This window comes from uncultured Psychrobacter sp. (assembly GCF_947500265.1).
Classification (GTDB): Bacteria; Pseudomonadota; Gammaproteobacteria; order Pseudomonadales; family Moraxellaceae; genus Psychrobacter.
Map to the genome: position 1 here is coordinate 57,672 of NZ_CANMRN010000006.1, position 57,671 is coordinate 115,342.

Here is a 57,671-nt window from a genome sequence, read left to right on the forward strand (position 1 = left end):
TGAAGAAATTGGCTGGAAAGAAACGCAAGTGGTGGCGAGATTTTGGATTATTGCCATTATCCTTGTCATCCTTGGGCTAATGACGCTAAAGCTACGTTAAGCTATAACCGCCAGATATCTATATGGATATCAATTTGCAAAAATCCAAAAAGCCGTTTCAATCATGATTGAGACGGCTTTTTGTCGCTCAAGACCCATGAATTTTGTTAAAATGCGAAGCATATTGCTATCACTTTGAGATGCCCGTGTCGTTATTTATTTGTCCACTTTGTCAGTCACCACTAGATCCTGCTGTAGATACTTGGCGCTGTGACGGCAGTTTGCACCCTAAGCAGACTTCACATCCTTTTGATGTAGCGCGTCAAGGCTATGTCAACTTACTGCCAGTACAACAGAAAAAGTCCAAAGCCCCCGGTGATAGTCAAGAATCTATCGATGCGCGTAAACGGTTTTTGAATCATGGGCACTATGCACCGCTCCAAAAGCTAATTAGCCAAAAAATGACAGAGTTTCTGTCTAACGATGAGTTAATAGATAAGCAAGATAGCAAGCCGGTCAATTGGCTTGATATTGGCTGTGGAGAAGGCTACTACACGCAGGCAATGGCACAAATGGGAACGGATGTTATAGACACGCTGATAGCCGCTGACATCAGTAAGCCTGCAGTGGTTGAGCTGGCCAAAGTCAGTAAAGTAGCAGGTCGTCTATGGTATCAGCCGCGCCAAGAAGATACTGCCAAAACGACAGCAGTCTATCCATTAGTGACCAGTGCTGCACATTTACCATTACGCCCGCACAGTATAACGGGCATTAGCAGTATTTTTAGCCCTATTTTGCCCGAGGCGTTTGATAATGTATTGATGGATGGTGGCTATTTAATTATTGCCAAACCTGATGTCGGGCATTTGGCAACGATGCGTGATGCGTTATTTGATGATGTGCGTGAGCATGATTCTGATAAATTCTTGCAAGAATTGGCACCGTATTTTACGTTGGCTGAGACTTGCCGTGTCAGTACGGATCTGACACTATCCGCAGAGGATTTGGCTGATTTGATGACGATGACACCTTATGCGTACCGTGCCCGCAGCGAAAAAAGGCAAGCACTACTGGCAGCTGTAGAAACAGCAGCATTTAGCACAGAGGCAAAGTTTCTGGTTTATATTTTGCAGAAAACGTCTGTTTAGCACATTTAGAGCATAGCAGTATGGGGTATTGCTATGCTCGTTTTAAACATTAGCCAGCAACTTCACCGTGTCCGTATTTGCATCCTTCAACAATCAGCTAGTCATTCGTGTTTTTATAAATATCCTGTCTACGATGCTTACCGATAAATCGTAAATAGACTGTCATTTAACCAAACATTACGCCAACACCTAACATGCCTTTAATCGCGCATGCCTTCGTAACAATCGCAACCTTTCTTCAAGTTTCATAAATCTACTTAATACTAGAATCATTTATCATTCTCTTTGTCGATAGAGTAAAGCTTTATCACGATAGTTCATTTAACACTAAGTGAATTATCTATAACTACTCTAAATATGAATTCAAAGGAATAAAATGATGAAAAAGATACTAGTTAGCTCGATTCTAGCCGTTACTGCTTGTTTGTCGATGGTTGGTCAGGCCAATGCCGCGCCTAATTTTGATAAGCATCATACAGCTCAGGTACAGCATCAAAAACACAGCAGCAATAAAGAGAGTAATAACTATAAGCATGCCAAAGTTAAGGCAGCCAAGTCATATCAAAAAGTGAACGTAGTGGCTGCTAAACACAAAGCAACAGCCAAAAATGTCCATGCTAAAAACAGCAATGCTAAAAATAGCCACGACAAAAACAATCATGACAGAAACAACCATGATCGTCGCTCATAAAAATACAATCCTAGAATCCAAAAATAGCGCCTTAATTAGGCGCTATTTTTTTGTTCTTATATGACACTATTGAGCGTTACTAGTTGAGCAAATGCTACTGACTGATAAATGTCATTGATTTGGATGTACCGCTTTTATTAGGCTGAGTGAGTGTGACTTTGCTACTCAAAACATCGCCTTTGGCATTGATTTTATAGCATTCTGACGACGTACCTGCAGCATCAGAAGTCAAAAGCAGATTGCCTGAGGTTTTTATACAGAGCCACGCCGTGTTATTTGTATCTTGTGTGAGTGACCAGTCCTGCTTATAAGTGGCGGTTTTCTGACGCATACTACTGTCAGCATATACGTTTTCAGTGATGAGCTGATTTGAGTCGCCCACCGTAGCTATCTTAGGGATACTTGTCGTTTGGCTAGCGCTTGAATACTCACCCGTACTATCCGTAAAACCATGGAACACCAATGGATTTAGCGTAAAGTAATTTATAGCGACGGACTGATCCGTAATCTGCTGATTTACTGTGTTGATTGTGCTGACTTCTGCGCCTTGTACCATTTTATTATTAAAACGCATGCTGCCTTTAGGGGTTATTTGAATATCTGCGGCTACGCTTTGTCCGCCGACAGTAGCGACCAATTTTTCACTCCGTTGTTTGGTATAGATATTGAGTAAGGCAGTCTCAACTGGGTATTGAGTGACTACGTTAGCAGAGTTGTTATTTTGATTGGTATTACCTGTTGCCATGCCGCCCATGCCAGTAGCGCAAGCACTCAATCCGAGTCCTGCTACGATACACATTCCTAGTGTCTTCATCGTTGTATCCTTTAGTTTATTTAAATAAATATTACCGATATCTACTATAATCCAATTTTTTGACAATGGCATCTGCCGAGTATCAGTGACCCTACTGTTATTACATTTTTGTACGGTATAGCAATGATGATAAATATAGATACAAAGCTAGATTGAGCACCAAATAAGAACTTGAAGCCTTTTCGTATAAGAGTTTAGGGATAAAATTAAGCTATTAATAAAACGAATTATAATAGAGTATCTACTCATTTTATGAGTCACTCTCAGCCCATGGTACGAGTTTTTTAGATTGGTCAATTAATGTGTTATTTGACGAGGTATATAGTTATTAGACTCATACAACACCCAGAATTAAGGCTAAACAGAAGTGTTTCAGACAGCAGTAGAGAATAAGTATAGACTGAAAGTCTTACTATTAAAAAGTATAAAAAATATCTAAAGAAGGGTAGAACAAGATAGAAAAACTGAGGTTTTGCTTAAGAAGAATAAGATTGGCGGTGAAGGAGGGATTCGAACCCTCGATACGCTATGAACGTATACACACTTTCCAGGCGTGCGGTTTCAGCCACTCACCCACTTCACCGTTTTTTGAACGCCTAAGTATAGCGGATACCATTTAAAATGTCACGACTTGCGCGCTATCTTTCTTTATTGGCAAGCGCCTGCTAGGATAGCAAGTATGTAACGGCAAGTATAAATGGTTGAAAGTTGAATGATAAGTTTTAGTAGGCTTAAGTACGGATGTAAGAATAGTGCGCTGATGGCAGTATTGCTTGTCACGACAGGTATTACTCAAGCACATGCTGATGATTTGACCCAGTGTAGCCAGTCTTTTTATGGTGGTATTTATCCTGAATTTACCAATAGCAAGCTAAAGAAAGACACACAAGCACTATGTATGGATGGCTTTGCGGTTATGTACTCGGGGGTATCACGCACGCCGCTCTGGTCGGCAGAGTATCTCGATCGCACACGTCTACAACAATCTAAACAGATTGACCGTGAAGATAGCTTTCATGAAGAGAGTAAACTGCCAAAGTCAGCACGAGCCTCATTATCTGATTATTCAGGTTCTGGCTATGACAGAGGGCATTTGGCACCCAATGCCAATATGGCCAATCGCAGCCAGCAGTACGATAGTTTTAGTTTAGCCAATATTGCCCCGCAGTCACCACGTAACAATCGCTACATTTGGCGTAATATCGAATCTGCCACTCGCTATTTAACGCAGCAATACGGTGAGGTGTATACCATCACAGGTGTGGCATTTACTGATAAAAAAACCAAGCAGCTTGCTAACCGTGTTCTTGTGCCTAGCCATTTCTTCAAAGCTGTATATATCCCAGCAACTAATCAGGCAGGCGTGTATTACGCCCCAAATGATGAGTCAGAACGCATCGACGTAATTAGTATCGATGAGCTGACCACTGAGATTGGCATTGATGTATTACCTATGCTAGATAGTCAGTCCAAATCTCAAGCGTTTGATTTACCATTGAAGGCAGGTGAGAGCTCAGATGCGCCAGCAGAAGAGCCAGAGTGGATGCTGTTTGTCTGGGCTATTTTAGAATGGTTGATTGCACAATTACAGGCTTAAACTGAAAGTAAGACCCTAAAACCGCGTCATTCTGAAAAAATACAATGTTACTGATAATAAGGATAATCAAATGATTGAGCCATTCGCCAACGACCATCAAAGCATGCAGATTGGTGATCTTGTCATTGAAAATCAAAAAGACAAGATTATTATATATGGTGATATTGATCTCACTTTTGATGAGTTAGGATATAAGCAAGCCCAACAGTTGCATGAGCTATCGGGAAAAATCGTACAAGCATTTGAAGATAAAAATCTATATAGCAAGAATGATGCTAAGTCAAAGGAAAATGATGACCAATTAGATAAAGATATCGACAATCCTTTTCTGTAACTCTTTGATATAGTTTTATTTTTATAGAAATAAGAAACTGTAAAAAAATTACTAGGCAAAACCTAAAAATTGCTTATAATGAGTTAAGACATCGCTTGTGTCGCTTGAATCTTTAATAAAAAGCTTATAAGTTGTAATGGTAACTATCATTTAAAAAGGTCGAAATCATAAAGCTCGTAATGAAAGATTCTAGCAAAGGATAAGCATAGGACAACAGAAACATAACGTTTCGAGTAATCATTGTATGAAGGGAGTCAATCTATGAAATTATTTACAAAGACCACTTTAGCAGTTGCTGGTATTGGTATTGCTAGCATGGCATTTGCCGCTGACCCATTAGCCAACACTACTTGGCAAACATATGATGAAGGCAAGCCAAAAGGTACGGTAAAAATCACTGAGTCAAACGGTGTGTTGACCGGTACACTTATTGCTACTAACTCAGCTAAAGGCAAAAAGCACGTTGGTACGACCATTATTAAAGGTCTACAAGCTGATGGTGGCGGTAAATATAGTGGTGGTACGATTACTGACCCTGAGAAAGGTAAAGACTATCGTATGACTGCAAACCTAAGTGGTAACACGTTGAAGCTAAGAGGCTATATTGGCCCATTCTCTCGTAGCCAAGAGTGGAAAAAGAAATAAACGTATAAACCAGACCTAGCTTAATACATAGAATCCCGCGTTACCGAAAGGTCTCGCGGGATTTTTTACGTTTTAGATTTAAGCTTATAGCCTAAATAGGGGAACGCTTTAAACACTAAAATTATAAGCACCGATACTACAGTAGGTAGTATCAGCGCATTTGACATAAATCTTTAGCTTACTAAAAAGGAGCTTATCTTATAAATTCTGGGTAAGCTTCCATACCACATTCTGCAATATCAGCACCTTCGTACTCGTCTTCTTCAGAGATACGTAGACCGATAACCAGCTTGATGATAGACCAAACCACTAGGCTGGCAATGAATACCCAAGCAAAGATGGTTGCAGCGCCCACAATCTGACCGATAAAGGTAGATGCTGGGTTAGTAATAGGTACGATTAACAGGCCAAATAGACCGACCACACCATGAACTGAGATTGCACCAACTGGATCATCAATTTTGATTTTGTCTAAGGCTAAGATTGATAACACTACAATGATACCGGCGATAAGACCAAAGATAGTGGCTTGTAGTGCAGAAGGGGTTGAAGGCTCAGCAGTAATGGCTACTAGACCAGCTAGTGCACCGTTTAGGAGCATGGTTAGATCGGCTTTACCAAAGATGACGCGTGCTAGTAATAAAGCACCCACTGCGCCACCAGCTGCCGCTGCATTAGTGTTTAGGAACACCATCGCAACAGAGTTAGCGCTAGCGATGTCGCCTAATTTAAGCACTGAACCACCGTTGAAACCGAACCAACCCATCCATAAGATTAGTGTACCGAGTGCCGCCAATGGTAGGTTAGCACCAGGAATAGCGCGTATCTCTCCATTAGGACCATATTTACCTTTACGTGAGCCTAAGAGTAATACACCTGCTAGAGCTGCTGCTGCACCTGCCATATGTACAATGCCAGAGCCTGCAAAGTCAGAGAAGCCCATGTCGCCTAGGTTGAATAGGCCAAAGACATCGTTGCCGCCCCATGTCCAGCTACCTTCTAGTGGGTAGATAACACCAGTCATGACCACAGCAAACAATAAGAATGACCACAGTTTCATGCGCTCAGCAACAGCACCTGATACGATTGACATACAGGTTGCTACAAAGACTACTTGGAAGAAAAAGTCTGATGCGGCAGAGTAGACAGAGTCGCCACCGAAGCCGTTTTCAGCAGAGGCTGCTAGAGCGTCTTCTACTAACGTATCACCGCCTGCAATTCCGCTTAAGAATAGATCGCCACCATACATAATCGCATAGCCGCATACCATATACATGATACTAGCCGTTGCAAATAGTGCGACGTTTTTGGTTAAGATTTCGACTGTATTTTTTGATCGGACCAGTCCGGCCTCTAACATAGTGAAGCCTGCTGCCATCCACATGACCAACGCACCACATATCAAAAAGTAAAACGTATCGAGCGCATATTGGAGCTCAAAGATTTGACTTTCCATTTAAATTCCCCCTTGAATTTATAATATAGATATCGGCATTACCGATAGATAAAAATGCTGTAAGAGTCTGTACCTATAAGTTTATGCCCGTAGGTAGGTCTTCAAATTTAGATAGCGTCAGGTCCTGTTTCACCCGTACGGATGCGGATAACTTGCTCAAGTGCAGTGACGAAAATCTTGCCATCACCAATCTTACCAGTGCTAGCGATACGAGTGATTGCCTCGATAGCAGGCTCAACCATCTCGTCGATCACAGCGACTTCGACTTTTACTTTAGGTAAAAAGTCCACCACGTATTCTGCGCCGCGATAGAGCTCTGTATGACCTTTTTGACGACCGAAACCTTTGACTTCAGTGACAGTGACACCTTTAACACCGATGTCGGAAAGCGCTTCACGCACGTCGTCGAGCTTAAACGGTTTTAAGATCGCAGTGATTAGCTTCATAAAAAATTCCTTATTTGTGTGATGCCGCAGATTGATAGAAGTACTATGGTGCATCATCATATCTCTGCCTTGCTTACTGTAAGTTATTCAAGAACCGTGCCAACCTACTCAAGGGGGGAGGTAGAATTGGTATTGTTCATTAAAAAGTAACGACAGTAGTAACATAGAATATGGGCTACGATGCAACGATTAGAGCCATCGCTACAAGCATAATAAAGGTGAATCAATCTTTAGCGTTTGGTTAACGAAAACTTTATTATAACCAACTTTTTGAGTGCTTGGGGAGGCTATCCCTTTATTTCATGTGACGATTTGCTAACTTGAGTTTGGTTGTTAGCTTGGCCGTTTCATGCAAGCGTATCAAAGATGAATGGCGGGAAGGTAGAGAGAAAGTAGAGATAAGCGGCAGAGCCTAACATAGTAGTCAGACCCCTGTGCTTGGGTAGATAAAGGGTTTGGGCGTGTTTATATATACGTCGTTATGCTTTAGGAAATAGTAGATAAGGGGTTTTTGTGCTGACCAATAGCTTTTTTGTATCACTACCTTGTAGTAATTCGCGTAGACGAGATTGGCCAAAAGCCCCAGTCATAAGTAAACCGATATCATGCTGGTTTTGATAGTAGTTCAAAGCTGCTGCAACATCACGGCAGTCAAGCAATGTCTTTTTGGATTTGATACCCGCCTGTTTGAGCTTGGCGTAGGCTTCACGCAACGCATCACAGTTATCAGAAGTTTCCTTGCCGACCATCACAATATGAACCGTTAGTGCACGCACCAGTGGCGTTTTACACAGCCAATTTAGTAGTTTATGGCACGTCGGACTGTTATCAAACGCGAATAAAGCAGTAGTAGGGGGCAAAAATGGTGCATGTGTCACCAAAATGGGGCAGTGACTGACTCGAATGAGTTGGCTCAATGTTGATTTGCAAGTGACATGATGCCCTATAACGATCAATTGTGCTTTGTCATCGACGTAATCAATGCTCTGATTGAGGTTCTCGTGACGATGTAGTGTATATGTCTTTAGCTTATGGCGTTGCTGCTCACAATACGAGGTTGCTTGAGATAATAGCAATCGGCCCTGTGCTTTTAGCTCACAGTTGCTCAGATGTTCTTTGGATGTGAACTGTTCTAGCAAAGCATTTTCGTCATCAATATTTAGGCAACCAGAATAATTAATAGCGGCTTTTTGCTGCAAGCTTGGCATCGAGTGCAATAAGCCAACAGGCGCGCGCAGGCGAATAGAAGCCCACATACTGGCCTCTAGTACCGCTTGAACATGATCAGGACAGTCCAAGCAAGCAATCACACTATCTGGTTTTAAATTACTCATAAAACGACCACATCATTTTAATAATAAAAATCGGCTATCTCAGTTTATGGTTGGCGTATGCAAAATACATCCAACTCTTTTACCAATATAACTGTCTATTAATATCCGATACATTAGCCATAGACTAAGAATATAGCCACATGGCAACCGCATAGATTCGCTTAGTCTAACAAGCCAATGTCTCGGCGGTCATGAATAGAGAAGCGATCAATCAGTGTTCGACTCGCATTGTTGAGTCCTACCACTTTGACATCAATACCTTCACGTTGCAAGCGCATCACTAGCTTGTCTAAGGTATCAACAGCGCTGACATCCCAAAAATGCGCTTGGCTTACATCAATCTGAATACTATCTACAGCTTCTTTGGTATCGAAACTATGCAAGAACTGGGTGGTAGAGGCAAAGAATACCTGCCCTTGAACATAATAGTAACGGGTATTGCTGCTGTCATCGTATTCACTAAAGATCGTTAAGAACTGACCAATTTTATTGGCAAATGCCAAGGCAGATAGTAAGACACCTACGCCGACACCGTAAGCCAAGTTGTGAGTAAAGACAGTAGTCAGTACAGTCGCCAGCATAACGATATTAAATGACATTGGATGCGTCTTAAACTCGCGAATAGATTGCCAGTTAAACGTACCAATCGATACCATAATCATGACTGCAACCAAGGCTGCCATTGGAATTTGACTGACCCATTCGCTCAAGAACACGACCATAATCAGAAGGACGACACCGGCCATCAAAGTAGACAGACGCGTACGACCACCCGATTTGACGTTGATCATTGACTGACCAATCATCGCACAGCCTGCCATACCGCCAAAGAAACCTGACACAACGTTGGCCATACCTTGACCACGACACTCTTTGTTTTTATCACTTGGGGTATCAGTCAATTCATCGACGATCGTCGCTGTCATCATAGACTCTAAAAGACCAACGATGGCAAGCGCGATAGAGTATGGCGCAATAATCAGCAAGGTATTTAGGTTTAACGGAATGTCAGGTAACAAGAATACTGGTAATGAATCTGGCAAATCACCCATGCTACCAACGTTGCGAATATCGAGATTCATATACATTGCAACAGCGGTCAAACCTACAATACAAACAAGCGGTGAAGGAACGATGCGACCGATTTTAGGGATAAGTGGAAACAGATAAATAATCGCCAAACCAGCTGCCGTCATGATATAAACGGTCATGCCGACACGCTCAGTCATTGGGTTCAGTTCTGGTAATTGCGCGGCAAAGATCAATATTGCTAAAGCATTGACGAAACCGATAACCACTGAGCGAGAAACAAAGCGCATCAGATTCCCAAGTTTTAGAATGCCCATCACGACCTGAATGGCACCACAAAGCAAAGTTGCGGCAAGCAAATATTGCAGACCGTGGTCAGCAACCAAATCGACCATGACCAATGCCATCGCGCCAGTTGCTGCCGAAATCATACCTGGACGACCACCGACAAAACTGATCACTACCGCGATACAAAATGAGGCATATAAGCCAACCTTTGGATCAACACCAGCGATAATAGAAAAGGCAATGGCTTCTGGAATAAGAGCTAGGGCTACAACCAAACCCGATAAAACGTCACCGCGAACATTGGAAAACCACTCGTCACGCAAGTTATCAATAAAAGATGTCATAAGTAAACTACATAGGGTTAGAGGCAAAAAAAGTAATCATTACTCATTTATAAAATGATCGCGTCGCTAATAATAGCTATTCATTTTTCTTTTACTTCAACATGCACTAGGTCATGTTGCTGTGTTGAATTGTGAGAAACTAATAACCAAAGTATCTACTGATTTTTTTGGTATCAAAAATACGCTCATCAATAATCAATACGATGATAAGGGCAGTAAATTACCTAAAAATATTTTTTAAAAGATTGCTTAAAATAGGCAACTAGATAGATGTACCTACAATAATATATAGAGTCAGCAATCACTTGCTGTAGTAGAAGGTGATATATCACTCGTCAAATTATCAAAATTGTCTGATACACCCTTATCACAACAAGAATCGTTAATGAATAGGCGTGACAATAGCGCGATAAATGTGACAACATGCTAAACTAAAATGCTTGAGCAATGTGCTCAGCAAAATACTGATAAATATTAATCAAGCTGACTATTATAGCATTAGCCACTTAATATAAAAACAGGCGAATAATAGCATAAAGTCATAAAAAATCAGTACCGAAATCTGAACGATGGCGTTAAGATGCTGCACATCTTAGCGGCGTTGATTAGTATTGCTATACAGCAGACTTATTTGATGCAATTTTTCTCGTTTAATAGAAGGAATAGATATGACCACTAATAAAGCAACAGAAGCCTTACTTCATAAGGGTAGTGGTCTACAAGTCGTAGTTGGTTTGGGGCAGTCTGGATTGTCCGTTGCGCATTATCTGGCCAAGCAAGGCTATCAAGTCGCAGTCACTGATGCTCAAGTTACCCCTAAGTTGGCCGATCAGTTGCCAGCCGAGATTGAGATTCGTCAGTTTGGTGCGATAGATGCCGATTTATTGCAGCAAGCGGCACGTATTATTATTAGCCCAGGTATTTCTCTCGAAACTGCCGCTGTGGCTGCTGCTCGCCAAGCCAATATTCCTGTAGTTAGTGATATTCAACTGTTCTGTGAAGCGTGTACCGTACCCATCGTAGCGATTACAGGCTCTAACGCTAAAAGTACGGTCACTACGTTAGTTGGTCAAATGGCAGCTGATGCTGGCGTTAACGTGGGTGTTGGTGGCAATATCGGTGTACCCGCTTTAACATTGCTAGACAATCCTGATATGGAACTTGCGGTGCTTGAGCTGTCTAGTTTCCAATTAGAAACCGTCACTAACTTGGGCGCAAAAGTAGCGACTGTGCTCAATATGTCGCCTGATCATTTAGATCGTCATGGAGATATGCTTGGCTACCATCAAGCCAAACACCGTATCTTCCAAGGTGCCAAGTCGGTAATGATTAACCGCGAAGATGCGCTTACTCGTCCATTGGTCGCAGACAACCTACCGAGAATTAGTACGGGTATTCATGCCCCTGATAAAGGTCAGTATGGTCTGATTACCGACACAGAAGGTCAAACTTATCTTGCTCGTGGTACAGAAAGATTACTGTCGGCAGACAAACTGTTGATTAAAGGTCGTCATAATCTACTGAATGCGCAAGCGGCTCTAGCACTTGGCGAGCTTGCAGGATTACCGCTAGAGAGTATGTTGACCACTTTGCAGCAGTTCACAGGCCTTGAACACCGCTGCCAATATGTGGCTAATGCTGTTGGCATTGATTATTTCAATGACTCTAAAGGCACCAATATTGGTTCGACCATGGCCGCTATCGAAGGCTTGGGTGCAGTCTATACGCCAAAAGACGGTAAGCTATTATTAATCTTAGGCGGGCAAGGCAAAGGGCAACAGTTTGGTGAATTAACGCCTTTTATCAATAAATACGTGAGCCAAGTTTTGTTTATTGGTGAAGATGGTCAGCAGATTGAACAACATCTAAGAGCTGCGAAATTGAGTGATGATGTCGCACTACATCAGTGTCAGACATTAGAGAATGCCTTTGCGACTATCCAACAAGTCACTACCAGTAGTTTATCGCAAGTGCAGGCTGTATTGTTGTCACCTGCCTGTGCTAGCTTTGACCAATATAGCGGTTATGCGGCTCGCGGTGACCACTTTAGCCAATTGGTTAATCAATTAGACACCGCACAATCAGAAGCTTGATAGGTAGCCGAATAGGTCAATCAGTTATATAGATTGGCATAGCGCATATCGCGTCTTTAGCAACAGCCAGTATTTTCTGGATAAATGATTGTTTTGCTTATAGATTGCTGCTACTGTCAAGCATATAATCTTGATTACTGAAATAGGTGCTAGCTAAGGCGTTTGCCGAGGGTTAAAGGCTTTCTATCACCATCTATCTAGTACGATTTATTTTATGATTTTTTAAACGGTGGCGTTTCATAGACGCCGTGTTTTTTCGTTTGTTAGTGTATATAAAATTATGGCGCTCTCTTCTTTTTTTCGTTCCTCGCCCCAAACCAAGCAAACCTCTGGCTCAGATGGTGTTCTGTCTATGCCATCAGCGCGCGCAATTTTGTTATCAAGCGTCGGCTGTATGATGGTGCTTAGCTTGCTGATGGTTGCTTCTGCTTCTATCCCTTTTGCGCTTAGCCGTGGTATGACCGAGCTGTATTTTTTCAAAAACCAGCTGTTGTATATGACGATTGGTTTAATCGTTGCGGTCATCCCTTATTATGGCGTGTCTTTACGTACACTATATAAGACCGAGACCCAGTTTGCTTTGTTGGGCATCACGGGGCTATTACTTGTTGCTACATTGTTTAGCACACCAATCAATGGTTCCAAACGCTGGCTTACGGTAGGTGGTTTTAACTTTCAGGTAGCCGAGTTAGCCAAACTGGTCATGATTGTGTTTGTATCTGACTTTGTGGTGCGCCGATCTTTTGAAGTTCGTAATGGCCTAGACGGTTTCTTACGAATTATGTTGGTAGTGGCGCTGATAACGATACTGCTATTGTCGCAGCCAGATTTTGGTTCTTTTGTCGTCATTATTGGTACGCTGTTCGCGATTTTTTATATCGCTGGGGCACCTTATAAGCACTTCTTAGCCTTGGGTGCTGCTGCCATCGGCGGGGCGGTATTGATGGTGACTACGGCAGAGTACCGATTGGTGCGTGTGATGTCGTTTATGGATCCATTTGACGATGTGCAAGATACTGATTATCAGTTGGCACGTAGTTTGATCGCCTTTGGTCGTGGCCAGTTCACGGGTGTCGGCTATGGCGAAAGTGTACAGAAACTGTCGCATTTGCCTGAGGCGCATACGGATTTCTTATTAGCTATTACGGGTGAAGAGTTGGGGTTCGTCGGTGTCAGCATGGTACTGATACTTGAAGCGTTGATCATCGGTAGTGCGATGCGTATCAGTTACAATGCGCTCAAACGTCGTCAAATGCGTATGAGCTATACCGCTTTCGGTATCGGGGTGGTATTTATTGCCCAGACGATTATTAATGCTGCGATGAATATGGGCGCCATTCCAACCAAAGGTCTCACTATGCCGTTCTTTAGTTATGGTGGATCGTCTATGTTGATTAGCTTGGTTATGGTCGCGCTATTATTGAAGATATATAAAGAAAGCCCTGAAATAGAAAAAAGCCAATGCCGTTATTACTAATAGGCTCTATATATAATAGTCTTTGCATAGATTCAGATTTTCGGTAAATAGTATTGCGAAATATTGGAATAAAAGCGTCACTCATAGTGGCGCTTTTTATTGTCTATTTGTAGCTTTTGAACTCTCATTAATAAGACAGGTTTAACTGTTGCTTGCCTTGTAGTGGGGTATTCTCCCATTGAGCAATGGCTTGTTTGAGCATATTTTCTGGGGTATCGATATCGACCTTTGGTTGCTGCAGTAGCGATAGGGCTTCAGCGATAAGTTGACTCGGGTCTGATGTGTCGATGGGTTGAGCAAGGTTTTGCTTAGAGAGCTTTTGGCCATCAGCATTACTAATCAATGGCAGATGATACCATTGGTCAATAGTGGGTAGGCGCGTGGCTTGCATGATACCGATTTGCGCCGTCGTCATAGGTAAAATATCAAGACCACGCATGATATGAGTAACCTGCTGTAGACCATCATCAAGACTGGCTGCCAGTATATAGTTAATCATACCATCTTGACGACGAGCGACCATATCGCCTAGTGTCTGCTGCGGATTATCCCATTGTAGTCCCTGAATACCATCATTGAAGCCAATCCGATAGTCTGGTAGTTGAATACGTAGCTTATGCTGCTGTCTATCAAGGTCAGCTGCCACACAGCGCCGCGGATACCGCTGCCTATTTGGTTGTACTTGGTCAACTGACGAAACCTGTTCGTTTAATAATTTTTGGTCGGTCGCCGCAGCTAAACTAGCAAGACTATGGTTTCTACTTATCTCTTCTTGCGCCCAGTACTGTTCTAAGTCTTTACGGGAGCATTGGCAGCCATAGGTCAACGGCCCTAGGTATGATGATAGATAATCGTTGTAGATATCAATGCGCTCAGACTGATAAATAACATCACCATCCCAATGCAATCCAAGTGCCTCAAGATCCATCAAAATTTGCTCAGTGAACTGTCTATCGCAGCGTTCAGTATCGGTATCTTCCATACGCAACAGCCACTTACCGCCGATTGATTTGATATGGCAGAAGCTGGCAAGCGCGGTGGTTAGAGAGCCAAGATGTAACTCACCCGTTGGTGAAGGCGCAAAGCGGCCAATGGGCTGTGATGGTGGCGTTTGAGTCGGCATGGCGGTAGGCATTGTTTTCAAAATAAATGGCTGTCTATAAAAGGTAATAAAGATAGAATAATAAATATGAGTAACAAAAGATATTCATTAAATGAGATTATTTTGTTAGTCATGTCATTATTCAAGCGATTATATTTTTTAGAGCAAAGTCAGTAACGCAGCAAAATAGTGACAGTCTAAAATACAAAAAGCGACCTATTATAAGGTCGCTTCTGCTTACATTTATATCTGTAGTATCTGATCTAAGCGCCTTGGTTTTGACGTTCTTTGATTTCAGATAAGGTTTTGCAGTCGATACATTGGGTAGCAGTTGGACGTGCTTCAAGGCGACGTAATCCAATCTCTACACCACAAGTCTCACAAAATCCATAGTCATCATTTTCGATTTCTAACATAGATTTGTCGATTTTGCGGATAAGTTTGCGCTCACGGTCACGAGTACGTAATGCCAATGCAAACTCTTCTTCTTGAGTGGCACGGTCATTGATGTCTGGCATGGCGCTTGACTCATCTTGGATGTAGTTTTTAGTACGATCCGCTTCGCCAATCAGTTGGTTTTTCCAATCCAATAAAATAGCCTTAAAGTGCTCCAACTGCGCATCAGACATATACTCTTCGTCTTTGGCCGGCACATAAGGAGTAAATTTAACTTCACTCGGATTCGTGGTCAGGGTGCTCATATGGGTATCCTACTTTTTCAAATTAATTCAATAAAACGACGTATCAAAAGACAAGACGTTATTAATGCTACAAACGCTACAATTTGTCCTTTTATCAAACGTTTCACCACTTGGTAATACAAGTAACACAGCTGATCAAATAATATCGTAGACTTTATATCCTGACAGTTATATACCGATTGTTAGGTAGGTTGTTATATAAACTTCGGTTTCAATAATACTGTCTAAAGCATGCCATAGGTCATTGATTGTGAAAACTGAGCTTGTGGTTAATGGGCCATCCTAGCTATCGTGCAGTGACTTCATATTAGATATTGGGCCACCCTTGCTTTATTTCATAAGTTGTATCATTGTTTGTAATAATAATGAAGTGATTTTTTATATTGAATGCATATTTTATTTGTTCATCACTGCATTTTTGATTAGGAATTATTGACGAAAGCTATAAGTATAAAGGGCTAAGGGTTATACTATTCCCAATAATTCTGGGCGTCAAGTATCCAGTCTTTCAACCCAGCTTGCAACTGTTCCATTGTTGGCTAATTGCAACCAGCGATATCCTGGTAAAGCATATTCATCATAAGAAAAATCATCTTCATAAGGTTTGAACTGATAGCAGGTAGATGGCGTGCTATATACCGTGACGCCTTGGCGCAGTCGAACTTGCTCTTGGTGAGTATGTCCACTGATCACCACTTGTAGCTGTTCAAATGGTGCCATATGCTGCCAAAAACTCTCAGTGTTTTCTGCCATATGGGTATCAATCCAGTCAGAATCAACTGGAACAATATGGTGGTGTAGGGCGATTAATGCGGGCTTATCACAGGTGCTGAGTCTCTCACATAACCAATTGATATCAGTGGGCGTGATCTCGCCTGCGACCTTACCAGAAATGGAGGAGTCTAATAACAATAGCTGCCAGTATTCAGTCTCAATGACATGACGACTTAACAAACGTGAGTCAGCAGGCTGAGCAACAAGCTCTCGTTGAAAAAACGGCAAGTCTTTACCGTTCTCGTCCGTCACATCATGATTACCAGCAATACAAGCAAAAGGAATCTGAGTCGCCTGTAATACAGTAAAGATATGATCATAAATTGAGGACTTTACTCGATTGACCAAGTCACCGGTTACAATAATCAAATCACAGCGAATATCTTCACTCAGTGCCTGCTGGAGCACTGCTTCAAAACTATGCTGACAAGCCACGTCATCACTATAGGTACTACTCTCATCAACAAAGACAGGCGTCGATAAATGCAAATCAGTAATCTGTAAAATATTTATCGTTTTATCAGAGGTGCTTAACTTATTGGCAGGATAGTTTGGCATTGGTTCAGTCCCTTATCGAATCACAACAATAAGTATTGTTAGCGCGAGTATGGATAAATGAGCTACTATTTTTCACTGGGTATTTATAATTATCATGAATCTACTATAGAAGAGCACAGTGTTTGCCTAGAGCTTACTTTGACTCTAATCAACGATATTTATACTATCAACTAGTAATATCAAAGTTAGAGCCGACTTATAGTATTATCGAGCTAAAGTATTCATTATATTAATAAAATAAAGTCGAACAAAAAGATAGCGAAAAACAGTCATGTTTTATTTATTATAACGTATTTACAGCGACGCTAACTAAAGTTTTATCTTTATTAACTTCGAAAAAATGAGTGCAGTAAAAAATAAAGCAGCTAATATCAAGACGATAGAAAGACCTGTCTGAATATCTAGCCAGATACTACCCCACACACCAAGTGTCACACCCAGTTGAGCGATTATCAACGCTATAATCACCATTTGTTTTGGCGATGCTGACCATAGACGTGCGGTCAGTGCAGGTAGCACTAATAATCCGCTAATTAATAGACTGCCAACCGCCTGTAATGCAATCGCACAAAACCCTGCCAGTACACCCATAAAGAACAGTCGTTGCCGTGTTGGGTTGATACCTTGAATACGTGCCAATGCTTCATGTGTTGCAAGCTTGATTTGCGCAGGCCAAATATAGATAAGCAGTCCCAAGCCAGCTAATACGCTACCAGCAAGCAAAGGCAAATCTGCCCAATCAAGATCTAGCAAATTGCCGAATAAAAACCCGAGCACATTGGCCTGTTGGTCAGTCAATTGGGTCAAAGCCAGTAAGCCTAGGCATAATAGCGATACTGACACGACTGCCAATACAGCATCCGCTGGCAGACGCTCATCATCAATCAAGACCAGTCCCAGCACGACCATGACACTGACTAATGCAATGCCGATACCCATTGGCAGTTGCCACCACACAGCCAAAGCCACACCTAACAAAGTGCCATGGGCTAAGGCATCAGCGAAAAACGCCATACGCCGCCACAATACTAAGCAACCTAAAGGCGCTGATAATAACGCTAATATACTGCCAGCGATCCAAGCAGGTGCAATGATGGCTAACCAAGCAGTCATAATGAATGTCCGTAAAATTTTATAAATAGAGTAGAGCCGTATTATTTATATGTTTAATAGTTTCGGCTTTGATGATCTAGGTTTTGGCGATTTTGAGCCTTAATTACTGACGCTATAGCTCGCTTGGAGCATGGTGTTCACAGGCATGAGGCTGATGCACGTATGGCTGCTCATAATGATGACCAAATAGCTTTTGAAATTCAGTACTAATAGCTAGCTCGCTTGGTTGTCCTTCACAGCAAATATGCTTATTCAAACAAATGACGCGGCGGCTACCTTTCATGACCCAGTGCAAATCATGAGACACCACTAGCATGGCGCAACGTAAGAAATCCGGTAGCTCATCAATGAACTGATATAGCCAAACTTCAGTATCAGGATCGAGCCCCTGCATTGGCTCATCTAAGATAAGCAAGTTGGGTTTGTCTAGTAGCGCTCTGGCCAATAGTACGCGCTGCGTCTCACCACCTGATAAATGCAACATCTGCCGTGACAGTAGGTGGGTTAATGATAAGTTATCAAAGATAAACTGTCGCTGCTCAGAGGTTAAACGTTTCTTATCTGCTTGCGCCAACAAATCGCAAACGCGCAATGGCAATATCGGTGGCACAGTAAATCGCTGCGGTACGTAACCAAGCTGTAGCGGCTGATGTGCTGTCATAGAGCCATCAGTTGACTCAATCAAGCCTAAGATGAGTTTGACTAGCGTTGACTTACCAGCGCCATTGGGACCGATAAGGCTGACTGTCTCGTTAACAGCAATGTCAATATCGATGTGAGAGAGCAGACGTTGAGGCCCAATATGGTAACTGATATTGTTTAAGCTCAATAATTTGTCAGCGTTACTCACAGTACTGCTATTCGCAACAGCGGTATTCGACTGATTAGAAGGTAGGGTAGAGGTATTCATAATATGACAACGCATAGGTAAATAGACAATCGACGAATCATGCTTAAAACGTTTACACAAACTATAGTAGCTCTACTGGCAAGCTTGACAACGACCGCTAAGCTCAATGACACTACGCTCAACCACAAACCCCACATCTTGCTCGGCGAAGCTCATCATTTCCTGAACTGGGAGACTGCTGCATTCTTGCACGCGTTGACACTGATCGCAGATCAAAAAGGCGGCTGTATGTTGGGCACGAGGATGACAGCAGGGAACATAAGCATTAATAGAGGTTAATTGATGAATCAACCCTTCACTTAGTAAGAATTCTAAACTGCGATAAACCGTTGGCGGCGCGACATTTTTTGGCGCTCGTTTTTTGGTTGTCTTAGTGTCTACCGAAAGTGTTGGTGAGCTCGCTACTTTTTGAATATCGCTGTCATCAGGTGTAGACAGTCGCATTTGCTGCAACTGAGTGATTAGGTCATAAGCGCCAACGGGCTGATCCGCCTCTAAGACCAATTGGTATATCTGCTGACGCAAAGGCGTAAAGCGCGCGCCATTTAGACGGCAATGCTCTTTAGCTGCTGCTAAGCGCTCATGAACATCATGCGGAGTCAGATCTTGCACATCATGCAAATGTTCGCAGATCGATGAAGTAATAGACATGGTACAAGCTCCTAAAAATAGCATGGTAATCGCATGACGTTTTTTATGATAGCGTTTTTTATTGTTATAGTATAACATACTAAAATAAGAACTGAGTGAATTGTCTTATAGTAGTCTTGTATATCTACCCTTTTTACAGGAGTTGGGCAGGGCACTATTACTTATACTTTCGTTATCCAATAATGTTATCTAACAATAAAAGAGCTTACTATGAACGCTGTTTTTACTTACTCCGTACGTTCGCTTATCAAATTACAGCGCTTGCTAATGACAGGACTGATAGTTCTAGGAACTTTCACACTGAATGCACAAGCTGCAACGGTCAATGTTAGTAATTATCCTCTATTCTTGTTAAGTGAAGCAGTAACAGAAGGCGCACCATCAGCCAATCGACTATTGCAAGCGGGGGAGGTGGGACATCATGGTAGTATCAGCCCAGGTGATATCAAAGCAATCAAAGACAGTAAGTTCGTGGTATGGTTCGGTGAGCCGCTAGAAAACAATCTAGCAGCGAGCTTAAAAACAGCCCCAAATGCCATTGCTTTATTTGAGTTTGATGCATTCAATCGACATCCATTACGTGATGTAAAGGGCGACGCTATCACGGGTACACTAGATCCACATATTTGGTTAGACCCTGAAAATGCCAAAGCCATTACCCGTGCATTGGCTGTGATTCATAGCCATGCCAATCCGCAATATAAAGATCTATACCAAGCCAACGCGAAAAAATTTGCACAGCAACTAGACAAAGCAGTTACTGCATTTGAGAAAAGCTCTATTCAAAGTGCTTCAAAAACACGACCTTATTGGGCTTATCATGATGCTTATCAATATATCGAAGATAGCTTACACTTAACGCTCGTTGGCAGCCTTAGCGTAGATCATCATCTCTCACCCAAAGCAAGCCAACTCCGTTGGTTGAATGAGCAGCGCCCAGCCAAGCAAATGTGTTTGGTTAGTCCAAGTGAGCCAGCGAAAGGCTTACTTGCGAAGCTACAACCAGTGAAGAGTACGGTACAGCCAGAAGATATGAGTAGTAGCGATGACTTTATCAGCGGTTGGCAGAATATGGCCAAACAGATATATCAATGTATCTCGTAATATAGTCAAAAACAGCAATTTGCTAGGATTGTTTGAGTTGGTTGTATAGCTTCGCTTCAAGCATTTATTACAGACTAAATAATATAATAATCTTAGCAAAATGCGTTAGGTGACTGATAAAAGTCATATTTTACTTGCTTAATAGTTACGCTCTACCTATAATAAGTAGCGTTTTATTTTGGCCGAAAGGTAATGCCTGTAGAGTAAGTCATTCACGGATAAAATTATCATAAGTATGATATATTGTCCCAATGCTGTAAGGGCTATAGGAATACCGATGACCAAGCCTGCCAAACGCACGCAAAAAGACAAGATTGGCATCTATATTAAACGACAAGCATGGATACTATTTATCCTTATTATCATTGCTTGGTTAGTAGATACTATTTGGCTACATAGTGAGCTTACGATAGCAAAAAGCGCTGCAATTGGTGCGCTACTAAGTTTTATCACTCAAGCAGTATTTGCGTTTTTTATTTTTTGGTACACCGGATATCGCGCGCGCCAACACATCGTTAGCCAGCTATATCGGGGTCAAATGTCAAAATGGTTATTGACCGTGTTTGGTTTTGCACTAATTTTTATTACCGTACAACCCCTATCTGCGCCAGCGCTGTTTATCGGTTTTATGGTAATGCAAATTAGTCACAGTTGGATGTTGTGGCATATACGCTAGCGCTAATAAATGATCGCTAAACAGATGGTTTATTAATAGTACTGGCAAGTCACCCTGCCGTCCAGCTTCTCTATGACTAGTTCGAAAAGTCGAAGCACAACGCTGTCTTAGGATAGCACCAGTGATTATAAAGACCGCACTATGAGTCTCAATGTTAGACGTAGTATGCAGTGAGAGGGTAGGGGTTATTCAACTATCTGTATTGCTGATAATTAGAGTACGGTTATCTGATTATGGTTAGTAGCTATATTAGCAAGTAAAACTGGTGGCTAACTTATTCATACAGTGGATAAAAAAATCACAATTGACTTTACACGAATACAACGCTGCATTAATATAGGCGGCTAAATATTTTGCTTATAAGCGCTACATTAAGCGCCGATCGTAAAAAACGGTCAGTGGGCAAGCACATATATAATAATTTTGCGTATAAAAATGCAAGGGCTATTACTGAGTTATCATAAGCCCTTTTTTGATAGCTAAAATTTATCTTACGCTATCAAATACTGCATATTAGTAATAGAACTATGGGTTGGATGTTGTTGGTTACATGAGTGATTTAGTACGGTTTATTTGTTTGCTTAATAGCAAGATAGATATAAATACTACACCTCATCAGATGACAACCATATTTTTGGTAGTTGATTAAATCGTTGATTAATAAGAAGCTTACATTATGGCATCCGAGCAAACATCATCAGAATATATCTCTCACCACTTAACGAATTGGACGTATGGCTATCTGCCGGGCGAAGGTTGGAAAGTTGCTCATACTGCTGAAGAAGCAGGGGCAATGGGCTTTAACGCTATCCATCTTGATTCTATGCTATGGTCGATTGGTCTAGGTATCTTATTTTGCGCCGTCTTTTGGATGGTTGCCAAAAAAGTCACTTCAGGCGTGCCAGGAAAAACTCAGGCAGCAGTTGAGATGATCGTTGAGTTTGTTGATAACAACGTTCGTGATTCATACAGTGGTACATCAAAACTGATTGCGCCATTGGCGTTGACCATTTTTGTCTGGATCTTTTTGATGAACTTGATGGATTTGATACCTGTTGATTTTATTCCAGGTATTGCTGGGCAAATCGGTGCCGCTATGGGCCATGATCCACATCATGTTTTCTTTAAGATTGTTCCAACGACTGATCCTAATATCACGCTTGGCATGTCGTTCTCTGTCTTTGCACTGATTATCTTTTATAGCATTAAAGAAAAAGGTTTGGGCGGCTTTATCGGTGAGTTAACACTGCATCCGTTTGGCGCCAAAAACCCAATCGTACAAGCGATTTTGATTCCCATCAACTTCATCCTAGAAGCAGTTACTTTAATAGCCAAACCTGTATCACTTGGTTTGCGTCTATTCGGCAACATGTATGCTGGGGAATTGATTTTCATACTGATTGCTCTAATGCCGTTTTGGATTCAATGGGCGTTATCGGTACCGTGGGCTATCTTCCACATCTTAGTTATTACACTTCAAGCGTTCGTATTCATGATGCTGACGATAGTTTACATGTCGCTTGCATCATCAACTGAACATTAATTAGACATTCAATAGGTAAATGAGGATACATCAATGGATCCAGTATTAGGTGGTTACACAGTTATCGCAGTAGCACTACTTATCGGTCTTGGCGCACTTGGCACAGGTATTGGTTTTGCTATTCTAGGTGGAAAATTCTTAGAAGGCGTTGCGCGTCAACCAGAGCTTGGCTCACAATTGCAAACTCGTATGTTCATCGTAGCAGGTCTTCTTGATGCTATTCCGATGATCGGTGTTGGTATTGCTATGCTATTGTTGTTCGCTAACCCTCTAGCAGGTTAATCCGAAAGCTCAGTTGTAAATGTTTGGTATTCGGAGACTTTCTATCAAATATAGTCAAGATTTGACTACCAAACATGATCAATGAAACTGATTTTTCATTAACAAAGAGGTGATCACGTGAATATCAATTTTACCCTCGTCGGTCAAGCCATTGCTTTTGCAATATTTGTGATTTTTTGCATGAAATTCGTGTGGCCACCACTTATCGGTGCCATCAATGAGCGTCAGCGTAAAATTGCTGAAGGTCTGAATGCCGCAGAAAAAGCAAAAGCAGATTTGGCGACCGCGGAGCAAAATGTCCAGCAGGAACTTGATCTTGCAAAGACCAAGGCTGCCGCTCTAATCGAGCAAGCGAACAAGAGTGCCAATCAGCTCGTCGAAGATGCAAAATCGCAAGCCCAAGCGGAAGGCGAGCGCATTCGTCAACAAGCGCAAGCATCTATCGATCAAGAAATCAATCAAGCACGTGAATCATTACGTGCCCAAGTTGCTGAACTGGCTGTACTTGGTGCAGAGAAGATTTTGCAAGACAAAGTCGATGTGCAAAAACATGCCAGTATGTTAGACCAACTGGCGGCGAAGCTGTAATTGTGAGGATATAATGGCTGACTTATCAACCTTAGCACGACCGTACGCTAAAGCCGCGTTTGACTATGCCAACGAAAACGGCGCAGTCAACGAGTGGGAAAACTTCTTACTTGTTGCTAGCACTGTTGTCAATGACAAGTCGTTCAGTACTTGGCTAGACAATCCAGCTGTTTCTGCTGAGCATAAGTCAGCTGCTTTGGTCGATCTTTATGATACGCAAGTAGCTAGCGCTAATGATTCTGCTTTTAAGCAGTTATTAAGCGAAGCTCAAGGGACTAGCCTTGACAGTAACGTAAGCTATCCAAAAGTATCAGTAGCACTTAGTAACTTCGTTAAACAGTTATCAGAACAAGAGCGTCTGGCGCTGCTTCCTGAAGTTTATGAGCATTATCGCCGTCACAAGGCAATAAGCTTAAAGCAGCTTGACGCATATGTGACCTCTGCCTACCCATTGACTGATGAACAGCGTCAAACGCTACAAATGCGTCTTGCTGCCTCGCTAAATGCTAGTGTAGTGATTCACGAATCAGTTGATCCAAGTCTATTGGCAGGCGCTACAATCAAAGTCGGTGACAAAGTCATTGATGATTCGATGCGCGGCAAGTTACAACAGTTAAAAACACAGCTAACTGCCTAATGCCAATCATCAATACAGTCAAATATTGACTGTATGATTATAAGAGCAATTAAGTCAGTGGGCGGGTTATCATAAATTAAAGGAAACAAGGCAATGCAACAATTGAATCCAGCGGAAATCAGTAACCTGATTAAGCAGCGTATTCAAGACCTTGATGCGGGTGCAACTGCAAAGAATGAAGGCACGATTGTCAAAGTATCTGACGGTATCGTGCAGATTCATGGTCTTGAAGATGCCATGTACGGCGAAATGATTGAGTTTGAAGGCGAAATCTACGGAATGGCTCTAAACTTAGAGCGTGATTCTGTTGGCGCGGTAGTACTTGGTGATTACCTAAAGCTGCAAGAAGGTCAAAAAGCCTATTGTACTGGTCGTATTCTTGAAGTACCAGTAGGTCCTGAGCTGTTAGGCCGTGTTGTTGATGCTTTGGGTAATCCTATTGATGGCAAAGGTCCTATCGATGCCAAGATGACTGATAAAGTCGAAAAGATCGCTCCAGGCGTTATCGACCGTCAATCAGTAGATCAACCAGTAATGACTGGTTATAAAGCCGTTGATACCATGATCCCAATCGGTCGTGGTCAGCGTGAGCTTATCATTGGTGACCGTCAGACTGGTAAAACAGCAATGGCTATCGATGCGATCATCGCACAGAAAGCGTCAGGCATTAAATGTGTATACGTAGCTATCGGACAGAAACGTTCGACTATCGCTAACGTCGTACGTAAGCTTGAGCAAACTGGCGCACTAGAATATACCACTGTTGTGGTTGCTTCAGCATCAGAGCCTGCAGCACTTCAGTATATCGCACCGTACTCAGGTTGTACGATGGGCGAATACTTCCGTGACCGTGGCGAAGATGCACTTATTGTATTTGATGACTTATCAAAGCAAGCAGTTGCTTATCGTCAGATTTCACTACTATTACGTCGTCCGCCAGGTCGTGAAGCTTATCCTGGTGACGTATTCTATTTACACTCACGCCTACTTGAGCGTGCATCACGTGTAAATGCTGATTATGTAGAAAAGTTCACTAACGGTGAAGTGAAAGGTAAAACTGGTTCTTTAACCGCTCTACCAATCATTGAAACACAAGCTGGTGATGTATCTGCATTCGTACCAACTAACGTGATTTCGATCACTGATGGTCAGATCTTCCTAGAGTCTAGCTTATTCGCCTCAGGTATCCGTCCAGCAGTAAACGCTGGTATCTCGGTATCTCGTGTTGGTGGTGCCGCTCAGACTAAGATCATCAAAAAGCTATCTGGTGGTATTCGTACCGCTCTAGCTCAGTATCGTGAACTAGCAGCATTCGCTCAGTTTGCATCAGATCTTGATGACGCAACTCGCGAGCAGCTTGATCATGGTGAGCGTGTAACTGAATTGATGAAGCAAAAGCAGTATCAGCCGATGTCAATCTCTGAGCAAGCAGCCGTTATCTATGCTTCAAACGAAGGCTTCTTAGCTGACGTACCTGTCGAAAAGATTGGTTCTTTCGAAGAAGCGTACCTACGTTATATGCATGATGAGCAAAGTGAATTGATGCGTGAGATTGATGACACTGCGAACTACAATGATGATATCGCAGGTCGTTTAAAGTCATCTCTAGAGACCTTTAAACAAAATCACAGTTATTAATTTAACGGGTTAAGCCGAATTGGTTATAACTGTAGCTTAGAGCTGATAAAGTGGCGCGTTGTCTGACCAGATATTTGCGCCACTGTTTTAACCATTATCGGTATTAGATCGCGTAATGCCACAAGATATAAAATATTATTCTGTAGGACTGATGTTGTATATCAAACGATTGTCGCATGCGCCAATGCTTTTTAACCCTCTTATATTGGAATCATTATGGCAAGCTTAAAAGAGATACGTGCCAAAGTCACCAGTATTAAAAGCACCCAGAAAATTACTCGTGCTATGCAAATGGTAGCGGCAAGTAAAATGCGCCGTGCGCAAGAGCGCATGGAAGTGGGTCGCCCGTATGCTGATAGTATGCGCCGGGTTATTTCACATTTGGTGCATGCCTCATCAGACTACAAACATCCGTATATGGTATCGCGTCCAGTCAATAAGGTTGGCTATATTGTCATTACCTCTGACCGTGGCCTAGCGGGTGGTTTGAATATTAACTTATTCAAAGCCCTAACTAAAAGTATCCAAGATTATCAAGATCAGTCTGTACAAGCTGAGTTTGCAGTCATCGGTGCCAAAGGTGTGAGTTTCTTCAAAAACTTTGGTGGTAAAGTTACGTCGGCTGTGACCGATTATGGCGATAAACCAACGTTTGAACAATTGAATGCACCGGTTCAAGCGATGCTTGAAGACTATAGTAACGGTAATATTGACCGTATCTATGTGGTCTACAACCGATTCGTCAATGCGATGACTCAGAAACCAACAGTTAATCAGTTGGTTCCTCTACCAGAGCAGTCATTTGATGATGAAGACAGTGGTCTACAGACAGAACTTAGCTGGGATTATATCTACGAGCCTGACATCAAGACGTTGATTGATGAATTGCTTGGTCGCTATATTGAGTCGATTGTTTATCAAGCGGTAATGGAAAACATTGCCTCTGAGCAGTCTTCACGTATGGTTGCGATGAAAGCGGCAACAGATAATGCTGGTGACCTTATTAACGATTTACAGTTGGTTTATAACAAGCTGCGTCAAGCGGCGATTACCCGAGAAATCTCGGAAATCGTTGGCGGTGCTGCTGCTGTTTCATAATTGACTACACCTATATATAGAAGTTCAAGGAGAACGCAATGAGTAGCGGTCGTATTGTACAGATTATTGGCGCGGTTCTTGACGTTGAGTTCAACCGTAATGAAGTTCCTCAAATTTTTGATGCCTTGCAAGTAGATGGTACCGAAACTACCCTAGAAGTACAGCAACAGCTGGGTGACGGTATTGTACGTACTATTGCAATGGGTTCAACTGAAGGTTTAAAGCGTAACCTACCTGTTACTAATACTGGCGCACCTATCTCTGTGCCTGTAGGTACTGGTACGCTAGGTCGCATCATGGATGTTCTTGGTCGTCCTATCGATGAAGAAGGTCCTGTTGTTGCTGACGAGAAATGGTCTATCCACCGTGAAGCGCCAAGCTACGCAGATCAGTCAAACAGCACTGAGCTACTAGAAACTGGTATTAAAGTTATCGATCTACTTTGCCCGTTTGCTAAAGGTGGTAAAGTTGGTCTGTTCGGTGGTGCTGGTGTTGGTAAAACCGTTAACATGATGGAGCTGATCAACAACATCGCTCTAAAACATGAAGGTTTGTCAGTATTTGCTGGTGTTGGTGAGCGTACTCGTGAAGGTAACGATTTCTATCACGAAATGCAGGAAGCTGGCGTTGTAAACACTGAAGATTTCAGTAAGTCTAAAGTAGCAATGGTATATGGCCAGATGAATGAGCCACCGGGTAACCGTTTACGTGTTGCACTGTCTGGTTTGACCATGGCTGAGTACTTCCGTGATACCAAAGATCCTGTTACTGGTAAAGGTCGTGACGTACTATTGTTTGTTGATAACATCTACCGTTATACACTAGCGGGTACAGAAGTATCAGCACTACTTGGTCGTATGCCGTCAGCGGTTGGTTATCAGCCAACACTAGCTGAAGAGATGGGCTTACTACAAGAACGTATTACGTCAACTCAGTCAGGCTCTATTACTTCAGTTCAGGCAGTATACGTACCTGCGGATGATTTGACTGATCCATCACCTGCTACAACGTTTGCTCACTTGGATGCAACAGTTGTACTAAGCCGTGATATCGCATCACAAGGTATCTATCCTGCGGTTGATCCATTGGATTCAACATCACGTCAGTTAGATCCACAAGTAATCGGTGAAGATCATTACAATGTTGCTCGTGGTGTTCAGGAAGTTCTACAGCGTTATAAAGAGCTTAAAGACATCATCGCTATCTTGGGTATGGATGAGTTATCAGAAGAAGATAAACTGGTTGTTTATCGTGCTCGTAAGATTCAGCGCTTCTTGTCTCAGCCATTCCACGTAGCCGAAGTCTTCACTGGTGCACCTGGTAAATACGTACCACTACGCGATACCATTGCTAGCTTTAAAGCAATCATCGCTGGTGAATACGATGACCTACCAGAGCAGGCATTCTACATGGCTGGTAGCATCGATGAAGTAGTCGCTAAAGCTGAAAAAATGAAGTCTAAGTCAGCGTAAGTTGTATGAGCATAAGCTAACGAGTAGATATAATATAAACCTTGTATCTACTCTTCAGTAACGCATCGCAGTTTTACTGTTTTTTGATCGCGCTTTGATGGTAAGGAATTAAGTATGGCAACGTTACAATGTCGCGTCGTAAGTGCTCGTGAAGAGTTGTATTCAGGCGAAATTAGCATGTTAATAGCTACTGGTACCGAAGGCGAGATTGGTGTATTGCCAGGTCACACACCGCTTATTACTTTGCTAAAGCCAGGTGCAATGCGAGTGCAAACACCAAACGGTGAAGAAGAAGTAATTTACGTCTCAGGCGGTGTACTAGAAGTACAGCCTAAGATGGTTACGGTATTGGCTGATACAGCCATGCGTGCACACAATCTTGACGAAAGCAAAATCGTCGAAGCACGTAAAAAAGCTGAGCAAATGCTAGTTAACCAGTCTGATACGCTACAAACCAATGCGGCTTTGGCCTCGCTTGCAGAGTCAGTAGGACAATTACAGACTATTCGTAAGTACAAAAACCGCGCGTAATTTATTACTGATAGCTCTAGCTAATCATTTAGAGTTATCGCTAAAAGTAATAATAAAAAGACAGTCCATTATATGGGCTGTTTTTTTATGTCTATTCATTATGAAATTAACTGTTCTGGGGTAAATACACACGGTTATTACTTGGATAGTATTTGTGGCAGCTCAATTCATTCTTAGGAAAAATCTTTTATTATCAATGAATCATCGCCTATTGGAATTTTCTTAAAAAGACACTGGCGACAACGTTAATATATGGTTATATTAGACATAACGTATTATAAGCAACGAGCAGTAACTGTACGCGATAACGTTGGCTCTATGGTTTGGGTAATTAGCAACCGATAGATAATACAAATTGCGATGTACTAACGAAGTAATTGACGTAATTTCTGGACGCAAACTAAAGTTTTGATAGGGGTAGTTTATAGGTTTTGTTACCGACTATCAGCTATAGTATAGGAAGCTGATAATTTAATAGTATACTGTGCTACCAAGTTTGTAACAGCTATACGAACATAAATTGTGCCACTATATGGTGCTATTAATTTTACCGCTCTTACTTTTACTGCTTTTAAATTAGATGTATTAGAGGATATAACAATGACAACCAATGAAGAAGACAACACCCCCCGAATCTTGATTGTTGAAGATGATGAGCGCCTGGCCATGTTGACTCAAGATTACTTGGTCAAAAATGGTTTAGAAGTGGCAATTGAAACTGATGGTAATCGTGCTATTCGCCGTATCGTCAATGAGCAACCAGATATGGTTGTACTGGATGTTATGCTACCTGGTAGCGATGGTTTGACCGTATGCCGTGAGGTGCGTCCACATTATCAAAATCCAATTTTGATGTTGACTGCACGTACTGAAGACATGGATCAGGTATTGGGTCTTGAGATGGGTGCTGACGACTATGTTGCCAAGCCTGCTCAGCCACGTGTATTGCTTGCACGTATTCGCGCGCTACTGCGCCGCTCAGAAAATGCACCATCAGAAGATGTGCCACAACGTCTAGAGTTTGGCGAGTTAGTCATCGACAATGGTGGTCGTTCAGTTAACCTAGGTGATGAGTTGGTTGATTTCACCAGTGCTGAATATGATTTACTATGGTTGCTTGCTTCTAATGCAGGTCGTATCCTGTCTCGTGAAGATATCTTTGAGCGTCTACGCGGTATTGAGTATGATGGTCAAGATCGTTCAATTGACGTACGTATCTCACGTATTCGTCCAAAAATCGGTGATGATCCAGAAAATCCAAAGCGTATTAAGACCGTACGTAGTAAAGGCTATCTATTCGTAAAAGAAGGCAACTAATATTGTTGCTTCTATAGGTTGATTAATTATTAATCACTATTCGAAAAAACCAGCAACGATGCTGGTTTTTTTGTGGCTAAATTTTAATTTTTAAACTTAAATGCAGTGTTATGTGGTTTAATTAAGCCATTATTATAGACGCTGACTAAATATATGTCATACATATAAGTCTTTGGATGATCGCTGCATATGGATTAAAGTGCGGTAATTAAAAGTCAAAGTTAAAGTCTATCCCTATTCGATCATGCTCGATATCATTAAACACATAGCACTATCTATATGTTTGATGATATTAGCAATCTCTATTTATTAAGTTGGTCACGGCACGTATGTCATTAGTCTCTTCTTTAAAACACAGTATTTTTGTTCGTATCTATGCTGGGCTACTTATAGTCTGTTTGTGTGTGGCACTCTTTGCGCAGTTATTGATGGATACCATCAATAAGGAGCGTGTGCAGTCCTATCGTGAAAATATGGCAATGGGGGCATTTCATTTGGTGAGTGAAGGAATCTCTCACCAAAATAGCGAAGAAGAGCGTGAATATTGGTTATCAGATGCGAGTAGTTTGTTTGGTACTACTTTCAAAGTCTTGCCTATTGATGAAGTAGATTTTAGTGCCAGTGAGCTACGCCGCTTTAAAAATGATAATACCGTTGTGCGTTATTTTAACCAGCCTGTATATGCAGATGTTTATTATCGCTTGCCGGATAATAAGAGTGTGTTAACAGCGAGAATCTCTCAAGTTACCGAACAGCAAGTGCGGGCAATCGCGGTCTTTTTATTAGATGATTTGTCTTATCACATGACACTGTCGGACAAGCGCGCACGTTTGGCTGAATTGGAGAAGAAGTTTTCTTTCCCTTTAGCGTTTAAAGCAGTCAATACACTTGAGTTAGATTCAGATCAGATGTCTCGTCTGCGCCGTGACGAAGTTGTCATATCGTTGCAAGATACTAACAGTAGTACGAGTAACTCTGCGATCAGGGTAATAGTGCCCTCTGAAATCAATGATATGGCAATTTTAATTGGGCCTATACCGTTATTTAACTGGTTCCCGCTTAACTTAATTATTAGTATGATTCTTATCAGCATGTTCCTAATTAGCTTAGGTGTATATGCGCTCATCTTCCCGCTTGAACGTAAGTTACAATTGATTCAGGTAGGTGTGAATGAGGTCAGTCAAGGTAACCTTGATATTCAAGTACAGGTTATTGGTCAAGATGAAATAGCGCGTTTGTCAGCGACTTTTAATGCCATGACCTCGCATATTAAGCGTTTGATTGAATCACAGCGCGAGCTTACCCGAGCGGTCTCACATGAGCTGCGTACGCCAGTGGCTCGTATTCGATTTGCGGTAGATATGCTTGCTGATACGGATGACGAAGACTCACGTTTTATGCAGCGTGACTATATTGATGAAGATATTGAATCGCTTAATGGTTTGATTGATGAGATTTTGACCTATGCTAAGCTTGAGGAAGGGTCACCAAAGTTAGATTTAGAACCAGTAAACTTAAGAGAGCTGTTAGAGCAGATCGAGCGCGAAACCAATGCGCTAGGTAAACCTATCAAAATAGTAACCAGTTTGCCGAATGCAAAAGTCACAGCAGTTGCGGATAGACGCTACTTACACCGTGTGATTCAAAACCTTGCAGGTAATGCGTTACGCTATGCAGAAACAACCATTATCATTAGTGCAGGTGTCAAAAAAGGCAATGCCTTCGTCAGTGTCGAAGATGATGGACATGGTATTCCTGAGGCAGATCGCGAAAAAGTGTTTATTCCATTCTCACGCTTAGATGACAGCCGTACACGCGCGTCAGGTGGCTATGGACTAGGCTTGTCTATTGTATCGCGCATTGCATTTTGGTTTAATGGTAGTATGAAAGTAGATGAGAGTCGTGAGTTAGGCGGTGCAAGGTTTGTGATGACATGGCCTATTAAACCATTGACTCAGATTCTTGCTGCTGATGAATTGACGCAAGAGAAAAGCGAGCGCGACTTCGATACTAAGTTGTCAGATTAGACCAAGTTATAGGGCTAAGCTATAAGAGCAAGCTATCAAGCTAAATCATCAGACTAAATCATGAGAATACGCCATAATTATTAGTCATGTTGTTAAAGAGAATAAGCGTCATCTTAATGTTATAACAGGATACAGCTTTATAGCTGGGTGACGCGCTCGTCGCTATTTTTAAGACAGTTGGACAATGTCATAGGAGGCATAGGATGCCATATTTATTTGGTGGCTTGGTAGTGTTGAATGCGATTACGCTAGGCTATTATCTATTCTTAAAACAGCCGTCAACGACCCAAACACTACAAGCAGCTCAGGCTGAAATTACCCAGCCATTAGCTTTTACTAACAGTGCTGAGTATATCCCGCCGGCTATTGGTAGCAAAGACTAGCTTTGATATCTTTGCTTATTCAGATTGAAGTCTCATCGCTATTTTAAATCTGGCTCTGTACTGTCTACCTCAGATACCTCTTCTACGTCAGCCGCTAACGTAGTATCTCCAGCGACTTTAGAGAGTAGAGGAATACGTACGCATACTTGTAGCCCGCCTTCAGGGTGGTTAATGGCTTCAACGGTACCGTGATGTAACCGTGCAATACGATCAACAATCGCAAGACCTAGTCCGCTACCTTGGGTAGTCCGTGCCGTCTCTCCACGTTCAAACGGTTGCATAATCCGCTCTAATTGATCGTCGGCGACGCCATCACCGCAATCTCGTACACAAATCACTAACTGTTCCTGAGCTTCTTTGTTCACCACATTTTCGCTGACCACATCTGTATCTTCGTCTTCGATAGTTTCGATAAATGTCGGTATAACCGTAGCCGATAAATAAATAGGTGGCTTTCCATAACGATTGGCATTGTTGACCAAGTTGATAATCAGACGCTTGATGGATAATGGACGTACGGGAACGACCTTGTCGCATTCTGACTCATATACAAACTTCATTGGCGCAAACTGCACCATGATTTCATTAAATATAGTGTCTAGATTGGTCAAACTGACTGGCTCATCAGAACCGTCTTTCATAAACGAGATGAACTGCTCCAAAATGGCATCCATATCCTCAATATCGTAAATCAGCCCTTCACGGAAAAAATCATCTGGTAGCATTTCTGCGGTTAAGCGCATACGTGTCAACGGCGTCCGCAGATCGTGTGAGATGCCGGCGAGCATAATGGTTCGCTCTTTTTGCGCTTGATTCAATGTCGTAAACAGTCGGTTAAACGCCATATTAACTTGACGTATTTCTGTGGGGCCTTTCTGAGTGGGCAGTGTGGTTGCATGACCAAGACGAATATAGTTAGTAGCCGCCCGTTGTAGGTAGCGTAGCGGGCGATTTAACTGACGCGCTAATAGAATAATCGTGAGTAACGATAGGATAGGCAGTCCAATCAAAAATAGCACCAGTAATGTCGGGCTATATTGTGAATAGTAAACCACAGGCTCACGCACCCAAAAACTGTCATCACGGCTATCTTGTACCCATAGCTGCGGTGTAGGCTTAAATTTAAAATAAACCTCTACAGGGCGACCGAGCTGCGCACCGATTTCACGCTGTAGTACGTCCGTAAAAAAGCTTACAAATGGCTTGTCAGCGACTTCTGGAAAGTCGCTGGGGTTATTTACCACGACGACATGAGAGTGCTGGTAAATCCATTGACGTACTTCGGGACGACCTTGCCAGTCTTTATTAACGCTATTGATCAGTTGCAACTCACTCGTCAAATAACGTGCATGGTTTTTTAGCTCTGGCAGATACAGACTGCGCCAAAAGAATAAAATTGATAAGCTCACACTAATAAGCACGATAAAGGCAACCATCAAGGTCGTTAGCCAAGTGTTGGAATAAGAGCGTGGCAGCCAACCTTTACGACGCGGCTTTGGGTTTGGAGAGATCATATGTGTCCAACAGAGTAAAAGAAAAGTTAGTGTGATATAGCGTGTAGCTCTCTAAATACGATTGCCTTAAAGCTAGTCCGTGCATCAATCTATAGCGATATATCATAGAATAGCATAATCAATAAATAGTACTGATACAGTATGCAATCGGCGAGCGAGCCAAATAGTTATTGGAGTAGATATAAAGTTAAGCTTAAGGATAAATGTATTTAGCAATCATCTATTTTTCAGAGAGAGCAATAGTAATCTATAGAATCTAAAGAAAAACTTTAAAAATAAGCCATTATCATCAGTTATATTTTACTTAGGTCATCATTTAAGCTATTGTTAATAAATAATTAAATATGCACAGTTTATGTTTTCAACAAATAAAGACTGTGATATAATTATGCCCTTTTTGGTATACCTGCGAAAGAGAGAATTCACATGGTTGTTATTCGTTTAGCACGGGGCGGTGCCAAGAAACGCCCATTTTATCAAGTAGTTGTTGCTGATCAACGCCGCGCGCGTGACGGTCGCTATATTGAAAACATCGGCTTTTTTAACCCACTCGCTAAAGAGTCTGAAGAAGCAGTACGCCTAAACATGGAAGCGTACAATGCGTGGATCGCAAAAGGTGCACAACCTTCAGATCGCGTTGCTTCATTAGCAAAAGCTTACAACAAGTCTGCAGCTCAAACTGAAGCAACTGCTTAAGTTTTGGTTTTTACTGAGACGTTCGTAGCAAAACTATGACATGACTCAGTAGACTTTAGAATACATAGCGTAACTGGTCTGACCAGGGTGCGCCATTAACTGTTTATCGCTTTTGACGCAATTGTTTTTGCAATTGCTGTTTTAATCATTGTTAGGTTAGCTGCTATGTCATCTGTTCCAAACGCTAGTGCCCTTATGAAAATTGGTCAGCTTAAGAAGCCTTACGGCATTAAAGGCTGGCTTTGGGTATTCAGTGATACGGATGACCGTACAGCGATATTCGACATGAAGCCGTGGTGGATGAAAACTGCCACTGGCATGAAACCTTTAACTGTGAAGGCTTGGCGTGAGCAAGGAACAGGAATTGTGGCTCAATTTGAGCAGATTCCTGATCGTAATGTTGCTGAGACTATGAACGGTGTTACCGTTTGGGTCGAACAAAACGTCCTACCTGAAACAGCTGAAGACGAATATTATTGGTCGGATTTGGTCAGTCTGCGCGTGATGAACGAGCAGGATGAGTATCTAGGTAATATCACTGAAATGTTTGAAACCGGTGCCCATGACATCATGCGTGTAACGGCAAATTCAGACAGTTTAGACAATGAAGAACGCCTGATTCCATGGCATAAGCAAACTGTAATAGAAGTCAATATGACTGAAAAAACAGTGCTTGTGGCATGGCCGAGTGATTACTGATAGCGTTTCTGGCTTTTTAGTCAGACATTATTAGTACTTACACCGATTGTTTTAGCCTTAACGCAAGTAGACATCAGATGTATTTTGCCGTAATTAGTATTTTTCCTGAGATGTTTGCCACGATTCGTGAGTTTGGAATCACGGGCCGAGCAGTGACTCAAGAGCAAGTTACGATTGAATGCATTAATCCACGTGATTATACCACCGATAACTATCGCCGTATTGATGAGCGCCCTTATGGGGGTGGTCCTGGAATGGTCATGATGGCTGAGCCATTATCGAAAGCCATTGAGGATGCACGATTGCGTGCCAGTCAACATGGTTGCCGTGTCGATAGTGAGCACTGTCCGGTGATTTATATGTCACCGCAAGGACAGACGCTTAGTGAGAGTAGCGTAGTCAATATGACTGATTACGATGGCATGATTTTATTATGCGGTCGTTATGAAGGTATTGACGAGCGTTTACTGTCACAATACGTCGATATGGAAGTATCGTTAGGTGATTACGTGTTGACTGGTGGCGAGTTGCCAGCAATGGTGCTGATGGATAGTGTGATACGTCGTCTGCCTGATATCATGGGTGATGACATGTCAGCGGAGCAAGACTCTTTTGTCGATGGCTTGCTTGACTGTCCACACTATACTAAGCCGCATGAGTTTGCGGGTATGGCGGTTCCTGAGGTATTACTTTCAGGTCACCATGCTAATATCGCTAAGTGGCGTTTTAGTCAGCAAGTCAGTCGTACGCAAACGCGTCGTCCAGACTTATGGCAAGCGTTTACCCCAACGGTAGAGCAAGCGAAGTGGTTGAAAGCATTGGCCAAAGCAGATAAAAAGTAGATTTTTAGAATCTGACTTTATCGTTACGAAGTTTGATAAACAGTTAAGAAACAGAATTTTGAGCAATAATAAAACGAGTCATCGCATAGTGGCCGTTGGTTATAACCCATTTACGTTGTGTCTCACTATAAAGAGATGCGATTAATTATTACAAACAGGTGATATGCGTCAAGCCTCTATTATCTAATGTGAGGAGATAACTCTCATGAGCAACAAGCATCCATTGGTTCAGGTCATCGAAAACGCTCAATTGCTTGAGCGCCCAAGCTTTGCACCCGGCGATACCGTTGTGGTACAAGTAAAAGTACGTGAAGGTGAGCGTGAGCGTTTACAGGCTTTTGAAGGCGTTGTAATTGCTAAGCGTAACCGCGGTTTAAACTCAGCGTTTACCGTACGTAAAATCTCAAGCGGCGTTGGCGTTGAGCGTGCATTCCAATTGCATTCACCAATCATCGAGAGCATCGAAGTGAAACGTCGCGGTGCTGTTCGCCGTGCGAAACTATACTACTTACGTGAGCGCTCTGGTAAATCAGCACGTATCCGCGAAAAACTTGGTGCTCGTCCAGTTGCTAAGAAAAAAACTGACGCTGGCGTACCTGATGCAGTTGATACTGCACCTGGTATCTAAGCACAAGTTTGCCGTTTTGAGTTAGTCTTATAATTTTAGGATTGTCTCAAGACAAGGTAATAGTAGATACAAGCCCTTATTCATAGGTTTATTTATAAATAAGCGGGCCATACCAAAAAAGACGAAACCCCAATCTATGCGAGAGCTAGATTGGGGTTTTTGTATGTATAGCATTAATAATTTAAGTTTTATTAGCTCTAATACTATCAATTATCAGTTATCAGCCAAAGTTTATTGAGCATCAAATGTATCGATACGGTTGACTTGCTCTTTGGACTTACTGTATTTGCGCAGTCTAATGTATAAAGTCTTGGTGACGGTTGCGATTAGCTTTTGCTGCTCATCAACGATATCGACTTTATATTCACGAAATACCGCTTCGCCTTCTTTTGCCAGCTTTTGAATGGTAATGATTTCAGAGCTAGGTATTTTCATGCGTGCAGTGACTTTGCTATTGCCAGGCGCAACGAAATCAATATGTGAGCTTTTGTCCCACACTACGTAATTGCTACCCAATTGATGCATCAACATAAGCATATAAAAAGGGTCAACCATTGAATATAAGCTACCACCGAACTGGGTACCGACGATATTTTTGTTCAGAGTGTTTAGTCCCATGCTGACCACGCACAAACCCTGATCGAGACTGATATGATCGATTTTGATACCTGCGCCAATGTATGGTGCATAAGTATTAAGGCGCAGCTTTAATAAATGCGGTGTCAGCAATGGCATGATGCTTTGCTTGGCCCGACGTTTCAAAGTCTCAAGGTTGGTAGGTAATACGCTCATAAACTTGTCCTGTTGCCTTTTTTCTCAATTTTTTGATTGTATCAATAACGCGATTTTAAACAGTATCACTGAGAAATAAATCAATAAAAAGTATTTATCATAATTAAAAAGTACTCAGCCCGCTAGCTCTAAAGCGTAACCAAAATGACATATTTATGCCCACTTACAGGTAACAATCGTTATTTATTATAACTATCTTTGCTATTCATCTATGTGATAAAAAATCATCTAGATGTAAATCATTATCAATAAAACGGTCGTTTATCCTAATTCAAAGTCTATAACAGAGAGATTTTTTCCTCATGGTTTTCTATCAAGGTCAGTTTTGTCCTAAATAGAAACTTTAGTTTATATATTATAATGAGATACATAGTATCTTTAAATGGTTTTAGGTTCGCATTTCATCAAGTCTTGGCATACAATAGTTCGCAGTTTGTAATAGGCGCTTTGGTCTATGACATTAGAGCAGAGCGTGTGTAGTCAATCAAAGACGTAATCGACACAAGGAAATGTGATGAGTAACCCTCAGACCCCCTCTTCAGGGTCTAATACGCCGACCTCGAACATAAACCACGACAATCAAGTACAAGGCAGTTATGTAGATTTGCATAAGCCCAGTTCTAGTTTCGACAGTCGTGACGCTTACTTAAACCATGAATTACAAATCATGCAGCCGAAACGCTGGCGTCCTAATTTACCATTCCGTGATTACCGTTTTGAATACGAAGATACTATTCCAGCAATGGCCGCGACCATCGGTAAAGTTGTTATGGTGGGCGCCATTGCAGCAACCTTTGCAGGTCCACTCGGCTTAGGTGATGCGTTTGTTCTAGAAAACGTGCGCTACGAGCTATTGATCGTCTCCTTCTTTATTATCTTATTTTCGGGATTTCTACTGCCGACGGCCAACCTCGCTGGTACTCACGGCCCACTAATCCCTCTGATTCCTATTGTGGTAGCAGCTGGTGGGCACCCGATGGCCTTTGGTTTGCTTATCGGTGCTTTTGGTCTGCTCCTCGCGATTAGTAAAGGGGGGAGTTTGCTGGCTAATTTGACCAGTAAGGGTGTGTGCGGTGGCCTCTTGATTTACTTGGGCTTTATCGGAACTACCTCACAGGTCAAAAATCTATTTGCTTGGGCAGAAGGGATTGGCATGTCACATATCGCTTTCTTTATTATTCTGGCGACTATCCTGCTATATGCACTGCTTGAACATTGGCAAAAACGCTGGCTCGCGGTTCCGCTAAGCTGTGTGTTAGGTGGTGGTCTTGCATTTGCATTGGGTGCACCTTTTGAGTTCAAAACAGCGCCAGGTCTACCAAACATGAATCCAATGTATTGGTGGGGCGAAAACACAGGTTGGATGTTAGGTCTGCCGACGATTGAAAGCTTCATTGTAGTACTGCCGTTTGCTATTTTGGCCGTAGCGATGTGGTCGCCAGATTTCTTGGGCCATCAAGTATTCCAAAAAATCAGCTATCCTAAGCGTACTGAAAAAGTGCTTATGGATATCGATGACACCATGACTAGCGCTTCATTTCGTCAGGTAGTCGGCTCTGTATTGGGCGGTGCTAACTTTGCGTCATCGTGGGGAACGTATATTGTTCCTGCAGCGATTGCTAAACGTCCGATTCCTGCCGGCGCTTTATTGACGGCTCTATTCTGTATTATCGCAGGAGTTTGGGGCTATCCGATGGATTTGGCCATTTGGCAGCCAGTGATGTGTGTGGCCTTGATCGTTGGGGTATTTATTCCACTACTTGAAGCTGGTATGGAGATGACGCGTGAAGGTAAAACTACACAGTCTGCTGCTATCGTGGTATTCGCGTCGGCATTGGTTAACCCAGCCTTTGGTTGGTCGCTCACGTTGTTGCTTGATAACTTGGGCTTGATTGGCTCTAAAGAACGTAGTGCCAATTTGACTAAAATGAGCCGTTGGATCATACCAGGTATTATGTTTGTGGTACTGACAGGCGTGATGGCTATCGTTGGTATGCTGCCGGGTATTCCAGCACTGATGGCAAACTTCCGTCATTAGTAGTAGGTTATTGCATAAACGATAATAGAACAAACTAAGCCGGCGAAAGCTGGCTTTTTTATGGGTAGCACTGCGATAACAATTGGCTTGTAAAACAATGACTCCCGCCCCATAACTAGCAATATTACTAAGATTTTTAAGAGCAATAAATTCTATGGTTAATGTCTCAGAATCGAGTCCTATCGATGATAAAAAAGCCCGTCTTAAGCATTTGATTAAACGCCTGCCTAACTTGCCAGGAGTGTATAAGATGCTGGGTAAAAACGGCGATATATTATACGTTGGTAAAGCTAAGTCGCTAAAAAGTCGGGTAAATAGCTATTTTGCCAAAACGATAGATCATCCAAAGACACGGGCGCTAGTGGCACGGATTCACAATATTGAGACTATCATTACGCGTAGTGAAACCGAAGCGCTGTTGCTTGAACAGAATCTAATCAAAGAACATCGACCGCCCTATAACGTGCTGCTGCGTGATGATAAATCCTATCTTTATGTGTTTATCTCAGCCGATAAGCCTTATCCACGTTTGGCTTACGGCCGCGGCAAAGGCAATCACCAGAAGGGTCGATTCTTTGGCCCGTTTCCCTCTGCACATGCGGCAAAAGAAACGTTGGTCTTGATGCAGAAGATGTTTCAAATGCGTCAATGTACCAATACCTTTTTTAAGCAGCGTCAGCGTCCTTGCCTTGAGTATCAGATCAAACGTTGCCGTGCGCCCTGTGTCGGTTTGGTATCGCCAGAAGAGTACGCAGAAGATGTGAATAACACCATCCGTTTTTTAAAGGGCGACTCTAGTGATATTCATAGTACGCTGATTGAAAAGATGGAAGCGTCAGCTGAAGCGTTAGATTTTGAGAAAGCAGTATTTTATCGCGATCAGCTGTCCATGTTGCGTGAAGTACAAGCAAGGCAAGCGGTCTATACCGTACAAGGTGAGGCAGATGTGATTGCCATTGCTAGTCAGGCTGGCATGACCTGTGTGAACGTGCTAACGGTACGTGGCGGCCGTGTATTGGGTGGAAAAAATTATTTCCCAGATGTGGATAGTAGTGAGTCGATAGCAGACAATTTATCAGCCTTCATTACGTCATTTTATTTCCAAGTGACCGATGATTTGCCCGCTGAAATCATATTGAGCCATCAGATACCAGATCAAGTGGCAGTGAGTGAAGCATTGGCAACGCATTTCGGTAATAAAGTAGTCATCAAGACCAATGTGCGTGAGCACCGTTCAGAGTGGCTGGACTTAGCTACATTGAATACCAGTAATGCACTAAAAACTAAGCTTGGCGATTATCTAGAGCTGCATGCACGATTTGGTGCACTAAAAGACGTATTGGCGACTGTCACCGATCGGACGATTGATCGCATTGAGTGTTTTGATATCTCTCATACAATGGGTGAAGCGACCATTGGCAGCTGCGTGGTGTTTGACCAAGGTGGCTCGCGTCGTCGCGATTACCGTCAGTATGCTATCCATGATATCCAAGGCGGCGATGACTATGCAGCGATGAAACAAGTGCTGACTCGACGTTATAAGAAACAACCATTGCCAGACTTGCTATTGGTTGATGGTGGTAAAGGTCAGCTTGGCATTGCTAAAGAAGTATTAACTGAATTGGGTATTCTTGGCGATACCTTGCTCATTAGTGTGGCAAAAGGGGAAGGGCGCAAGGCTGGGCTTGAGGTATTGCACTTTATCGATCATGAGCCGTTAGATCTGCCAATGGATAGCAAAGCATTGCACTTACTGATGCATATTCGTGATGAGGCGCATCGTTTTGCGATTACCGCTCACCGTAAAAAACGCGATAAGCGTCGCTCATCATCAGTGCTAGAGGTAATACCGGGACTGGGTGAAAAACGTCGTCGTGACTTGCTCAATCACTTTGGTGGTATGCAGCAGCTGCTTGGCGCTTCACAGCAGGAGTTGTCAGGTGTACAAGGTATCGGACCAGTCCTCGCAAAAACGGTGTACAAGGTATTGCATGAGTAATGGATTAGATGTTATCAAGGATCAGTTTTTATTTTATTAATTGACTATAAATAAGACTGTGTGAAGATTAAACAAAAAAAGGGGCAGTCTTGGATAAGTAAAATTATCCAAGACTGCCCCTTTTTTAATAGGCTTTTACTATTTATCAGTTTCTACTTTATAAGTCGTAAATTTAAAGCTTAAATCACTTTTTTCATCGTGCATCTGCTCAGACTCGTCTGCTACTTTAAAGCGTTCTGGAAACTCAGGATAAAATGCATCGCCGTCAGCAATGTCAGTATCTACATGAGTCAGCTCAATACGGTCGGTGTACATCAGAGCGTCACTAAATACTCGCTCACCGCCAATCACCCAAATCGTATCGAGATGCGCGCCATGAGCAAGGCTAGCTGCTTGTGTCAGAGCATCGTCTAGGTTGTGTACCACATAGGCGTTGCTGCTATCTGCGAGACCTTTTGTCTCAGCATAATCCATCTGTGTCGTGACAATGAAGCTCACGCGCTTGGGTAATGGTTTGCTACCCATCGACTCAAATGTCTTACGACCCATAATCACGATACCTTGAATCTTGCTATCGTTTTCTTTGGTCGTCATGCTTTTGAAATGTTGCAAATCTGCTGAGATATGCCACGGTAGCTCATTGTTTTTGCCGATACAGCGATTGCTACTAATAGCAGCGATTTGGGCAACTTCGGTATGGGCATAGCTCATAATATATCCTTTTTATTGTATTTTTAAATCTTGCTCTTATTTAGTGTAGTTAATCAGACTAACTTTATACGGCGACTTTTGCTTTGATAGCAGGGTGCGATTCATAGTCATTGACACTAATGTCTTCGTATTCAAACGCAAATATGTCTTTTACTTCAGGGTTCAAAGACAATGTCGGCAGTTTATATAGCGAGCGTGTCAACTGTAGCTCGGCCTGCTCACGGTGGTTTTGATAGATATGGCAATCACCACCTGTCCAGACAAACTCTCCAACTTCTAGACCACATACCTGCGCGATCATATGAGTCAATAGCGCATAGCTCGCAATATTAAAAGGCACGCCTAGGAATTTTACAACCCCTAATTTATGCACAAGTCGTTTTATTTTCTAGTGTAGAGTATTATATTCTGACTGTGCATTTTTAATTATGCACACTACGGACTATGTAATCAGTCAGTTGTCCTTAGAAGTAATACCAACATTATCTAATTTACCGAGTGCATATCTTGATAAGAGATATTATATCTTATCAAGACATATAAAACACTTAGCTCAATACTAAAACCCGATCAACTGCTGATCACAAATAGCCATAAGCTCATCGGTCATGGCACAAGGCGGTATTATTAGGGTAGTGATATACTCTAAACTAAATACCGAATCATAATAAGGATGCATTATGAGCGATGATTGGATATATATCGGAGCTGATATCTATAGAAACGAATGGTCAAAAATTGGTAAAACAACTCGTGGCCTTAACACACGGCATACTTCATCTCAAAACCCAGGGTACTTTATTTATACAGCTTACAATATTGTTAGAGGTGATGTTCATGAGATAGAGACGAAACTATTAAGTCGTGTTGAATCCATATTTTCTGATAGAAGACTGCTTCACTTTAGTACTGGCAGTAAGAGTGAGTGCTTTTTTCTAAATCCCAATGAGATAACTTATGTTGTTGAAGATTTTATTGAAGAGCAATATTCATCATGTGTATTTTATGAAGATCTGCCTCATACACCTATAAGCCGATATCAATGTGATCCACATGTGTATCGGATGTTTGAAAAATCGAATACATCATCTGGTCTTGGCCAGAACTCAACTCATTTGTTCAATGATAATATGGGGTATGGGGTTGGACAAAATATAGATCCTTCGCTTGATGAGGATACAGAGTTTTGGCATGACAAGACTCCAACTGATCCTCCGAATAATTTGGGATTGTCTCGCAATAATTATTTCTCTGGTAATCAGATACAGCACGAAACAGATCTAGGTGATGGTAATTTCGTGGATCATAGTACAGGAACGCATGGATACAGATATGAAGATGGATCTGTAGAATGGAGGGAGTGAGGACAGATCGAGTACTGTAAGTTTGAGCCTTACATACACATGCATAAAAAAATCCGACTCGAAGTCGGATTTTTGCGTTAAAACAATATCAATCTGTAATTATATTTTAAAAAACCTGAGATTAGTCGTCAAAACCTATGCTTTGAATTGTAGTGTTACCACGGCTATCTTTTGATAATTTTTCTAACATGATGACACACTTTCTGCCAAATACTCCTGTTAAGCGGTAGTTGCTATTCGCGTCAGGCGTGAAAGTGCCATAGGTAGTGCAATTACCAAAGGAATCGTAACCTCTAAATTTAAATGATATAGGCTGATTGGGAGTAATATATCTCTCAGTGATAGAAAAACCTGCAGTACTACCGCTTTCTAAATTATAGCGTTGTTTTTCTCTATCAGTAGGCTTGGTCATATTTAAATTATTATCATATATCAGTCTTTTCTCTTTATCAGTGAACCCTTGCATTGGGAGTTTAGAGGATTCTGAAGACCCGTACATAGATAGAACGCCAGCCCCTAGTTTGGTTGAACTTCGGTACTTACTAGAGTTTGGTGTGACATTAAAGGAACCACCTGATCCAGTCACTACTTGTAATTTAGTAGATGTGCTTTCGGGTAATTGGGCAGCATACATATTATCGGTTACAAAGTTAACGGAGCTTTTCATTGCTTGACAGCCTGACACGCTTATAGCAGTCAGTCCAATGAACGCTATACCACTCAACGCCTTAATCATTCGATATCCTTAAATAGTTTTTAAATTCGAATTTTTTCAATTCATCAATACTAAGTAAAAAATTCAATTTACTCAACTTATTTAGAGCAATATCTTAACTTAACACTAAAATTCATCCTAAAGCCCTGTCAACCAACGCATCGGTAAGTTGAACTTGCGTCTCTTGAGACTGCTGTATCTTTTCTTTTAGCTGATCGCAAAGTGATAAAAGTCCCTCAACTTTTTTTGCAATACTATTCAATTCGTTTAATGGAGGTAAAGGAACTAATAAAGAGCCTAGAATTTCTAAATTGATGTTTTTTTGAGCAGTCGAAGGAGCAAAGTCTTCAAGATGGTTTTTTGCTGTACGCAAGTAGTAATCAAAATAGGAAATATCCATTGCCTTATCAAACGTTAAAAATCCAACTACACTATCAGGAAAACACGCATCAAACCCTAACAAAGCAGTATCTGCTATGTTGGCTGCGATTGTTATACACAACGTATTTCTAGGCCACAATCTGCTCTGAGCAAGGCCATGTTCATTGTATAAAGATGTATATGTCTCGATAATATTCTCTGCCCTTGCTACATCACCTGTTTGTACAAGAGGAATACTACCCTTTGCGAAAAGTGTAGGGTCATTTCTAGGCCTGTGTTTCGATTTACCACGAGCTAGCTCACCAACTTCTGGCAAACGACACCACGTCCATCCTTGCGGCAACTCAAAAGGTTTTTCATCATCTGTAATAGCAGGTAAAGGCTTTTCTTTTTTTATAACTTTCTCTTTAATCAACTGCTCTTTTTCTTCCGCAATCTTTTCTAACAACACCGACGCAGGCTCATCTTTTGGATTTTGTGGAACTAACTTACCCATTACCGCCAATTGCAATACAGTTTGCTTTAGAGCGTCAATGCTTTGCTCGGTAGTAAATAGGCTATCAAAATGCTCAGCAATTCTTGCCCAGTTTTGTGCCAGCTCATCAGCGTCAGCACTATCTGTCAAAGTGGCTAATAGTACCTCTACAAGCGTAGTATGAGCTTCGATACTGGCTTCAGTTTGCTGCTCTAGCTGATCACATAACAGCATCAGCTCATCTACTTTAGCGACGATTCTTTTTTGTTCTTCTATTGGAGGAAGTGGGATTACAATTGGGTATATTTTACTTCCTGAAATAACAGGTTGAGCGGTAGAAGAAGTATTAGCCTGTAAATCTATCGTTTTCAGTAACCAAATAACAAAGTCTTGGAAAAGTATTTTTTCATCATAAGTTGTAAAAAAAGCATTATCCGTAATCCAAGCCTCTGGTGGCGTTAAATGCACGCTGCCACAATAATATCCTACTCGACCAATTACAATTGTCGATTTTTCAACATTCGATTCGTTGTGATAACCTGTAATTCCATTACCACCAAATACAGGGATATTACCATCCTTCATTTTATTCTTGGATAAGTTATTACCTGACTTGACCTGAAATAATTCGCCAAATCTAACCCATTTCCATCCACTCGGTAATGAAAACCATTTTTCATCATTAGAAACCTTTGGTAATGACTTATTTTTTTTAACTTTACCACTTTCAATCAAATTAGCCTTTTCAGCCGATAGTTTTTCTAATAAAACAGAGGCCGGCTCTTCATTAGCATCTTGTGGAACTAGCTTGCCACGTACTGCTAGCTCCAAGATTAGCTCACGCAATTTAGTAATGCCGTATAGCTCATACTTTTTACTGCTGCCACGCCCACTAGTCGATTTAGCCAATATAGCGCTGGTCCAGATATCGATATGTTCAGTAATTAGTTGCTCTGGCTTGTTTATTAAGTCTTTACTCATCTCTACGCTCTTCTTTACAGTCATAGCTACTCGCCCTCTGTCATGTTGGCAGACAGCGCAGCGCCCAGCACATCTTTTAATTGGCTGCGTAAAGTATCGATACTTTGTTGTTGTTTGGCATAGTCAGACAGTAGCTTATTAGGGTCATAATCAATGACTTCACCTTGGTAGGGGTTTGAGATATCGAGGTTATAGTTACGCTCGATGACCTCTTCAATACTGACCTTCCAAGCGTGATCGTTTTCAACACGACTGGCGAAACCATCAGCCTCATTACCCCACCAATCCATCTCGGTCTGAAACTCCTCAAACTTCATCGGTTTGGTTTTGCTATAGTTTTTGACGCCTTCAGGATAAGGATGCTCATAAAACCAAATATCTTTGGTTTGCTGACCTTTGGTAAAGAAGAGAATATTGGTCTTAATGCCCGTGTAGGGGTTAAACACACCGTTTGGTAAGCGCACGATGGTATGCAGATTACATTCTTCTGTTAGCATTTTCTTTAGCTTGGTTTTTACCCCTTCACCAAATAATGTGCCATCAGGCAACACGACGGCAGCTCGACCTTTATCCGCTAAGACTTCAATTATTAATTGTAAAAACAAATCTGCCGTTTCGCGTGTTTGGAACTCAGCAGGGAAGTTCTTTTCGATACCGTGCTCTTCAGTGCCGCCAAAAGGTGGGTTGGTTACGATGACATCAATATCACTGTCCCAGCTCGATAGCGGCTTGTTTAGGGTGTTATCGTGGCGTATTTGTACGGGTACTTCGATACCATGCAGCATCATATTGGTTGTACAGAGCAAATGCGGCAGTTGTTTCTTTTCAACACCCAAAATTTGTTTTTGTAGTATCTGATGGTCTTCGGCAGTTTCGACATAGTTGTTTTTGACATGATCAAATGAGCAGGCCAAAAACCCACCTGTACCACAAGCTGGATCCATAACGCGCTCACCGAGCTTTGGATCTACACGGTCAACGATGAAGCGTGTCACGGCACGAGGGGTATAGAACTCACCTGCATTACCCGCACTCTGTAAATCACGTAGCAGTTGCTCATAAATATCACCAAACAGATGGCGCTCATCTGAACGATTGAAGTCTACTTCGTTGAGCTTGTTAATTACTTGGCGTAGCAGCGTGCCATTTTTCATATAGTTGTAGGCATCGCTCAAGCCTTGACGCACGACAAAGCCACGTGGGTTGGTATCTACTGGCGCTGTCAGGTTTTTTAGCTCAACGAATATTTCATCGTTTACGAACTCTAGTAGCTCCTCACCAGTGATGCCTTCGGGATCAGCTGCCCAATTACGCCAGAGGTATTTTTCAGGAATAGGCGTTTTATAGTTTTCTTGCTCAAATTCAAGCGCTTCTTCTTGCGCATCAAATATTTTGAGAAACAACAACCATGACAACTGGCTTAGACGTTGGGCATCACCATCGACACCAGCATCTTGACGCATGATATCTTGAATAGACTTGATAACTGAACTGATTGACATGTTGTTTCTCTTTTTGATAAACGATAGTTTTTCATAAACAGTATGAATAAAACAAGCCTCAATAAGAGGCTTAGATATATAGATTGTAGCTAATTTTTTCTAGTTACTTAAGCTTGTTTAGGTGGCGGTGCCCAATAGATTTCACTTTCAAGATCACTGATGGCTTGCTGATAATCTTGTTTACTACCGAAGCCTTCTCTGACAATTTCCATAGGACTACCTAGCTGATCAAGTGGTTTTACTTTAAGCACGTTTAGGCTTTCGATCTCTTCTACACCCGCATCAGCATATTTATCGAGCAAAGCATTCAGTACTTTTTGAGCAGTGTCTGAATACTTGGTAAAGTAATTGCGCTTCTTAACTTCATTCGCACGTTCACGACGGGTCAAAGGTGGCTGATCATATACCACATGGCAAATCAGATCGAAGGGATCCATATCAGCACCGACTTCTTCCTGCAATGCTTCCCAAATGATACCAGCGTTTGCCAGCTCATCGATGATGGTTTGTTTACGCTCAGTATCGTTCCAACGCTTGGTAAACTCATCCAAACTAGCGAACTGCTTGGTGAAAGTTTTGCGAGTATAGTCCTGAAAGGACTCGGTGACTAGCTTGCCATCAGTATCATAATACTGGATACGCTGCGCCATGACTTGGACAGCTACACCTTTCACATGGTATTTTTTCGCGGGTTCACTGACACCTATGTCATCACCCATACCAGCCCCTAAATTAAAGCTGCTCTTATCATCTTGGGTTGTGTAGGCCAGATCATTACCATTCGCAATATCTAACTCTGCGTCTGATTCACCATCTACCACTTCGTCCAGCTCAACGCTTCCTTCATTAATCTGCGATGGCGTTACGGTCATGATACGTTCAGGAATACCATCGAAGCGCTCATCTGCAAATAGCTCAGTCGCTTTTTTGAAGTCGAGAATCGTAAACCATAGCTTACCGTATTTATCATTGATACGAGTACCACGGCCAATAACCTGCTTAAACTTGGTCATCGATTTAATATTTTGATCTAAGACGATTAGCTTACAAGTTTGGGCATCAACACCAGTCGTCATCAGCTCTGACGTCGTCGCTATCACTGGATAAGGTTTCTTTGGATTGATGAAGTTATCAAGCTGTGCTTTGCCCAACTCATCATCGCCCGTGATTTTCATGACATACTTTTCGTTCTTTTTGACCTGCTCGGGATTGCAGTTAATCAGAGCACGGCGCATGCGCTCTGCATGATCAATATCATTACAGAACACAATGGTTTTGGCCATTGGGTCAGTACGCTCAAGGTAGCTTGTGATGGTCTGAGCCACCAATTCAGTACGCTCATCAATCACCAGACTACGATCAAAATCTTTTTGATTATAGATACGATCTTCAATCAGTTCGCCATGCTTATCTGTCTGTCCTTTGGTTGGACGCCAGCCTTGCATATCGACATCAATATCAATTCGAACCACTTTATAGGGCGCTAAAAAGCCATCTTCAATGCCTTGTTTTAAGGTATAGGTATAAACAGGATCCCCGAAATAATAAGAGTTAGATACCTCTTCAGTCTCTTTAGGTGTCGCTGTTAAGCCTACTTGTGTAGCGCTATTAAAATACTCCAATATCTCACGCCAAGCACTATCTTCAGCAGCGCTACCTCGGTGGCACTCGTCAATGACAATCAGGTCAAAGAAGTCTGGTGCAACCTGCTTAAAGGCTTTCTGATGCTCTTCTGGACCTGTTAACGCTTGATATAAGCCTAAATGAATCTCAAAGGCTGGATCAACGGTACGGCCTTCTATTTTGGTCATCGCAGAGCTAAAAGGCTGAAAGTCATTCACCCGAGTTTGATCGACCAAAATATTACGGTCTGCTAAAAACAAGATACGTTTCTTTTCTCTAGCCTTCCACAGACGCCAGATAATTTGAAATGCAGTGTAGGTTTTACCTGTCCCTGTTGCCATTACGAGCAGGATGCGATCCTGTCCACGAGAAATGGCTTCTATGGTCTTATTGATGGCTTGTAGTTGATAGTAGCGCGGTGATTTACCACTGCCATCATCATGATAGTCTTGAGTGATGATAGGTAGCTGAGATTGCGTATAGCCTTTCCACTGACAGTACTTATCCCATAGCTCAGCTGGCGTCGGGAAGTCTGCTAGTGAAATCTCAGTTTCGAGGGTAATAGTACTAGTCTTATCATGAAAAATAAAGCCATCACCGTTGGATGAAAATACAAACGGCACTTCGAGCAGCCCAGCATAGTCAAGCGCTTGCTGCATACCTTTACCAATAGAGTGTTTGTTCGCTTTGGCCTCGATAACAGCAAGCGGCAGATTAGGTTTGTGATATAGAACAATGTCAGCAGATTTGACCGTCTTACGCACTGCCATTTGACCACGGACAATAACTTTACCGTCACGAAGCTTCACCTCTTCGCGAATTTGAGTCATGTCATCCCAACCTGAACTCTTAATGGCAGGCAGAATGAACTTACTGATAATATCTGTTTCGGATAACTCTAATTTGTTGATACCAGCCATGTCAGTAGGCTTCCTATCTAGCTAGCGTTAGGTGTAACTTATACTTTAACATATGTTGTGTTTTATTTTCCTATTGGAGTGTCAACCTTGTAGTAGATAGATACCTTTGAGGCAAAAGCAATTGAATAGAATAGCTTGTCAAAGTTACTATAAAGATTTTAAAGTTTGTCTATATCGAATAGAAAACCTAAATTAATTGCCTTTGAACTACATCAAAATACTTCAGAACAAAAGTTTATTTGACAAATTGATAAGTTAAGCTAAACTTGTAAAGCATTTAGGATTTTGTCTAAATGGAAACTTATGTCAACCAGTGGACTCCAGTCTCAATTAATCCTGATAGTACTATCAGTATCAATTGAGCCTGTCCATGATCTTGATATAGATACTGCATAACAGTATTTATAATGATTAGTGTTAGCATAGCACGACTCCTTCGATATGTTTGACTGCGCCGAAAGGAGGGATATCTTTTGATATTCGTATGACTTTGGAGGGGTACTTCATAAGAAGTAAAAGATTGCGGTCATCTGACCCTCCTAAGTTGGCAAGGACATCTAATGATAGAGCTTGATCAGAATTTCTTTAAGCAAAGACAAAAAAACCGAAACTATCTACACTTCGATGAAAAACCCTCCTATACTTTTCTCTATGACTACGTCACCAAGCCTTCGAACATAGAACAACACTCATTTTATCCTTTTATTTCGTACAACATAGTTGACGAAAAAATTAAAAAATTAAATAAAAAAATCATTATCTCATCTAAAGACAGGCTGATTAATTACCCAAGCCATGTCGATAGTAGTATCTACGCTTATTACTCTAAATCCTTAGAAATTCCTTATGAGTCTTACTTAGCAGAAAAATCACTTGAAGATACTGTTCTAGCATTTAGAAAGGTTGAGAAGATTATTGATGGCAATAGAGTATCTCAGTGCAATATACACTTTAGTAAGAACGTCTTCGATTATATTTCTCAGAAAAAAGATTGCTTAGTGCTTTGTTATGACATAACAAAGTTTTTTGACAATCTTGATCATCGCATTCTGAAAGACAACTGGATTCGCTTGTTAGCCACTAAGGACTTACCAAAGGATCACTACAAAATATATAGGTCTTTGACAAGATTTGCTTCAGTGGATAAAAAAGGACTATATAAAGAGCTGGGTTTATCGCTACATTCTAGAACTCTAAATAAACGGTTGGATAGACTATGTTCTGTCAAAGAATTCCGAGACAAAATAAGAAAAAACGGTCTAGTAACGACTAATAAAAGTAGCAGAGGCATTCCCCAAGGTTCGCCTATGAGTGGCTTGCTATCTAATATCTATATGATCGATTTTGATGAAGCAGTGAGTAAGCATCTAGCAGGAATAGATGGTAAGTATTTCAGATACTGTGATGACATGATTTTTATCTTTGATAAAAGTCTTAAGTTTAAGGTAGAAAAACTAGTCAAAGCTGAAATCAATAAATTAAAACTACCAATTAATGATAAGAAAACTCAGGAAATTGAGTTCAAAAACGGAATTTCAAACTTCAATTCAGGAAGTATTAGTTATAACAATCCATGTAAGCTTCAGTATCTAGGGTTGTTATTCGACGGTGAGAACACTTACTTAAGAGAGACTGGTCTATCTAGATATAATCGCAAGCTAAGGAAAGCCATCAGAATGAGAACCTCCCATTACCAGAGACTAGAATCTAGTCAGCGTAATGGAAGTAGTATGTATATGCGAAAGCTTCATACTAGATTTACTTATATTGGTAAAAGAAATTATATCAGCTATGTTTTTAGAGTTGCTAATGTGCATGACTCTAATAATGTTAAGAGACAAGTGAAAGGACACTATAGACTGTTTAATGAATACTTAGCTAAAAAGTCATAGTTTTAGTCGGTAACCATAGGTACGTCCATTTAATAAAACTACTTATATACTATTGGCTTCAAAATAATCAATCTCTTCAATCAATTGTGCTTTGGGGAGTTTCCTAAACTTTATGTAACTGCTTATAATTCAATAACAGGAAAATAAGCAATGACTACTCAATCCGACATTAAAAAACTGGCTGGCCTTACGCGCAGCTGTTGCTGACTTGAGAATGGAGTCTGTTAACGTTAATAAGCTACCTTTGCCTTTTATAGTGACAGCATGATTATTTTTATCAGACTTTATAAGGGCTTGGTGCTCTATTTCGTTCTTATCAACACTATTATAATTTTGAGCCATAATGTTTTCAACTTTTAAAAAAGTTTATTGAGCATTGGATAAATCATAGTATTTATCGAAGCTAACAACCATACACTTCTGAAACTTAAAATGCTTTTATGTTTTGTCTGAATGCGTATTGAGTTTTAAGTTATTTTTGGCTGAGTAGTTGTCCTACTGTTTTCTTTATGATTAAAGTATATTCAAAACATTCAACTAAACAGCTATTTATCTAACCTTAACTTATACTCAAATCCAGTCTCAAAAATGACTAATTCCACAAGATTTAGTCAGAAGTTCAGACTAAGTCTTGTATCCCAATATCTAGCGCATCACATATCTCATATGCTTTTTTCAATGTAATATTCTTCTCACCACGTTCAATGTTTCCCATATAGCTTCTATCGATACCTGCCATCTCTGCCAGCCTCTCCTGAGATATTCCTTTGCTCTTACGTACCTCACGGACACGCTTTCCAAAGGTAATCATACGCTCATCTGTTGTCATTTCATTAACCAATGCTAAAGATAGCAATACTCACAGTGGTAAGCTACAATATCCACGGGATATAGTCGGTATTGAGAGGTGAGCATGAAAACTAAATTAGAGTATCAGTCAGATATAACAGAAACTAATAAGCTTATCTGTGAGAAGTACTGGTTAAGAGAAGGTGATAAAAGAAGTGGATTTATATATACCTGTAGAGAGATAGGTCAAGAATTTAACTTTAGACATCAAGATATACCTAGTATCGTTAAGATAAATGCTCATCTTGTCGTACTAGACTGTCAATGCATAGATTGCAGTACAACTAAGATTTGCCATACTCGTTCACAGCTTACTCAATTAAAACCTGATAGTTGGCGGTGTGATGATTGTTGGGATACGTTTCAAGAGAGAAGGAATCAAGAGTATTTAGAATATAATCTTAAGCAAGATCGTTTGGCAGAAGAGTATAAACAGGACGTTCTAGCATACATTAACTACTACAGAGATATTCAATTAACCAACATCCCTGTATTAACTGCACTTAACGATGTGGATAGGTTTTTACTTGCTGCGACAGTAGAGAGCTTAGGGGTAGAGAATCTTAGAACTACAGTTTCTCTACGCGATAATTTATTATTACCTCTATCACCGTTCTCTAAATTAGATGAAGAGATACTACATCATCTCTTTAAGCGAAATCTGCTTATACTCGCTCCTGAAAATAGCTACAAATACGTAACCATCGACGAAGAACAAGAGTTAGAAGTAGATTTCTATCAAGCGATTTTTGAGTTTTCTTATAGTATTGAGAATCTTACTAAAATCTCGATAAACGCTAAATCTAGAAAAAATATCAGTGCTCTAGTAGCGGATAGTCAATTTAAGAGCTGGTGTGAAAAGGTACAGCTAGGAGAGTGTTTAAACTACCTAATCACTAGGTCAAGACTGAACGATCTAGCACCGCCTATTGGCGACAAGCTAATTAGCATTCTCAGAGCATGTTTAGCTGAATACTCTGTATCGACCATACATTATATAATTTATGAAGCGGTTGAAAGTGCAGCTGCATATGTGCAAAAACCAAATATTACTAGAAAGCGTGCATCAAACTCTATTTCTGACAATATCGAGAGAATTTTCGATAAGCTATATAGCGGTAGTTGGACTCCCAATATAGCTTGTCGTAACTTTAGCCACCCTCAATCTGCGATGGCAAAAATATTTTTTGATTATATGTTCGGAGTAAATGATGGTGGTTTTTATTACACTCTTGATGAGCTGTTCAGTCCATATAGGTCTCAGAAAGCTCTAGAGCAAGTAAGTTATGCAACTCTAGGAAATACTATAAGTACTAGTTATTCAATCAGAATAGCTTCTAATATCAACTAATACCGATTTCTAAATCTTTAATAAAATTAAATCAGCTGAGTAAGCCATATCAGTAAGAGAAAGATTATCCAGATAAAAGACTATATGACTTGCTGAGCAAATTTATTATTACTAATAAGAAGTAGATAGCCATATGCCAAGCAGCTTTTTCTTACCGCTAGAGTTGATGCCTAAGGCTAAGTAAATGGCTTTGTTGTTGACCTGCTTGTTTTAACGTACATTAACGACAATATAGTCCAAATAGACAATAGGATAAACAAAGTTTAATGGCCGGTTCTGCCAAGCGGTGATGTCTTCCAAGATGTTGTCAGTGACTCTTGAAGCTAAGCTGCTTGAGATATCGACGTCATAGAACTCTTTAACCGTTTCGACAATCTCAGTGGTAGTTTGACCTTTGACGTAAAAAAATGATTTTATCGTCAAGACCTGAGATATGAGTTTAATGCTTACTGACCAGCACAGGCTTAAAGCTGCTATCACGGTCTCTTGGGGTGGATATCTCAATATCGCCTATGTCACTGCGGACGGTCTTTTTAGTGTGTCCACTGCGCTTATTAGGCTTGTCTGCTTTTTCATGCTTGGGGTAGCCGAGATGGTCTTTCATCTCAGCTTCAAGAGCAGTGTCGATAAAGGATTGCATGAGCTGCTTTTGAAAGTCTTTGATATCCTCAAAGCTGTTCATGCTACCAGCCATTTGCTCGGCCAGTTTTTTAGGGTCAGATTGGTTCGTCGTTGCTTATTCTCCGGTTAGTGGATTATAAGCAGTTACACAGTTTTTAGGAAAGGCTCGACATTAAAGCTACATTGTACAATTTTCAACAACTGTTCTCGAACCTCATTTGCTGTAGTGTTTAGATCTACAGTAGTAAAGCTTATTTTATGATTTTGAATAATGACATACTCATTGATATTCTCACCTATCGAAGGATGAATAAATAAACCACCAGCATTCTTATTAAGAGGGTCATCATTACCTTCTTGAGACCTTAAGTAAGTGTACATCTGATACAGATACCCACTTCTTAACGTTTCATTTCGATACCATCCACTTGTAACTACAGCATTAAACTTAGTATCTATAACAATGCGATACGCCAAGTCCGTATTATCAATGATGATGTCCGTCTTCATATTAGGAAAAACTTTATCCATACTTGAACTTTTATCATCTATTTGCCATTTAAGTACTTTCCCTGCACTTACTCGATAACATTGATTTGACAGAACTGTATCATAAAACCCAGCGACGCCTTTTTCAAAAAGCTTGCGAAGCCACGGCAGATCATCTCTATCAAGTAAAGGTAAAGTAGTGCAACCCTTAGACTCGGTAGGCAGTGCTAGATTAAAGGCAAGATGTGCGGCCGTCACCATAGGCTTATCTTTAGCATCGTGCCTTCCAAATCTATCCACTGATATTTCACTACGACTAGGGCGTATTTGACTGACACCCATTCGTCTTAGACGTATATCTAGCGATCGGCACCGATGAGCCAAATCTTTTCGTTTAACTACTTTAGAAATAACCTCAAGAGCTGCCCTAACATATCTATTACGCGGTGTATCAATGGTTAACTCATCAAAGCTGCAGGAGATCTTACCTCGCTCAAGTAACCTGCCTCTTTCAGTGTCAAGCAGGTCTATTTTTCCACGAACTCGACTAACTACTGCTTCACGATGTTGATACGCATAACTTAGATTTAGCTGAATGCGACGTTCAACGCGGCGGCACAGTATTTCTGCAACCAGATCTGGAATATCATCAGGGTTTTCTTCAACAGCGACATTGGCTATATTAAGCTCTTTATAGATGTCTGAAGCATACAGCATGAGCAACCATAGATTACGAACGGGTATTTTGCCAATATACCCGTTCTTTTCATCAAGCTTGATAGACATACTATAAGCCTTCAACTAGACGCTTTTGAGCTTTTTGAGATTTTTCGAGATCATCGAACCAGTACTCATCCAGTAAAGGCGCTATTTCTGTTGCGACAACGTCACTAAACCATGCTTTTGGATTATTAATTTTCACATTACCAGCTGGTGTCACATAACTATGTCCTACCTGAAATTGCGCACCAAGATTTGTGTCTGCTGAGATTTCATTGTTTAAGTCAGTCATACGGCTATCGATCTGTCTTAAGAAATCGATATCGATACCATTTTGAGAGTGTACCCAGCGTTGCCAAGCTTTTCCAAGTGTAGGTTCTAAGTCAATAAAAGCAAAGCGGCGACGCAAGGCGAGATCAACTAGTGCAAGTGATCTGTCGGCAACGTTCATAGTTCCCACAACGTATAAGTTTTCAGGTATGAATACACGTTCACCATCAGACTTTTTATAAGATAGCTCTAACGCTTCATCTGGGTTTCTCTTGTCCGTTTCCAGTAGTGTGAGCATCTCACCAAATACTTGGGCTGGGTTGCCACGATTAATCTCTTCAATGACGATGACATACTCTTTTTCAGGATTTTCTATCGATTTTTTTATCATCTCCATGAAAGGTCCATCTACTAATGACAATCGACCTTCCCCTGAGGGCCGCCAACCACGTATGAAGTCTTCATAAGAGAGATTTGGATGAAACTGTACCGCTTTTATTTGATTGTCATTACGCTGACCGATTAAGACAAAGGCTAATCTTTTAGCTAGCCACGTTTTGCCAGTCCCAGGAGGTCCTTGTAAGATTATATTTTTTTTAGCTTCTAGGCGTTCGAGTGTTTTTTCGATTTTAGCCTTAGGTAAAAAACATCCGTCTTTGATAATACTGTCTACATTATAAGGATCTCTATTCTTTTCAGTAGTCGAAACACCATGAGATGTCTGAACATCAAGTCCTTGTACTGAGCTTTCATCCAATA

53 protein-coding genes, 1 tRNA gene and 1 pseudogene (2 of these 55 cut by a window edge) are annotated in these 57,671 nt (G+C 41.4%); 30 read left to right on the top strand and 25 right to left on the bottom strand.

The window, feature by feature from the left end; all coding sequences use genetic code 11:
• The 3 genes from mraY to Q0788_RS09770 all read left to right on the top strand — a co-directional run.
• Nucleotides 1–100, top strand: partial view of a phospho-N-acetylmuramoyl-pentapeptide-transferase gene (mraY, locus tag Q0788_RS09760; RefSeq protein ID WP_101205970.1) — the 3' portion only. The gene continues 1,019 nt to the left of window position 1, outside the view; only the last 100 of its 1,119 coding nucleotides appear in the window; its start codon lies beyond the left edge, outside the window; the stop codon is at nt 98–100.
• 139 nt (nt 101–239) lie between these two features.
• A complete protein-coding gene (locus tag Q0788_RS09765) occupies nt 240–1,187 on the top strand; it encodes a putative RNA methyltransferase (protein WP_298810356.1) in 948 nt (315 codons plus the stop codon).
• A gap of 379 nt (nt 1,188–1,566) precedes the next feature.
• Nucleotides 1,567–1,878 carry a hypothetical protein gene (locus Q0788_RS09770; protein WP_298810163.1) on the top strand — a complete coding sequence of 104 codons (312 nt, stop codon included), beginning with the start codon at nt 1,567–1,569 and terminating at the stop codon, nt 1,876–1,878.
• 94 nt (nt 1,879–1,972) lie between these two features.
• Here the strand turns inward: Q0788_RS09770 and Q0788_RS09775 are convergent, their stop codons facing one another.
• Both Q0788_RS09775 and Q0788_RS09780 read right to left on the bottom strand, forming a co-directional pair.
• The gene (locus Q0788_RS09775) at nt 1,973–2,692 is read right to left on the bottom strand and encodes a hypothetical protein (protein WP_298810165.1); all 720 of its coding nucleotides are present in this window, start codon (nt 2,690–2,692) and stop codon (nt 1,973–1,975) included.
• Between the two features lie 492 nt (nt 2,693–3,184).
• A tRNA-Ser gene (locus Q0788_RS09780) sits at nt 3,185–3,275 on the bottom strand.
• Between the two features lie 177 nt (nt 3,276–3,452).
• On the opposite strand from Q0788_RS09780, the gene Q0788_RS09785 reads away from it, so the two are divergent.
• The 3 genes from Q0788_RS09785 to Q0788_RS09795 all read left to right on the top strand — a co-directional run bounded on the left by Q0788_RS09785 (nt 3,453) and on the right by Q0788_RS09795 (nt 5,268).
• A complete protein-coding gene (locus tag Q0788_RS09785) occupies nt 3,453–4,289 on the top strand; it encodes a DNA/RNA non-specific endonuclease (RefSeq protein ID WP_298810167.1) in 837 nt (278 codons plus the stop codon).
• A gap of 70 nt (nt 4,290–4,359) precedes the next feature.
• Nucleotides 4,360–4,623 (top strand): hypothetical protein, encoded by a 264-nt coding sequence (locus tag Q0788_RS09790; RefSeq protein ID WP_101205966.1) that lies wholly within the window; start codon nt 4,360–4,362, stop codon nt 4,621–4,623.
• Nucleotides 4,624–4,884: 261 nt separating this feature from the next.
• A complete protein-coding gene (locus Q0788_RS09795; RefSeq protein WP_298810169.1) occupies nt 4,885–5,268 on the top strand; it encodes a DUF2147 domain-containing protein in 384 nt (127 codons plus the stop codon).
• Between the two features lie 193 nt (nt 5,269–5,461).
• Here Q0788_RS09795 and Q0788_RS09800 read toward each other — a convergent pair whose 3' ends face one another.
• The 4 genes from Q0788_RS09800 to Q0788_RS09815 all read right to left on the bottom strand — a co-directional run bounded on the left by Q0788_RS09800 (nt 5,462) and on the right by Q0788_RS09815 (nt 10,165).
• Nucleotides 5,462–6,724, bottom strand: coding sequence for an ammonium transporter (locus Q0788_RS09800; protein ID WP_114701807.1), 1,263 nt, complete (start codon nt 6,722–6,724; stop codon nt 5,462–5,464).
• Between the two features lie 107 nt (nt 6,725–6,831).
• Complete coding sequence (locus Q0788_RS09805) at nt 6,832–7,170, bottom strand: P-II family nitrogen regulator (protein ID WP_010197981.1); 339 nt, start codon at nt 7,168–7,170, stop codon at nt 6,832–6,834.
• A 479-nt stretch (nt 7,171–7,649) separates the two neighbouring features.
• The gene (locus Q0788_RS09810) at nt 7,650–8,504 is read right to left on the bottom strand and encodes a universal stress protein (RefSeq protein ID WP_298810172.1); all 855 of its coding nucleotides are present in this window, start codon (nt 8,502–8,504) and stop codon (nt 7,650–7,652) included.
• A 161-nt stretch (nt 8,505–8,665) separates the two neighbouring features.
• Nucleotides 8,666–10,165, bottom strand: coding sequence for a SulP family inorganic anion transporter (locus Q0788_RS09815; RefSeq protein ID WP_298810173.1), 1,500 nt, complete (start codon nt 10,163–10,165; stop codon nt 8,666–8,668).
• Between the two features lie 668 nt (nt 10,166–10,833).
• Here Q0788_RS09815 and murD point away from each other — a divergent pair.
• Both murD and Q0788_RS09825 read left to right on the top strand, forming a co-directional pair.
• Entirely contained in the window at nt 10,834–12,258 is a 1,425-nt protein-coding gene (gene murD / locus Q0788_RS09820) for a UDP-N-acetylmuramoyl-L-alanine--D-glutamate ligase (protein WP_298810175.1), read from the top strand.
• A 280-nt stretch (nt 12,259–12,538) separates the two neighbouring features.
• Entirely contained in the window at nt 12,539–13,735 is a 1,197-nt protein-coding gene (locus Q0788_RS09825) for an FtsW/RodA/SpoVE family cell cycle protein (RefSeq protein WP_179799106.1), read from the top strand.
• A 127-nt stretch (nt 13,736–13,862) separates the two neighbouring features.
• Here Q0788_RS09825 and gluQRS read toward each other — a convergent pair whose 3' ends face one another.
• The 6 genes from gluQRS to Q0788_RS09855 all read right to left on the bottom strand — a co-directional run bounded on the left by gluQRS (nt 13,863) and on the right by Q0788_RS09855 (nt 19,544).
• The gene (gene gluQRS / locus Q0788_RS09830) at nt 13,863–14,858 is read right to left on the bottom strand and encodes a tRNA glutamyl-Q(34) synthetase GluQRS (protein ID WP_298810181.1); all 996 of its coding nucleotides are present in this window, start codon (nt 14,856–14,858) and stop codon (nt 13,863–13,865) included.
• A gap of 242 nt (nt 14,859–15,100) precedes the next feature.
• Nucleotides 15,101–15,538: an RNA polymerase-binding protein DksA gene (dksA, locus tag Q0788_RS09835; RefSeq protein WP_057762021.1), complete on the bottom strand. Its 438-nt coding sequence runs from the start codon at nt 15,536–15,538 to the stop codon at nt 15,101–15,103.
• A 492-nt stretch (nt 15,539–16,030) separates the two neighbouring features.
• Nucleotides 16,031–16,870 carry a metallophosphoesterase gene (locus Q0788_RS09840; RefSeq protein ID WP_298810184.1) on the bottom strand — a complete coding sequence of 280 codons (840 nt, stop codon included), beginning with the start codon at nt 16,868–16,870 and terminating at the stop codon, nt 16,031–16,033.
• Nucleotides 16,871–17,179: 309 nt separating this feature from the next.
• Nucleotides 17,180–17,983 carry a metal ABC transporter permease gene (locus Q0788_RS09845; protein WP_298810186.1) on the bottom strand — a complete coding sequence of 268 codons (804 nt, stop codon included), beginning with the start codon at nt 17,981–17,983 and terminating at the stop codon, nt 17,180–17,182.
• A gap of 112 nt (nt 17,984–18,095) precedes the next feature.
• Nucleotides 18,096–18,893: a metal ABC transporter ATP-binding protein gene (locus tag Q0788_RS09850; RefSeq protein WP_298810188.1), complete on the bottom strand. Its 798-nt coding sequence runs from the start codon at nt 18,891–18,893 to the stop codon at nt 18,096–18,098.
• A 72-nt stretch (nt 18,894–18,965) separates the two neighbouring features.
• Entirely contained in the window at nt 18,966–19,544 is a 579-nt protein-coding gene (locus Q0788_RS09855) for a Fur family transcriptional regulator (RefSeq protein WP_298810190.1), read from the bottom strand.
• 210 nt (nt 19,545–19,754) lie between these two features.
• On the opposite strand from Q0788_RS09855, the gene Q0788_RS09860 reads away from it, so the two are divergent.
• From Q0788_RS09860 to Q0788_RS09920, 13 genes are all read left to right on the top strand, one after another.
• The gene (locus Q0788_RS09860; RefSeq protein ID WP_298810192.1) at nt 19,755–20,648 is read left to right on the top strand and encodes a zinc ABC transporter substrate-binding protein; all 894 of its coding nucleotides are present in this window, start codon (nt 19,755–19,757) and stop codon (nt 20,646–20,648) included.
• 277 nt (nt 20,649–20,925) lie between these two features.
• Nucleotides 20,926–21,324 (top strand): ATP synthase subunit I, encoded by a 399-nt coding sequence (locus Q0788_RS09865; protein WP_057762011.1) that lies wholly within the window; start codon nt 20,926–20,928, stop codon nt 21,322–21,324.
• Between the two features lie 676 nt (nt 21,325–22,000).
• On the top strand, nt 22,001–22,867 hold the full coding sequence (gene atpB, locus Q0788_RS09870) for a F0F1 ATP synthase subunit A (RefSeq protein ID WP_101205957.1): 867 nt from the start codon (nt 22,001–22,003) through the stop codon (nt 22,865–22,867).
• 33 nt (nt 22,868–22,900) lie between these two features.
• Nucleotides 22,901–23,149: a F0F1 ATP synthase subunit C gene (gene atpE / locus Q0788_RS09875; RefSeq protein WP_010197960.1), complete on the top strand. Its 249-nt coding sequence runs from the start codon at nt 22,901–22,903 to the stop codon at nt 23,147–23,149.
• A gap of 117 nt (nt 23,150–23,266) precedes the next feature.
• A complete protein-coding gene (locus Q0788_RS09880) occupies nt 23,267–23,737 on the top strand; it encodes a F0F1 ATP synthase subunit B (protein WP_101205956.1) in 471 nt (156 codons plus the stop codon).
• Between the two features lie 13 nt (nt 23,738–23,750).
• Entirely contained in the window at nt 23,751–24,374 is a 624-nt protein-coding gene (locus tag Q0788_RS09885) for a F0F1 ATP synthase subunit delta (protein ID WP_298810196.1), read from the top strand.
• A 93-nt stretch (nt 24,375–24,467) separates the two neighbouring features.
• Nucleotides 24,468–26,012 carry a F0F1 ATP synthase subunit alpha gene (gene atpA, locus Q0788_RS09890; protein ID WP_057762002.1) on the top strand — a complete coding sequence of 515 codons (1,545 nt, stop codon included), beginning with the start codon at nt 24,468–24,470 and terminating at the stop codon, nt 26,010–26,012.
• Nucleotides 26,013–26,228: 216 nt separating this feature from the next.
• On the top strand, nt 26,229–27,110 hold the full coding sequence (gene atpG / locus Q0788_RS09895; protein WP_102093132.1) for a F0F1 ATP synthase subunit gamma: 882 nt from the start codon (nt 26,229–26,231) through the stop codon (nt 27,108–27,110).
• Nucleotides 27,111–27,148: 38 nt separating this feature from the next.
• Nucleotides 27,149–28,582 carry a F0F1 ATP synthase subunit beta gene (gene atpD, locus Q0788_RS09900; RefSeq protein WP_057761998.1) on the top strand — a complete coding sequence of 478 codons (1,434 nt, stop codon included), beginning with the start codon at nt 27,149–27,151 and terminating at the stop codon, nt 28,580–28,582.
• A gap of 114 nt (nt 28,583–28,696) precedes the next feature.
• Nucleotides 28,697–29,113, top strand: coding sequence for a F0F1 ATP synthase subunit epsilon (locus Q0788_RS09905; RefSeq protein ID WP_057761996.1), 417 nt, complete (start codon nt 28,697–28,699; stop codon nt 29,111–29,113).
• A 600-nt stretch (nt 29,114–29,713) separates the two neighbouring features.
• The gene (locus Q0788_RS09910; protein WP_057761994.1) at nt 29,714–30,430 is read left to right on the top strand and encodes a response regulator; all 717 of its coding nucleotides are present in this window, start codon (nt 29,714–29,716) and stop codon (nt 30,428–30,430) included.
• Nucleotides 30,431–30,759: 329 nt separating this feature from the next.
• On the top strand, nt 30,760–32,457 hold the full coding sequence (locus Q0788_RS09915) for an ATP-binding protein (RefSeq protein WP_102093131.1): 1,698 nt from the start codon (nt 30,760–30,762) through the stop codon (nt 32,455–32,457).
• A gap of 203 nt (nt 32,458–32,660) precedes the next feature.
• Nucleotides 32,661–32,840, top strand: coding sequence for a hypothetical protein (locus Q0788_RS09920; RefSeq protein ID WP_201548390.1), 180 nt, complete (start codon nt 32,661–32,663; stop codon nt 32,838–32,840).
• Nucleotides 32,841–32,878: 38 nt separating this feature from the next.
• Here Q0788_RS09920 and Q0788_RS09925 read toward each other — a convergent pair whose 3' ends face one another.
• A complete protein-coding gene (locus Q0788_RS09925; protein ID WP_298810202.1) occupies nt 32,879–34,354 on the bottom strand; it encodes an ATP-binding protein in 1,476 nt (491 codons plus the stop codon).
• A gap of 426 nt (nt 34,355–34,780) precedes the next feature.
• On the opposite strand from Q0788_RS09925, the gene rpsP reads away from it, so the two are divergent.
• From rpsP to rplS, 4 genes are all read left to right on the top strand, one after another.
• A complete protein-coding gene (gene rpsP, locus Q0788_RS09930; RefSeq protein WP_021812802.1) occupies nt 34,781–35,050 on the top strand; it encodes a 30S ribosomal protein S16 in 270 nt (89 codons plus the stop codon).
• 165 nt (nt 35,051–35,215) lie between these two features.
• Nucleotides 35,216–35,749 carry a ribosome maturation factor RimM gene (gene rimM / locus Q0788_RS09935; protein WP_101205950.1) on the top strand — a complete coding sequence of 178 codons (534 nt, stop codon included), beginning with the start codon at nt 35,216–35,218 and terminating at the stop codon, nt 35,747–35,749.
• 77 nt (nt 35,750–35,826) lie between these two features.
• Nucleotides 35,827–36,591, top strand: a complete 765-nt coding sequence (gene trmD, locus Q0788_RS09940; RefSeq protein WP_201569200.1) for a tRNA (guanosine(37)-N1)-methyltransferase TrmD — start codon at nt 35,827–35,829, stop codon at nt 36,589–36,591.
• Between the two features lie 205 nt (nt 36,592–36,796).
• Nucleotides 36,797–37,219: a 50S ribosomal protein L19 gene (rplS, locus tag Q0788_RS09945; protein ID WP_057761981.1), complete on the top strand. Its 423-nt coding sequence runs from the start codon at nt 36,797–36,799 to the stop codon at nt 37,217–37,219.
• 231 nt (nt 37,220–37,450) lie between these two features.
• Here the strand turns inward: rplS and Q0788_RS09950 are convergent, their stop codons facing one another.
• Nucleotides 37,451–38,011, bottom strand: coding sequence for a DUF4442 domain-containing protein (locus Q0788_RS09950; RefSeq protein ID WP_298810206.1), 561 nt, complete (start codon nt 38,009–38,011; stop codon nt 37,451–37,453).
• A 514-nt stretch (nt 38,012–38,525) separates the two neighbouring features.
• On the opposite strand from Q0788_RS09950, the gene Q0788_RS09955 reads away from it, so the two are divergent.
• Both Q0788_RS09955 and uvrC read left to right on the top strand, forming a co-directional pair.
• Nucleotides 38,526–40,049, top strand: a complete 1,524-nt coding sequence (locus tag Q0788_RS09955) for a DUF3360 family protein (RefSeq protein WP_290176746.1) — start codon at nt 38,526–38,528, stop codon at nt 40,047–40,049.
• A gap of 154 nt (nt 40,050–40,203) precedes the next feature.
• Nucleotides 40,204–42,048 (top strand): excinuclease ABC subunit UvrC, encoded by a 1,845-nt coding sequence (gene uvrC, locus Q0788_RS09960; RefSeq protein ID WP_298810211.1) that lies wholly within the window; start codon nt 40,204–40,206, stop codon nt 42,046–42,048.
• Between the two features lie 138 nt (nt 42,049–42,186).
• Here uvrC and Q0788_RS09965 read toward each other — a convergent pair whose 3' ends face one another.
• Entirely contained in the window at nt 42,187–42,759 is a 573-nt protein-coding gene (locus tag Q0788_RS09965; protein WP_298810214.1) for a dihydrofolate reductase, read from the bottom strand.
• A gap of 64 nt (nt 42,760–42,823) precedes the next feature.
• A pseudogene (gene thyA, locus Q0788_RS09970) lies at nt 42,824–43,108 on the bottom strand (thymidylate synthase); the annotation flags it as partial.
• Between the two features lie 331 nt (nt 43,109–43,439).
• Here thyA and Q0788_RS09975 point away from each other — a divergent pair.
• A complete protein-coding gene (locus Q0788_RS09975; RefSeq protein WP_298810219.1) occupies nt 43,440–44,123 on the top strand; it encodes a hypothetical protein in 684 nt (227 codons plus the stop codon).
• Nucleotides 44,124–44,244: 121 nt separating this feature from the next.
• Here Q0788_RS09975 and Q0788_RS09980 read toward each other — a convergent pair whose 3' ends face one another.
• The 4 genes from Q0788_RS09980 to hsdR form a co-directional block, all read right to left on the bottom strand.
• Complete coding sequence (locus tag Q0788_RS09980) at nt 44,245–44,859, bottom strand: hypothetical protein (RefSeq protein ID WP_298810221.1); 615 nt, start codon at nt 44,857–44,859, stop codon at nt 44,245–44,247.
• A gap of 112 nt (nt 44,860–44,971) precedes the next feature.
• The gene (locus Q0788_RS09985) at nt 44,972–46,699 is read right to left on the bottom strand and encodes a restriction endonuclease subunit S (RefSeq protein WP_298810223.1); all 1,728 of its coding nucleotides are present in this window, start codon (nt 46,697–46,699) and stop codon (nt 44,972–44,974) included.
• 2 nt (nt 46,700–46,701) lie between these two features.
• Nucleotides 46,702–48,177 (bottom strand): N-6 DNA methylase, encoded by a 1,476-nt coding sequence (locus Q0788_RS09990; RefSeq protein ID WP_298810225.1) that lies wholly within the window; start codon nt 48,175–48,177, stop codon nt 46,702–46,704.
• Between the two features lie 107 nt (nt 48,178–48,284).
• Complete coding sequence (gene hsdR / locus Q0788_RS09995) at nt 48,285–50,711, bottom strand: EcoAI/FtnUII family type I restriction enzme subunit R (RefSeq protein WP_298810359.1); 2,427 nt, start codon at nt 50,709–50,711, stop codon at nt 48,285–48,287.
• Between the two features lie 569 nt (nt 50,712–51,280).
• Here hsdR and drt2 point away from each other — a divergent pair.
• Nucleotides 51,281–52,612: an antiviral reverse transcriptase Drt2 gene (drt2, locus tag Q0788_RS10000; RefSeq protein ID WP_298810227.1), complete on the top strand. Its 1,332-nt coding sequence runs from the start codon at nt 51,281–51,283 to the stop codon at nt 52,610–52,612.
• 619 nt (nt 52,613–53,231) lie between these two features.
• Here drt2 and Q0788_RS10005 read toward each other — a convergent pair.
• The gene (locus Q0788_RS10005; RefSeq protein WP_298810229.1) at nt 53,232–53,441 is read right to left on the bottom strand and encodes a helix-turn-helix transcriptional regulator; all 210 of its coding nucleotides are present in this window, start codon (nt 53,439–53,441) and stop codon (nt 53,232–53,234) included.
• Between the two features lie 84 nt (nt 53,442–53,525).
• Here Q0788_RS10005 and Q0788_RS10010 point away from each other — a divergent pair, with 84 nt between their 5' ends.
• The gene (locus Q0788_RS10010) at nt 53,526–54,812 is read left to right on the top strand and encodes a hypothetical protein (protein ID WP_298810231.1); all 1,287 of its coding nucleotides are present in this window, start codon (nt 53,526–53,528) and stop codon (nt 54,810–54,812) included.
• Between the two features lie 210 nt (nt 54,813–55,022).
• Here the strand turns inward: Q0788_RS10010 and Q0788_RS10015 are convergent, their stop codons facing one another.
• The 4 genes from Q0788_RS10015 to Q0788_RS10030 all read right to left on the bottom strand — a co-directional run.
• The gene (locus Q0788_RS10015) at nt 55,023–55,235 is read right to left on the bottom strand and encodes a transposase (protein WP_298810234.1); all 213 of its coding nucleotides are present in this window, start codon (nt 55,233–55,235) and stop codon (nt 55,023–55,025) included.
• Nucleotides 55,236–55,251: 16 nt separating this feature from the next.
• A complete protein-coding gene (locus tag Q0788_RS10020) occupies nt 55,252–55,494 on the bottom strand; it encodes a transposase (RefSeq protein WP_298810236.1) in 243 nt (80 codons plus the stop codon).
• Nucleotides 55,495–55,577: 83 nt separating this feature from the next.
• Nucleotides 55,578–56,708, bottom strand: coding sequence for a 5-methylcytosine-specific restriction endonuclease system specificity protein McrC (gene mcrC, locus Q0788_RS10025; RefSeq protein WP_298810238.1), 1,131 nt, complete (start codon nt 56,706–56,708; stop codon nt 55,578–55,580).
• Nucleotide 56,709: 1 nt separating this feature from the next.
• On the bottom strand, nt 56,710–57,671 hold the 3' portion of the coding sequence (locus tag Q0788_RS10030) for an AAA family ATPase (RefSeq protein WP_298810241.1). The gene runs 406 nt beyond the window's last position; the window shows 962 of its 1,368 coding nt (coding positions 407–1,368); its start codon lies off the right edge, out of view; its stop codon occupies nt 56,710–56,712.

Coding starts and splice junctions, on each gene's coding strand:
- atpA (WP_057762002.1), top strand. CDS start 24,468: ATGCAACAATTGAATCCAGCGGAAATCAGTAACCTGATTAAGCAGCGT.
- Q0788_RS09840 (WP_298810184.1), bottom strand. CDS start 16,870: ATGCCAAACTATCCTGCCAATAAGTTAAGCACCTCTGATAAAACGATA.
- rpsP (WP_021812802.1), top strand. CDS start 34,781: ATGGTTGTTATTCGTTTAGCACGGGGCGGTGCCAAGAAACGCCCATTT.
- Q0788_RS09795 (WP_298810169.1), top strand. CDS start 4,885: ATGAAATTATTTACAAAGACCACTTTAGCAGTTGCTGGTATTGGTATT.
- Q0788_RS09770 (WP_298810163.1), top strand. CDS start 1,567: ATGAAAAAGATACTAGTTAGCTCGATTCTAGCCGTTACTGCTTGTTTG.
- Q0788_RS09765 (WP_298810356.1), top strand. CDS start 240: ATGCCCGTGTCGTTATTTATTTGTCCACTTTGTCAGTCACCACTAGAT.
- Q0788_RS09910 (WP_057761994.1), top strand. CDS start 29,714: ATGACAACCAATGAAGAAGACAACACCCCCCGAATCTTGATTGTTGAA.
- Q0788_RS09775 (WP_298810165.1), bottom strand. CDS start 2,692: ATGAAGACACTAGGAATGTGTATCGTAGCAGGACTCGGATTGAGTGCT.
- Q0788_RS09920 (WP_201548390.1), top strand. CDS start 32,661: ATGCCATATTTATTTGGTGGCTTGGTAGTGTTGAATGCGATTACGCTA.
- Q0788_RS09965 (WP_298810214.1), bottom strand. CDS start 42,759: ATGAGCTATGCCCATACCGAAGTTGCCCAAATCGCTGCTATTAGTAGC.
- atpE (WP_010197960.1), top strand. CDS start 22,901: ATGGATCCAGTATTAGGTGGTTACACAGTTATCGCAGTAGCACTACTT.
- murD (WP_298810175.1), top strand. CDS start 10,834: ATGACCACTAATAAAGCAACAGAAGCCTTACTTCATAAGGGTAGTGGT.
- Q0788_RS10010 (WP_298810231.1), top strand. CDS start 53,526: ATGAAAACTAAATTAGAGTATCAGTCAGATATAACAGAAACTAATAAG.
- dksA (WP_057762021.1), bottom strand. CDS start 15,538: ATGAGCACCCTGACCACGAATCCGAGTGAAGTTAAATTTACTCCTTAT.
- Q0788_RS09990 (WP_298810225.1), bottom strand. CDS start 48,177: ATGTCAATCAGTTCAGTTATCAAGTCTATTCAAGATATCATGCGTCAA.
- Q0788_RS09825 (WP_179799106.1), top strand. CDS start 12,539: ATGGCGCTCTCTTCTTTTTTTCGTTCCTCGCCCCAAACCAAGCAAACC.
- Q0788_RS09975 (WP_298810219.1), top strand. CDS start 43,440: ATGAGCGATGATTGGATATATATCGGAGCTGATATCTATAGAAACGAA.
- Q0788_RS10005 (WP_298810229.1), bottom strand. CDS start 53,441: ATGACAACAGATGAGCGTATGATTACCTTTGGAAAGCGTGTCCGTGAG.
- Q0788_RS09815 (WP_298810173.1), bottom strand. CDS start 10,165: ATGACATCTTTTATTGATAACTTGCGTGACGAGTGGTTTTCCAATGTT.
- Q0788_RS09790 (WP_101205966.1), top strand. CDS start 4,360: ATGATTGAGCCATTCGCCAACGACCATCAAAGCATGCAGATTGGTGAT.
- atpB (WP_101205957.1), top strand. CDS start 22,001: ATGGCATCCGAGCAAACATCATCAGAATATATCTCTCACCACTTAACG.
- Q0788_RS09800 (WP_114701807.1), bottom strand. CDS start 6,724: ATGGAAAGTCAAATCTTTGAGCTCCAATATGCGCTCGATACGTTTTAC.
- atpG (WP_102093132.1), top strand. CDS start 26,229: ATGGCAAGCTTAAAAGAGATACGTGCCAAAGTCACCAGTATTAAAAGC.
- Q0788_RS09905 (WP_057761996.1), top strand. CDS start 28,697: ATGGCAACGTTACAATGTCGCGTCGTAAGTGCTCGTGAAGAGTTGTAT.
- Q0788_RS09845 (WP_298810186.1), bottom strand. CDS start 17,983: ATGACTGCTTGGTTAGCCATCATTGCACCTGCTTGGATCGCTGGCAGT.
- drt2 (WP_298810227.1), top strand. CDS start 51,281: ATGATAGAGCTTGATCAGAATTTCTTTAAGCAAAGACAAAAAAACCGA.
- Q0788_RS09855 (WP_298810190.1), bottom strand. CDS start 19,544: ATGTCTATTACTTCATCGATCTGCGAACATTTGCATGATGTGCAAGAT.
- Q0788_RS09805 (WP_010197981.1), bottom strand. CDS start 7,170: ATGAAGCTAATCACTGCGATCTTAAAACCGTTTAAGCTCGACGACGTG.
- rimM (WP_101205950.1), top strand. CDS start 35,216: ATGTCATCTGTTCCAAACGCTAGTGCCCTTATGAAAATTGGTCAGCTT.
- gluQRS (WP_298810181.1), bottom strand. CDS start 14,858: ATGCCGACTCAAACGCCACCATCACAGCCCATTGGCCGCTTTGCGCCT.
- Q0788_RS09980 (WP_298810221.1), bottom strand. CDS start 44,859: ATGATTAAGGCGTTGAGTGGTATAGCGTTCATTGGACTGACTGCTATA.
- atpD (WP_057761998.1), top strand. CDS start 27,149: ATGAGTAGCGGTCGTATTGTACAGATTATTGGCGCGGTTCTTGACGTT.
- Q0788_RS09850 (WP_298810188.1), bottom strand. CDS start 18,893: ATGAATACCTCTACCCTACCTTCTAATCAGTCGAATACCGCTGTTGCG.
- Q0788_RS09955 (WP_290176746.1), top strand. CDS start 38,526: ATGAGTAACCCTCAGACCCCCTCTTCAGGGTCTAATACGCCGACCTCG.
- uvrC (WP_298810211.1), top strand. CDS start 40,204: ATGGTTAATGTCTCAGAATCGAGTCCTATCGATGATAAAAAAGCCCGT.
- Q0788_RS09865 (WP_057762011.1), top strand. CDS start 20,926: ATGACCAAGCCTGCCAAACGCACGCAAAAAGACAAGATTGGCATCTAT.
- Q0788_RS10020 (WP_298810236.1), bottom strand. CDS start 55,494: ATGAACAGCTTTGAGGATATCAAAGACTTTCAAAAGCAGCTCATGCAA.
- Q0788_RS09860 (WP_298810192.1), top strand. CDS start 19,755: ATGAACGCTGTTTTTACTTACTCCGTACGTTCGCTTATCAAATTACAG.
- Q0788_RS09950 (WP_298810206.1), bottom strand. CDS start 38,011: ATGAGCGTATTACCTACCAACCTTGAGACTTTGAAACGTCGGGCCAAG.
- rplS (WP_057761981.1), top strand. CDS start 36,797: ATGAGCAACAAGCATCCATTGGTTCAGGTCATCGAAAACGCTCAATTG.
- Q0788_RS09925 (WP_298810202.1), bottom strand. CDS start 34,354: ATGATCTCTCCAAACCCAAAGCCGCGTCGTAAAGGTTGGCTGCCACGC.
- Q0788_RS09785 (WP_298810167.1), top strand. CDS start 3,453: ATGGCAGTATTGCTTGTCACGACAGGTATTACTCAAGCACATGCTGAT.
- trmD (WP_201569200.1), top strand. CDS start 35,827: ATGTATTTTGCCGTAATTAGTATTTTTCCTGAGATGTTTGCCACGATT.
- Q0788_RS09810 (WP_298810172.1), bottom strand. CDS start 8,504: ATGAGTAATTTAAAACCAGATAGTGTGATTGCTTGCTTGGACTGTCCT.
- Q0788_RS09985 (WP_298810223.1), bottom strand. CDS start 46,699: ATGACTGTAAAGAAGAGCGTAGAGATGAGTAAAGACTTAATAAACAAG.
- mcrC (WP_298810238.1), bottom strand. CDS start 56,708: ATGTCTATCAAGCTTGATGAAAAGAACGGGTATATTGGCAAAATACCC.
- Q0788_RS09885 (WP_298810196.1), top strand. CDS start 23,751: ATGGCTGACTTATCAACCTTAGCACGACCGTACGCTAAAGCCGCGTTT.
- Q0788_RS09915 (WP_102093131.1), top strand. CDS start 30,760: ATGTCATTAGTCTCTTCTTTAAAACACAGTATTTTTGTTCGTATCTAT.